Source organism: Kribbella sp. NPDC056861, assembly GCF_040687575.1.
Taxonomy (GTDB): Bacteria; Actinomycetota; Actinomycetes; order Propionibacteriales; family Kribbellaceae; genus Kribbella.
Genome location: NZ_JBFBNQ010000005.1, coordinates 1 through 55,235, shown reverse-complemented (window position 1 = coordinate 55,235; position 55,235 = coordinate 1). Strand labels below are relative to the sequence as shown.

54 protein-coding genes (1 of these 54 running past the window's edge) are annotated in these 55,235 nt (G+C 68.5%); 15 read left to right on the top strand and 39 right to left on the bottom strand.

Annotation, left to right across the window (positions count from 1 at the left end):
• Window positions 1–552, bottom strand: partial view of a BTAD domain-containing putative transcriptional regulator gene (locus tag AB0P21_RS24770; RefSeq protein ID WP_363699544.1) — the 5' portion only. 213 nt of this gene lie to the left of the window's left edge; only the first 552 of its 765 coding nucleotides appear in the window; the start codon lies at window positions 550–552; its stop codon lies off the left edge, out of view.
• Between the two features lie 188 nt (window positions 553–740).
• Between AB0P21_RS24770 and AB0P21_RS24765 the strand changes: the two genes are divergently transcribed.
• On the top strand, window positions 741–2,273 hold the full coding sequence (locus AB0P21_RS24765) for a cytochrome b N-terminal domain-containing protein (RefSeq protein WP_363699543.1): 1,533 nt from the start codon (window positions 741–743) through the stop codon (window positions 2,271–2,273).
• A gap of 25 nt (window positions 2,274–2,298) precedes the next feature.
• Here the strand turns inward: AB0P21_RS24765 and AB0P21_RS24760 are convergent, their stop codons facing one another.
• From AB0P21_RS24760 to AB0P21_RS24730, 7 genes are all read right to left on the bottom strand, one after another.
• Entirely contained in the window at window positions 2,299–3,000 is a 702-nt protein-coding gene (locus tag AB0P21_RS24760) for a glycosyltransferase (protein ID WP_363699542.1), read from the bottom strand.
• Window positions 2,997–4,283 carry a bifunctional PIG-L family deacetylase/class I SAM-dependent methyltransferase gene (locus AB0P21_RS24755; protein WP_363699541.1) on the bottom strand — a complete coding sequence of 429 codons (1,287 nt, stop codon included), beginning with the start codon at window positions 4,281–4,283 and terminating at the stop codon, window positions 2,997–2,999. The genes AB0P21_RS24760 and AB0P21_RS24755 overlap by 4 nt, the downstream gene beginning before the upstream one ends.
• Window positions 4,268–5,242 carry an acyl-CoA dehydrogenase family protein gene (locus AB0P21_RS24750; RefSeq protein WP_363699540.1) on the bottom strand — a complete coding sequence of 325 codons (975 nt, stop codon included), beginning with the start codon at window positions 5,240–5,242 and terminating at the stop codon, window positions 4,268–4,270. The genes AB0P21_RS24755 and AB0P21_RS24750 overlap by 16 nt, the downstream gene beginning before the upstream one ends.
• A 76-nt stretch (window positions 5,243–5,318) precedes the next feature.
• The gene (locus tag AB0P21_RS24745) at window positions 5,319–7,427 is read right to left on the bottom strand and encodes a cytochrome b N-terminal domain-containing protein (protein ID WP_363699539.1); all 2,109 of its coding nucleotides are present in this window, start codon (window positions 7,425–7,427) and stop codon (window positions 5,319–5,321) included.
• Window positions 7,428–7,525: 98 nt separating this feature from the next.
• A complete protein-coding gene (locus AB0P21_RS24740; protein ID WP_363699538.1) occupies window positions 7,526–8,380 on the bottom strand; it encodes a MerR family transcriptional regulator in 855 nt (284 codons plus the stop codon).
• 52 nt (window positions 8,381–8,432) lie between these two features.
• A complete protein-coding gene (locus AB0P21_RS24735) occupies window positions 8,433–8,780 on the bottom strand; it encodes a hypothetical protein (RefSeq protein ID WP_363699537.1) in 348 nt (115 codons plus the stop codon).
• A 50-nt stretch (window positions 8,781–8,830) separates the two neighbouring features.
• A complete protein-coding gene (locus tag AB0P21_RS24730; RefSeq protein WP_363700222.1) occupies window positions 8,831–9,826 on the bottom strand; it encodes a LacI family DNA-binding transcriptional regulator in 996 nt (331 codons plus the stop codon).
• A gap of 180 nt (window positions 9,827–10,006) precedes the next feature.
• Between AB0P21_RS24730 and AB0P21_RS24725 the strand changes: the two genes are divergently transcribed.
• Window positions 10,007–12,205 (top strand): RICIN domain-containing protein, encoded by a 2,199-nt coding sequence (locus AB0P21_RS24725; protein ID WP_363699536.1) that lies wholly within the window; start codon window positions 10,007–10,009, stop codon window positions 12,203–12,205.
• A 3-nt stretch (window positions 12,206–12,208) separates the two neighbouring features.
• Here the strand turns inward: AB0P21_RS24725 and AB0P21_RS24720 are convergent, their stop codons facing one another.
• Window positions 12,209–12,448 carry a hypothetical protein gene (locus tag AB0P21_RS24720; protein WP_363699535.1) on the bottom strand — a complete coding sequence of 80 codons (240 nt, stop codon included), beginning with the start codon at window positions 12,446–12,448 and terminating at the stop codon, window positions 12,209–12,211.
• A gap of 67 nt (window positions 12,449–12,515) precedes the next feature.
• Between AB0P21_RS24720 and AB0P21_RS24715 the strand changes: the two genes are divergently transcribed.
• Entirely contained in the window at window positions 12,516–12,827 is a 312-nt protein-coding gene (locus AB0P21_RS24715) for a hypothetical protein (protein ID WP_363699534.1), read from the top strand.
• A gap of 73 nt (window positions 12,828–12,900) precedes the next feature.
• On the opposite strand, the gene AB0P21_RS24710 is transcribed toward AB0P21_RS24715, so the two are convergent.
• Together AB0P21_RS24710 and AB0P21_RS24705 are read right to left on the bottom strand one after the other, a co-directional pair.
• Window positions 12,901–14,328, bottom strand: coding sequence for a M4 family metallopeptidase (locus tag AB0P21_RS24710; protein WP_363699533.1), 1,428 nt, complete (start codon window positions 14,326–14,328; stop codon window positions 12,901–12,903).
• Window positions 14,329–14,438: 110 nt separating this feature from the next.
• Window positions 14,439–17,291 (bottom strand): BTAD domain-containing putative transcriptional regulator, encoded by a 2,853-nt coding sequence (locus AB0P21_RS24705; protein ID WP_363699532.1) that lies wholly within the window; start codon window positions 17,289–17,291, stop codon window positions 14,439–14,441.
• A gap of 76 nt (window positions 17,292–17,367) precedes the next feature.
• Here AB0P21_RS24705 and AB0P21_RS24700 point away from each other — a divergent pair, with 76 nt between their 5' ends.
• The gene (locus tag AB0P21_RS24700; RefSeq protein WP_363699531.1) at window positions 17,368–17,835 is read left to right on the top strand and encodes an SRPBCC family protein; all 468 of its coding nucleotides are present in this window, start codon (window positions 17,368–17,370) and stop codon (window positions 17,833–17,835) included.
• Window positions 17,836–17,928: 93 nt separating this feature from the next.
• The gene (locus tag AB0P21_RS24695; RefSeq protein WP_363699530.1) at window positions 17,929–18,654 is read left to right on the top strand and encodes a hypothetical protein; all 726 of its coding nucleotides are present in this window, start codon (window positions 17,929–17,931) and stop codon (window positions 18,652–18,654) included.
• Here the strand turns inward: AB0P21_RS24695 and AB0P21_RS24690 are convergent.
• The 6 genes from AB0P21_RS24690 to AB0P21_RS24665 all read right to left on the bottom strand — a co-directional run bounded on the left by AB0P21_RS24690 (window position 18,640) and on the right by AB0P21_RS24665 (window position 22,579).
• Complete coding sequence (locus AB0P21_RS24690) at window positions 18,640–18,888, bottom strand: hypothetical protein (RefSeq protein ID WP_363699529.1); 249 nt, start codon at window positions 18,886–18,888, stop codon at window positions 18,640–18,642. The genes AB0P21_RS24695 and AB0P21_RS24690 overlap by 15 nt on opposite strands.
• A gap of 81 nt (window positions 18,889–18,969) precedes the next feature.
• Complete coding sequence (locus AB0P21_RS24685; RefSeq protein WP_363699528.1) at window positions 18,970–19,257, bottom strand: hypothetical protein; 288 nt, start codon at window positions 19,255–19,257, stop codon at window positions 18,970–18,972.
• A gap of 94 nt (window positions 19,258–19,351) precedes the next feature.
• Entirely contained in the window at window positions 19,352–19,663 is a 312-nt protein-coding gene (locus AB0P21_RS24680; RefSeq protein WP_363699527.1) for a hypothetical protein, read from the bottom strand.
• A 58-nt stretch (window positions 19,664–19,721) separates the two neighbouring features.
• Complete coding sequence (locus tag AB0P21_RS24675; protein WP_363699526.1) at window positions 19,722–20,402, bottom strand: GAF and ANTAR domain-containing protein; 681 nt, start codon at window positions 20,400–20,402, stop codon at window positions 19,722–19,724.
• 171 nt (window positions 20,403–20,573) lie between these two features.
• On the bottom strand, window positions 20,574–21,617 hold the full coding sequence (locus AB0P21_RS24670; protein WP_363699525.1) for a polysaccharide deacetylase family protein: 1,044 nt from the start codon (window positions 21,615–21,617) through the stop codon (window positions 20,574–20,576).
• A gap of 5 nt (window positions 21,618–21,622) precedes the next feature.
• Entirely contained in the window at window positions 21,623–22,579 is a 957-nt protein-coding gene (locus tag AB0P21_RS24665) for a hypothetical protein (RefSeq protein WP_363699524.1), read from the bottom strand.
• A gap of 213 nt (window positions 22,580–22,792) precedes the next feature.
• Here AB0P21_RS24665 and AB0P21_RS24660 point away from each other — a divergent pair, with 213 nt between their 5' ends.
• On the top strand, window positions 22,793–23,623 hold the full coding sequence (locus AB0P21_RS24660) for a sigma-70 family RNA polymerase sigma factor (RefSeq protein WP_363699523.1): 831 nt from the start codon (window positions 22,793–22,795) through the stop codon (window positions 23,621–23,623).
• A gap of 5 nt (window positions 23,624–23,628) precedes the next feature.
• Here AB0P21_RS24660 and AB0P21_RS24655 read toward each other — a convergent pair whose 3' ends face one another.
• The 3 genes from AB0P21_RS24655 to AB0P21_RS24645 all read right to left on the bottom strand — a co-directional run bounded on the left by AB0P21_RS24655 (window position 23,629) and on the right by AB0P21_RS24645 (window position 25,362).
• Window positions 23,629–24,369 carry a hypothetical protein gene (locus AB0P21_RS24655; protein ID WP_363699522.1) on the bottom strand — a complete coding sequence of 247 codons (741 nt, stop codon included), beginning with the start codon at window positions 24,367–24,369 and terminating at the stop codon, window positions 23,629–23,631.
• Entirely contained in the window at window positions 24,366–24,704 is a 339-nt protein-coding gene (locus AB0P21_RS24650) for a PadR family transcriptional regulator (protein WP_363699520.1), read from the bottom strand. The genes AB0P21_RS24655 and AB0P21_RS24650 overlap by 4 nt, the downstream gene beginning before the upstream one ends.
• A gap of 76 nt (window positions 24,705–24,780) precedes the next feature.
• The gene (locus AB0P21_RS24645) at window positions 24,781–25,362 is read right to left on the bottom strand and encodes a GNAT family N-acetyltransferase (RefSeq protein ID WP_363699519.1); all 582 of its coding nucleotides are present in this window, start codon (window positions 25,360–25,362) and stop codon (window positions 24,781–24,783) included.
• Window positions 25,363–25,483: 121 nt separating this feature from the next.
• Here AB0P21_RS24645 and AB0P21_RS24640 point away from each other — a divergent pair, with 121 nt between their 5' ends.
• The 4 genes from AB0P21_RS24640 (at window position 25,484) to fusA (ending at window position 32,222) form a co-directional block, all read left to right on the top strand.
• Complete coding sequence (locus tag AB0P21_RS24640) at window positions 25,484–26,443, top strand: alpha/beta hydrolase (protein ID WP_363699518.1); 960 nt, start codon at window positions 25,484–25,486, stop codon at window positions 26,441–26,443.
• A 56-nt stretch (window positions 26,444–26,499) separates the two neighbouring features.
• Entirely contained in the window at window positions 26,500–27,480 is a 981-nt protein-coding gene (locus tag AB0P21_RS24635; protein WP_363699517.1) for an XRE family transcriptional regulator, read from the top strand.
• 80 nt (window positions 27,481–27,560) lie between these two features.
• Window positions 27,561–29,831, top strand: coding sequence for a S8 family serine peptidase (locus AB0P21_RS24630; protein WP_363699516.1), 2,271 nt, complete (start codon window positions 27,561–27,563; stop codon window positions 29,829–29,831).
• A gap of 354 nt (window positions 29,832–30,185) precedes the next feature.
• The gene (fusA, locus tag AB0P21_RS24625; RefSeq protein WP_363699515.1) at window positions 30,186–32,222 is read left to right on the top strand and encodes an elongation factor G; all 2,037 of its coding nucleotides are present in this window, start codon (window positions 30,186–30,188) and stop codon (window positions 32,220–32,222) included.
• A 54-nt stretch (window positions 32,223–32,276) separates the two neighbouring features.
• On the opposite strand, the gene AB0P21_RS24620 is transcribed toward fusA, so the two are convergent.
• From AB0P21_RS24620 to AB0P21_RS24605, 4 genes are read right to left on the bottom strand one after another with little or no spacing between them, the layout of a single operon-like run.
• Window positions 32,277–33,953, bottom strand: coding sequence for a GMC family oxidoreductase (locus tag AB0P21_RS24620; RefSeq protein WP_363699514.1), 1,677 nt, complete (start codon window positions 33,951–33,953; stop codon window positions 32,277–32,279).
• Window positions 33,946–34,710: a gluconate 2-dehydrogenase subunit 3 family protein gene (locus AB0P21_RS24615; RefSeq protein WP_363699513.1), complete on the bottom strand. Its 765-nt coding sequence runs from the start codon at window positions 34,708–34,710 to the stop codon at window positions 33,946–33,948. Before AB0P21_RS24615 ends, AB0P21_RS24620 begins: the two co-directional genes overlap by 8 nt.
• A 43-nt stretch (window positions 34,711–34,753) precedes the next feature.
• Window positions 34,754–34,948 (bottom strand): ferredoxin, encoded by a 195-nt coding sequence (locus AB0P21_RS24610; protein WP_363699512.1) that lies wholly within the window; start codon window positions 34,946–34,948, stop codon window positions 34,754–34,756.
• Between the two features lie 31 nt (window positions 34,949–34,979).
• Window positions 34,980–36,191: a cytochrome P450 gene (locus AB0P21_RS24605; protein ID WP_363699511.1), complete on the bottom strand. Its 1,212-nt coding sequence runs from the start codon at window positions 36,189–36,191 to the stop codon at window positions 34,980–34,982.
• Between the two features lie 96 nt (window positions 36,192–36,287).
• On the opposite strand from AB0P21_RS24605, the gene AB0P21_RS24600 reads away from it, so the two are divergent.
• From AB0P21_RS24600 to AB0P21_RS24585, 4 genes are all read left to right on the top strand, one after another.
• Window positions 36,288–36,911: a helix-turn-helix domain-containing protein gene (locus AB0P21_RS24600; protein WP_363699510.1), complete on the top strand. Its 624-nt coding sequence runs from the start codon at window positions 36,288–36,290 to the stop codon at window positions 36,909–36,911.
• 91 nt (window positions 36,912–37,002) lie between these two features.
• Entirely contained in the window at window positions 37,003–37,497 is a 495-nt protein-coding gene (locus AB0P21_RS24595; RefSeq protein WP_363699509.1) for a SigE family RNA polymerase sigma factor, read from the top strand.
• Window positions 37,494–38,402, top strand: a complete 909-nt coding sequence (locus tag AB0P21_RS24590; protein WP_363699508.1) for a hypothetical protein — start codon at window positions 37,494–37,496, stop codon at window positions 38,400–38,402. Before AB0P21_RS24595 ends, AB0P21_RS24590 begins: the two co-directional genes overlap by 4 nt.
• Before the next feature lie 28 nt (window positions 38,403–38,430).
• Window positions 38,431–39,054 carry a TetR/AcrR family transcriptional regulator gene (locus tag AB0P21_RS24585; protein ID WP_363699507.1) on the top strand — a complete coding sequence of 208 codons (624 nt, stop codon included), beginning with the start codon at window positions 38,431–38,433 and terminating at the stop codon, window positions 39,052–39,054.
• Between the two features lie 49 nt (window positions 39,055–39,103).
• On the opposite strand, the gene AB0P21_RS24580 is transcribed toward AB0P21_RS24585, so the two are convergent.
• The 4 genes from AB0P21_RS24580 to AB0P21_RS24565 are packed head-to-tail and all read right to left on the bottom strand — an operon-like array spanning window position 39,104 to window position 43,695.
• A complete protein-coding gene (locus AB0P21_RS24580; protein WP_363699506.1) occupies window positions 39,104–39,988 on the bottom strand; it encodes an amidohydrolase family protein in 885 nt (294 codons plus the stop codon).
• A gap of 21 nt (window positions 39,989–40,009) precedes the next feature.
• Entirely contained in the window at window positions 40,010–40,942 is a 933-nt protein-coding gene (locus AB0P21_RS24575; RefSeq protein WP_363699505.1) for a 3-hydroxyacyl-CoA dehydrogenase NAD-binding domain-containing protein, read from the bottom strand.
• Window positions 40,935–42,911 (bottom strand): acetoacetate--CoA ligase, encoded by a 1,977-nt coding sequence (locus AB0P21_RS24570; RefSeq protein ID WP_363699504.1) that lies wholly within the window; start codon window positions 42,909–42,911, stop codon window positions 40,935–40,937. The genes AB0P21_RS24575 and AB0P21_RS24570 overlap by 8 nt, the downstream gene beginning before the upstream one ends.
• On the bottom strand, window positions 42,901–43,695 hold the full coding sequence (locus tag AB0P21_RS24565) for a crotonase/enoyl-CoA hydratase family protein (RefSeq protein ID WP_363699503.1): 795 nt from the start codon (window positions 43,693–43,695) through the stop codon (window positions 42,901–42,903). Before AB0P21_RS24565 ends, AB0P21_RS24570 begins: the two co-directional genes overlap by 11 nt.
• A 130-nt stretch (window positions 43,696–43,825) precedes the next feature.
• On the opposite strand from AB0P21_RS24565, the gene AB0P21_RS24560 reads away from it, so the two are divergent.
• Window positions 43,826–44,299 (top strand): DUF3237 domain-containing protein, encoded by a 474-nt coding sequence (locus tag AB0P21_RS24560; protein ID WP_363699502.1) that lies wholly within the window; start codon window positions 43,826–43,828, stop codon window positions 44,297–44,299.
• On the opposite strand, the gene AB0P21_RS24555 is transcribed toward AB0P21_RS24560, so the two are convergent.
• From AB0P21_RS24555 to AB0P21_RS24505, 11 genes are all read right to left on the bottom strand, one after another.
• The gene (locus AB0P21_RS24555; RefSeq protein ID WP_363699501.1) at window positions 44,300–45,082 is read right to left on the bottom strand and encodes a MerR family transcriptional regulator; all 783 of its coding nucleotides are present in this window, start codon (window positions 45,080–45,082) and stop codon (window positions 44,300–44,302) included.
• Window positions 45,083–45,095: 13 nt separating this feature from the next.
• Window positions 45,096–45,896: an alpha/beta fold hydrolase gene (locus AB0P21_RS24550; RefSeq protein WP_363699500.1), complete on the bottom strand. Its 801-nt coding sequence runs from the start codon at window positions 45,894–45,896 to the stop codon at window positions 45,096–45,098.
• The gene (locus tag AB0P21_RS24545) at window positions 45,893–47,461 is read right to left on the bottom strand and encodes an ABC-F family ATP-binding cassette domain-containing protein (protein ID WP_363699499.1); all 1,569 of its coding nucleotides are present in this window, start codon (window positions 47,459–47,461) and stop codon (window positions 45,893–45,895) included. Before AB0P21_RS24545 ends, AB0P21_RS24550 begins: the two co-directional genes overlap by 4 nt.
• Window positions 47,454–48,146, bottom strand: a complete 693-nt coding sequence (locus tag AB0P21_RS24540) for a TetR/AcrR family transcriptional regulator C-terminal domain-containing protein (protein ID WP_363699498.1) — start codon at window positions 48,144–48,146, stop codon at window positions 47,454–47,456. The genes AB0P21_RS24545 and AB0P21_RS24540 overlap by 8 nt, the downstream gene beginning before the upstream one ends.
• Window positions 48,147–48,251: 105 nt before the next feature.
• Window positions 48,252–48,890: a M23 family metallopeptidase gene (locus AB0P21_RS24535; RefSeq protein ID WP_363699497.1), complete on the bottom strand. Its 639-nt coding sequence runs from the start codon at window positions 48,888–48,890 to the stop codon at window positions 48,252–48,254.
• A 109-nt stretch (window positions 48,891–48,999) separates the two neighbouring features.
• Entirely contained in the window at window positions 49,000–50,805 is a 1,806-nt protein-coding gene (locus AB0P21_RS24530) for an ABC transporter ATP-binding protein (protein WP_363699496.1), read from the bottom strand.
• Window positions 50,796–52,289 (bottom strand): prolyl oligopeptidase family serine peptidase, encoded by a 1,494-nt coding sequence (locus AB0P21_RS24525; protein WP_363699495.1) that lies wholly within the window; start codon window positions 52,287–52,289, stop codon window positions 50,796–50,798. The genes AB0P21_RS24530 and AB0P21_RS24525 overlap by 10 nt, the downstream gene beginning before the upstream one ends.
• Complete coding sequence (locus AB0P21_RS24520) at window positions 52,279–53,043, bottom strand: hypothetical protein (protein ID WP_363699494.1); 765 nt, start codon at window positions 53,041–53,043, stop codon at window positions 52,279–52,281. Before AB0P21_RS24520 ends, AB0P21_RS24525 begins: the two co-directional genes overlap by 11 nt.
• Window positions 53,043–53,297, bottom strand: coding sequence for an actinodefensin-associated protein B (gene adfB / locus AB0P21_RS24515; protein WP_363699493.1), 255 nt, complete (start codon window positions 53,295–53,297; stop codon window positions 53,043–53,045). Before adfB ends, AB0P21_RS24520 begins: the two co-directional genes overlap by 1 nt.
• The gene (locus AB0P21_RS24510; protein ID WP_363699492.1) at window positions 53,279–54,772 is read right to left on the bottom strand and encodes a hypothetical protein; all 1,494 of its coding nucleotides are present in this window, start codon (window positions 54,770–54,772) and stop codon (window positions 53,279–53,281) included. Before AB0P21_RS24510 ends, adfB begins: the two co-directional genes overlap by 19 nt.
• Before the next feature lie 5 nt (window positions 54,773–54,777).
• A complete protein-coding gene (locus AB0P21_RS24505; RefSeq protein WP_363699491.1) occupies window positions 54,778–55,155 on the bottom strand; it encodes a hypothetical protein in 378 nt (125 codons plus the stop codon).
• Window positions 55,156–55,235 lie beyond the last annotated feature (80 nt).

Here is a 55,235-nt window from a genome sequence, read left to right as displayed (position 1 = left end):
CAGGCTGGTGAGGTCGGCGATCGGCTGCTCGTACTGACCGAGTCCGAGCAGCACACCGGCTTGCTCCGCGATCAACGCCCGCCGCAACTCCTCGAACCGCCGCCGGTTCGCCGCCACCCAATGCCCCGGCAGCCCGGCCATCGGCTGCCCGTCGAAGTACGAGATCGCATCGGAGAACCGGCACACAGCGGCCCGGTGATCACCACCAGCCAGCGATGCCCGAGCCAACTCGACCGTCTCCGTCACCTGCGTCACGTCCAGGTTGGACCGCTCCAGCTGCAACGCATACCCGCGACGCCCGCGCCGAACCAGACTCGGGCAAGGCAACAACTTCCTGATCCGATAGATGTACGGGGCAACCACCCTGACCCCCGACGACGGAGCATCCGGCCCCCACGCCGCCTCCAGCAACTCGTCCGGCGTCAACTCCTGCCCCGGGTGAAAGGCGAGTACCGCAACCAGAGCCTGCTGCCGAGCCGGCCCCAGCCCGACCTCGCGCCCGCCGTACACAGCCCGCAACGGCCGCAACAACTCGACCCGAAGTTCAGCCATCTTCCCTCCTCGACCCCGCTGAGCAGTTGAGTACTCCCCACACGCAGAAACCACCCGACCGGATCAACCACACCTCGACCTGTCCAGATAACGGATGGCGGCTGAGGAGGCGATGTCACAGATCGGGGGGCTGGTTGGTCTTAGTGGTAGCCGTGGTTTGCGGTGGGAGTGACCGAGAGGACGAGCCGATGAATCGCTCGTTGCGGGTACTGCGGGGGCGGGTGTTCCCCGATCACTGGTCGTTGATGTTCGGGCAGATCGCGTTCTACAGCTTCGTGGTGGTGCTGGTCAGTGGGCTGGTGCTGATGGTGCCGTACGAGCCGTCGCTGGCTCAGGTGGTCTACGACGGGGCGTATGCGCCGTTGCGTGGGGTCGAGATGTCGCGGGCGTTGGAATCGACGTTGGCGATCAGCTTCGAGGTGCGTGGCGGGTTGCTGGTGCGGCAGATTCATCACTGGGCGGCGTTGCTGATGGTGGCGGCGATCATGCTGCAGTTGCTGCGGTTGTTCTTCACCGGTGGGTTCCGGCGGCCGCGGCGGTTGAGCTGGCTGGTGGTCTTCGGGCTGTTGATCGTCACGCTCGGGGCGGCGCAGACCGGTACTTCACTGCCGGACGACATGTTGTCGGGGTCGAGTCTGGCGGTCATCGACGGGGTGGTGAAGGCGATTCCGTTCGTCGGCGCGGAGCTCTCGGCGCTGCTGTTCGGTGGGCAGTTCCCGGGGGATGTGCTCGCGTTGTTCTATCCGCTGCATGTCTACGTGTTGCCCGCGGCGCTGGTCGGGCTTTTCGTCGTCGCCGCGGTGCTGGCGATCAAGCACGGGCCCGCGCAGTACCCCGGGCCGGGCAGGACCAACGACAACGTCGTGGGGCATTCGGCCAAGGTCGCCCTGGTCAAAGGCCTCGGTCTGTTCTGCTTCGTGATCGGAGTCTCGTTGCTGATGGGCGCCACCGCGACCATCAACCCGATCTGGATGTACGGCCCGGCGGACCCGGCGAACGCCTCCGCGGGGATCGGGCCGGCGTGGTACCTCGCGTTCCTGGACGGCGGGCTTCGGTTGACCCCGGGGTGGGAGGTCGACGTCTGGGGCCGGACCCTCACGCTCGCGATCCTGGTGCCGGTCACGGTCTGCTCGCTGTTCTTCGTCCTGCTCGCCGTCTACCCGTACGTCGAAGGCTGGATCGTCGGCGACCGGGGAGATCAGAACCTGCTCGAACGACCACGCGACAACCCACTCCGCACCGGCATCGGCGTTGCCGGGATCGTCTTCTACGGCGTCCTCTGGGCCGCGGCCAGCGCCGACACGATGGCCGTCCTCTTCCACCTCTCGGTCAACTCGCTGATCCACCTCTTCCAGGTGCTCCTGATCATCGGTCCGCCGATCGCGCTGGCCGTCACCCGGCGCCTCTGCATCGGCCTGCAGGAACACGATCTGCAGCTCGCTGTCGAGGGATTCGAGACCGGCCGGGTGGTCCGGCTACCAGCAGGCGGGTACGTCGAGGAGCATCGCCCGGTCGGCGCGTATCGCCGCTGGAGCCTGGCCGGCTTCGACCGCGTCCCGCCCGTGCTCCTCGACAAGGAAGACCACCGAATCACCCCGGTACGCCGCCTGCGCGTCCGGCTGGCGAACCTCTTCGACCAGGATCGCCTGACTCCCTCGACAGGCGCAGGCAAGCCGGCGATCGGCTCACCCAGCAAATCCGACGCCGACCAGCAGCACTGAGAAGGCGCGGCAGTACTGCGCAAGTTTAGGCAGGCGTGATGAGAGTCGCGAGCAGGTCGGCGAGCCCGCCGCGCGCTCTGCCGGTGGTGCGGGGACTGGTCAGCACGTCGAGGTCACGAGGCTGCACCATCGCATGGCCGGCCGCCTGCAACCGGAACCAGAGATCACGGTCCTCGCCGGTGTCGAGCTCGCGATACCCACCGACCTCGGCGTACGCGGACGCCCGTACGCCGAAACTCGCGCCGTGGATGTGCCCGTGATCACCCGGCCGGATGTGCTCGGCAACCAGCGCCCGGTACGCCGATCGCAGCTCGGCCGTCAGGTGGTGTTCGGGCTGCAGGTCCACCAATCCCGTGACCGCGTCGGCTCCAGCGTCCGCGTGCGCCAGTTGCCGCTCGATCCAGTCGGGTCGCACACAGGTGTCCGCGTCGGTGCCGAGCAGCCAGACCCGAGCGGGTTCGTACCGGCCCAGAGCCTCCATCACGAACCGCATCCCGAGGTCTCGCACCCGACCCAGCGGCCGCCGTACGCCGGTCCGCAGTACTGCGGCGTCGGGCAGCACGGTCGCCACGATCTGGATGGTTGCATCGGTACAGCGATCGGCGACCACGCACACCTGCACGGGAACCTGGACCGACTCGATCGAGTCGCGCAGAGCCACCAGACACGCTTCGATCAGGCGTTCTTCGTTGTGGGCGGGTACGACGATGCCGGCGGCTTCGATCATCTGCGGACAAAGACGTGCACGAGAAACTCCTCGTCGACGTGTTCGAGCAGTTGCTCCAGCTCAGGCCGGTCGCGCAGCGCCTGATGGGCAGCCGCCGCGTCGCGCGGGCCTTCCGGTGCCCAGGGTCGCCAGTGCGCGGCGAGCAGGTGGCCGCCGGGCTCCAGTAACTGGAGGAGGTGATCCAGGCTGGCCTGCAGATCGTCGTCGCTCAGGTAATAAAGGATCTCCGACAGCACGATGAGATCGACCGGCTGCTGCGTGGCAGTGGACGGCAGAGCGGCGACAGTCACGTCCGCGGTCGGCGCGGCGGCTCTGGCGCGGAGTACGGCCGCTTCGACCGGGTCGAAGGCGATCACGTGATCGCCGCGAGTCGTCAGGTGCTTGGTCAGTACGCCGATACCGCAGGCCGGCTCGAGGATGCGGTGATAGCGCTCAGCGGGCAGGCAGGCGAGGATCAGGGCCCGCTTGCGCCGCTCGTACCAGCTGTGCGTGGTGTGCCAGGGATCCTGCTGAGCGGCGTAGAGGGTCGCGAACCGCTCGATCGGCGCGGAGGCGGTGGCCGGCTCGCGGAACAGTACTTCGAACGGCCGATCGAAATGGGTCAGCATCGAGCGGTCCACGATCGGGTCCTCGCCCAGCGGCCCGGTGGCGAGCTGGGATTCGAAGGTGTGGATGGCGTCCTGCTTGCGGATGCGCTGGTCCTCGTCGAGTGGGCAGATCACCGCGTTTCGCCACGGAATGGCTGCGTCGCCGGTCCCCATCCAGTGCCACGCCCAGATCGGGTAGGACCAGCGATGGGCGTGGACGGGAGCCGCGGCCAGCCCCGCGCGACCAACGGCGGCGTGATCGGGATGCGGGTCGCCGGGCCAGGGCACGATGACGCAGTCGGCATCGCGCAACAACTCTTCGAGTTGCTTCGTCAGGTCCGCTTCGTGTTCGGCGATGGCGGAGTCGGGCAGCCCGAGCAGTTGCACGGCGTCGGGATCGAGGCCGAGGGCAACTATCGCGGCGGTCAGCTCCTGCCGGCGGGTGGCGGCCAGCTCGGTGCGACCGGCCGGGTCGAGTGCTGGGAAGGCGGCTTCACCATCGCTCACCACGATCAGCGAGACTGCTGCGCCGTGGGCGTGGAGCACCTGAACCAAACCGCCGGCGCCCAAGGTCTCGTCGTCGGGATGCGCGGCCAGGACGACGACCCGGCGCAGACCGCTGAAGTCGAAGGTCGGCAGGTCACGCTCACCCAGGAACGTCAGCCAGTCGCGCTCGTCGGTCACCGGGGCGGCCATGTGACGTCCTTTCCCTCACTGATCAGCCGGCCGAGAGCGGCCAGGTCGCGCTCGGCGTGATGCTGGCGGACGTACACCTGGAGATCCGCCAGCGCCTGGGCGAAGTCCCGGTCGCGAGACAGCGGGGTCGGGCCGGTGATCCGCGGGACCTGGTCGACCGTCGCGCGGACGACCCGCTCGACAGCAGCCCGGAGTACCCAGATCTCTTGCATGACGTTGGTGCTGGGGGAGTCGTCGATCAGCCGAGCGGTTGCCTGAAGCAACGAGGCCGTGGCTGCCAGAGTTGCTTCGAGATCGCCGAGGTGTGCCAGTTGGTGCTCGTCAGGGCCTTTGCCCGATCGCAGGTACTCCGTCGTACGGTCGACCAAGCCGCGAGCGCCGCCGTACCAGACCGCGGCGACGCCGCCACCGCCCCACCAGAAGCCTGGTCGGTCGAGATAGAAGCCAGGATCCCCGACCCTGTCCTCGTCGGTGACCGGAAGGTCGGCGAAGACGACGTCCGGGCTGTCCGAGGCATCCATGCCGACTGCCTGCCAGGTGCCGGTCTGTCGCAGGATTCGCGGGTCAAGCAGGTCCACGTCGAGGAGCACTGACTCCCCGGCTGGAGTCAAAGCGGCGACCAGAGCTCGATCCAAACCATGAGCTCCGGAGCAGAACCGCACCGTGCCGGAAAGCTTGTTGTCGTTGAGAACTGCGCCGGTGCCGCCTGACCGCGCGGCCCAGACGCCGTACAGGGCATTCGGTACTTCGGTCCGGCCCGCCTGGTGCAGAATCGACACCGCATCCAGGTGGCCCTCTCCGAGCCGGGCCAGCGTCAGATCCCGGCAGCCGAGCAGCGCCAGGGCCGCCCATCGCTCGAGGGTTCGCCCCGAACCAGGGTCCGGAATGTCGAGGGATCCGTCCACCACCAGTTGCCTCAGTTCAGCCGCGACGGACCGGGCATCTCGTGGGGGAGTCATGCGCTGTCGGTACCCGAGATGAAACAGCGGACGACCGCCGGGCCTGCCCGGGGGAATCCGGACAGGCCCGCCGGGGTCAGGAGCCGGCAGCGACGTCGCCGCGCCAGCTCCCGGTCTCGGAGCCACGGGACTCGATGAACTTCTTGAAGTTGGCCATGTCGGCCTTCACCCGGTGCGAGACGAGACCGGCCTTGTCGGCCACCGTCTCGGCGACGCCGTCGGGCTCGAAGTCCATCTGCGCGGTGACCCGGGTCTCGTTGTCGCCGAGCCGGTGGAACGTGATCACGCCGGCGTGGCTGCTGCCGTCGGTGGACTTCCACGCGACCCGCTCGTCCGGGTGCTGCTCGGTGATGGTGGCGTCGAACTCCCGGCTGACGCCGCCGATGCTGGTCTTCCAGTGGGTGTGCGTCTCGTCCAGCTGGCGGATCTCGTCGACGCCGTCCATGAAGTGCGGGAACGACTCGAACTGGGTCCACTGGTTGTAGGCGGTGGTGACGTCGACATCGACGTCGACCGACTCGGTGGTGTTGCTCATTGTCAACTCCTGAAGGCTGGCCGTGCTGTGCGAGGTTCGCTCCTGACCAGTACCCAGGGACCTGGAAGCTAGGCGAAACTTATGCAGCTCGTCAGCAGTCGGCTTCTCGACCGTGTCGGCGAAGTAGAACCGCGACAACGCGGCCCGGGTCCGGTCGCGACGTCGTCCGGGAGCCGGTACGCCGTTGTCGTCGGTGTCCGCCGGCAGCTCGTACGGCACCCGTCGCTCGTGCGCGGTCAGCGTGTATGCCTCGTACAGCGAGATGGCGGTGTGCTTCTCGACGTACTCGCCACTCGGCCGGCGCTGGATCACGCCGCTCTCCAGGCCGTGCAGCAGCCGGTCGCGATCCGCGCGCTGCAACGAGAGCGCGATCCGGCGGGTGATCCAGAACGCGATCACCGGGCCGAGGAAAACCAGCACGCGGCAGACCCAGGTGATCGTGTTGATCGACAGATGGAAATGAGTGGCCACCAGGTCGTTGCCGCTGTTCAGCCAGAGCACGCCGTAGAAGGTGATGATCGCGACGCCGATCCCGGTCCGGGTCGGCACGTTGCGCGGCCGGTCCAGCAGATGGTGCTCGCGTTTGTCCCCGGTGACGAAGGCCTCGAGGAACGGATACAGGGCAACGAATCCGATGAACAACGGCGGCATCAGCAACGCCGGTACGACGACGTTCCAGCTGAGCGTGATGCCCCAGAACTGTGACTCGGCACCGGGCATCAGGCGGACCGCGCCGTCCAGCCAGGCCATGTACCAGTCGGGCTGCGAGCCCGCGGTCACCTCGGCCGGGTTGTACGGCCCGTACAGCCACACCGGGTTGATCTGCAGCAATGCGCCCATCACGGCCAGCACCCCGAAGACGACGAAGAAGAACCCGCCGGCCTTGGCCATGTAGACCGGCATCAACGGGTAGCCGACGACGTTCTTCTCGGTCCGGCCGGGACCGGCGAACTGGGTGTGCTTGTGGTAGACGACCAGGAACAGGTGCACTGTGATCAGCCCGAGCAGCAGGCCTGGAATCAGCAGCACGTGCACGGTGTAGAAGCGGGAGACGAAGTCGTCGCCCGGGAACTCGCCGCCGAAGATGAAGAACGACAGGTAGGTGCCGATCACGGGGGAGGCCAGTACGAGGCCTTCGGTGATTCGCAGTCCGGTGCCGGAGAGCAGGTCGTCCGGCAAGCCGTACCCGATGAAGCCCTCGGCGATCGCGAGGAACAGCATCACCACGCCGATCAGCCAGTTCAGTTCGCGCGGCTTGCGGAACGCGCCGGTGAAGAAGATCCGGAGCAGGTGGACGCTGATCGACGCGACGAACAGGACCGCGGCCCAGTGGTGGATCTGCCGCATCAACAGGCCGCCGCGGATGTCGAAGGAGATCCGCAGGGTCGACTCGTAGGCCTCGGACATCGGCAGGCCCTTGAGCAGGCTGTACGACCCCTGGTACTCGACCTCGGCCATCGACGGCCGGAACCACAGGGTGAGGAAGACGCCGGTGAGGATCAGAATGATGAAGCTGTACAGCGCGATCTCGCCGAGCATGAAGGACCAGTGGTCCGGGAAGACCTTGCGCAGGTTCTTCCGGCCGACCTTGGCGATGCCCACCCGGTCGTCGATCCAACGGACCGGGGCGGGTAACTCCTGTTGTGCCATCCGGCACCTCCTGAACTTATGCACAATTGATGCACGGAGCTCAGGGGCTGGCAAGCCGCACGCCTGCGGTGCATAAGTTCTGGGCGGTTCGGCGCCGATCAGGACCGGCGATCGGTCAACGTGTCAGCTGCCTGATCGAGGTCGGACAAAGTCCGCGTCGACCGCGGCCAGCCGGGTCCGGCCGTGTGCACGAGATGACCGCGAGCGGACAGTTGGGACCGCAGCCGGGCTTGGCCGGGCTGCCGGCGTACCGACCAGAGGACGACCACTCGCGGCGCCACCCTGTCGGCTGCGATGACCACTGCGGAGTCGTCGGCATCCGGTCCGAGGACCACCACCGGTTGAGATCTCTCCAGCAGAACTGCCTGTAGTGCAGCCAACGGCATGGTGTGCCGCTCCTGGGGGCAGGCCACCAGCAGGACCGGGGCGCGACCATCCGTCCGCAGGTCGCGGCTGCTCAGGTAGCGTTCGATGGCGCCTTCGATCGCTTGCGCCAGGACGAGTTCGATGTCAGTGCAGTCGCCGAGCCGGACATACCGCTGCTCGAGGTTCCGGAAGGCGGGCACCACCAGATCCGACCACGTCGGACTCATGCCGAAACGTGCGAGTGAGCCGTCCAGGAGCCGATCCAGTGCCGCGACGTGCAGTGCCTCCGCCTCACGCAGTACGGCGGTCAGCTGTAACGAGCCGCCGTCCTGATGATCCTGGCCCAGTTGGCTCAGCCGAGCGGCATCTCTGGGCGACATGCCTTGCTGGATCATCGCCTGCATCCGGCGCAGCCGGTTCACGTCGGCCTGTGAATACCGCCGGTGCCGGCCCGTCGTACGCAGGGAAGGACCGATCCCGTAGCGGCGCTCCCAACTGCGCAGCGTCAACGCCGAGACCCCGAGGGACGCCGACACCTGGCCCACCGGCCACACGGCGTTCGGCAACTCGAGGGATTGCTCACTCATCTCAGAACAATGACAGATCTGGGCCGCAACAGCTTCACTTGCAGAAGTTTGGCTATTGCTTTTGGTGGCTTCGGTAGCGCGCCAGGATGACGCCGCCGACGATCACCAGCACGGCGAGCAGGGCGAGGAAGACCAGCGGAGTGCCGGTCCAGTCGTTCGCGTCGCCGTCGACATCGCCGCCGGGAAGCGGACTCGGGCTGGCGGCGGCCACCGGGGGAGCCGGTGAGTCGACGGTGACGGCGACCGCATCGCCGTTGCCGCTGGCAAGCGTGGCGGTCGCCGCCGCGAGCGAGCTGCCGGCGATCGCCAGCACGATCACGGCGGCCGTCAAGGCCAGCCAATCGCGCAGCGGCAGCCGCGCGCGAAGAGATTCGACGAGGCCTGCTGAGTCGTTGGGCATGCCGTCGCGGTATCCATTCCGGACCAGGCTGAAACCTGCTGACTCCGTAGCTACTGGCGGGCCGGGCCGGTGCTGTCGCGGATGACGAGCGAGGTGCGCAGGAGTTGCGCCGAGTTCACTGGCGGGGCTCCCTCGACGATCGCTCGGAGGAGAAGGGAGGTGGCCTGCTGGGCCATCTCCCGGGCGGGGATCGCGACCGCGGTGAGCGCCGGATGGGTCAGGGCCACCGGCGCGGTGTCGTCGAATCCGATCACCGAGACATCGCCCGGTACCGAGCGGCCTGATTCTTTGACCGCCTCGAGCACTCCCAGCGCGAGCAGGTCATGGGAGGCGAAGATCGCGGTCAGCAACGGATCGGCGGCGAGCGCTGCCCGCGCCGCGGCGAATCCACCGGCGGGAGTGGCCTCGGTCGGCGCGAACACCATGTCGTCGCCGATCCGCAGCCGGTGGCGCGCGAACGCCGCCCGCAGACCGGTGAGTCGACGTTCGTGGGTCGGCAGCTCGACCACTGCGGCCACTCGTTTGTGGCCGAGACTGCGCAGATGCTTGCCGGCCAGGAAACCGGCGTGCTCGTAGTCGATGGTGACGACCGGGAGCGAGTCGGGGATCTGCGTCTCCCAGGCACACAGGGCGATCGGGAACCGCGGGTCCGGCAGCAACGCGAGTGGATCGGTGAGATCTCGGTCGCCGGCGATCAGCAGGGCGTCGACCAGCCGGCTGGACAGGCCGGCCAACTGCCGTTTGGCGCGGTCGCCGTCGGCGCGCGTAGTACAGAGGACCAGGTGGTAGCCGTGCTGGTCGAGCACGTTCTCGACCTCTTCGACGATCTCGGAGTAGAACGGGCTGGCGACGGTCGGCACGATCAGCCCCATCGTCATCGTCGTACCGGTCGCCAGCGAGCGGGCCACCAGGTTCGGTTTGTAGCCCAGGTCGGCGATCGCGGCCCGGACCCGGGCGGCCGTGTCCGGGCGAACCGCGACCCGGCCGGTGACCACGTTCGAGACGGTCTGCTTGGTCACGCCCGCTCGGACGGCCACGTCCTGCATCGTCACCACGGGTGGACCTCATCTGTTGGACCGGTCAACTGACTCTCCGCAGTATCGACCGGCGTCGAGGTCAGCGTCAACGTCGAGGGCGTTCAGGTACAGGAACTTTCTCGCGGCGCAGGTCTTGTTTACCGGTCAAATGAATCTTACTGTTCCGCGTACCGGACCTGAGGAGTTCCCATGTCACGTTCTCGCAAGACCGCGGTGGTGGCCCTGCTAAGCCTGGGCCTGGTCGTCGGCGGTATCAGCTCAGCAGCGACGGCCGCGCCGCCGGCAGGCGCGTCGTACACCATCACCGTCGGCGCCAAGGGCAGTTGGACCACGCCCACCGACACCCCGGCCGGCACGTACATCGACAAGGACGGAACGTTCTACTTCCAGCAGTCCGCCGCCCTGTACGGCGCCACGGACCCGCGTAAGTGGGACTTCTACACCGGCACGAACCTCGATACCGCGACCAAGTCGACCGCGCTCAGCAACGCCGTCAACCCGGCCAACGCGAGCGACAAGAACAACGACACCACCTGGCGGTGCAACAACAGCCCGACCGGGCTGGAGTCGACGTTCGCCCCGAGTGGCTCGGGCTACGCGCAGAAGAACTACTGCGACCTGGCCGGCGTCTGGGTCGATCCGGACACCGGCGACTGGTACGGCCTGGTGCACAACGAGTTCACGCCGCAACCGTTCGGTGACGGGCTGCACTACGACGCGATCGACTACGCGGTCTCCACCAACCAGGGCAGGACCTGGACGATCAAGAGCCACGTCATCACCTCGCCGTACAGCACGAAGCGCAACGACACCGCGGCGTTCCCGAACCAGACCTATTCGTACGGCGACGGCGACCAGCGGCTGTTCGTCGACACCGCCTCGGGCTACTTCTACGTGTACTACGGCTCGCGGATCATCGACAAGTCAGGGAGCTGGAAGAACTTCCGGCAGCACGTCGCGCGGGCCAAGATGTCGGCGAAGATGGCCCCCAACTCTTGGCAGAAGTGGTACGACGGCGCGTGGTCGCAGCCCGGTGTCGGCGGCCGTGAGAGCAACCTGGTGCCGGTCGATACGAGCAACCCCAACGGCTACACGCCGCTCGCCAAGGAGTACAACCCCGCCACGACCGGCACGGTCGACCAACAGGTTGCCGCAGGCACCTTGTCCCCGACGTCCCCGCTGTTCGTGATGGACATCGCCTACAACGCCTACCTCGGGCTGTACGTGGGTGAGCCGCAGGCCGTCCGGCAGGACGGCAAGGAGCCGCAGCACTTCTACGTCACCGACGACCTGACCAGCCAGAAGTGGTACTCGATCGGCGACACCGGCAGCTACACCACGGCCTCGTGGTACCGGTGGTTCCTCGACAGCGCGAACAAGACCAACTCCACCATCATCGGCAAGAACTTCCGCTCGTACTGCTCCTTCGGGTGCTCCGGCGGCGCTTCCGGTGAGTACGTCAATCTGACCATCAACTCGACCTCCCCGGCCGCCGCGCCGCTCGACCTCACCAAGACCTACCGGATCGCCAACGCCGGTGGCCGGGTGCTCGCCCAGCAATCGGGGAGCACGGCAACTACTTCCGTCGGGACGGCATCGGGCTCGACTCTGGAAGGCTGGTACTTCGTTGCCCTCGGCGACGGTTCCTACCAGATCCTCAACGCTTCGACCGGCAACGCCCTCGGCGTCGACTCCGGTACGACGACCAGCCGCGCCTGGGGTTCCAAGCCGACCGTCACGGCGATCAGTTCGGCCGTCGGCCAGCAATGGTGGTTGATCAAGAACACTGGCGGGACGTTCCGTTTCGTGAACCGGCACAGCGGTCTGGTTCTCGGGCTGTCCGCCGACTCCGGCCGGCTCGCGGAGACCACGCCGACCCGGGACTGGACCAACGCGACCGGCAACTCCGTCGGCGGCACCCGGACCGGGGGAGAGCAGACTCTCAGCGTCACCCAGGTCGGGACCGCGCCGCAGAACCTCAACGGCGTACACACCGTGTCGACCGGCGGGAAAGCGCTGGACGATCCCGATCGCAGTACGGCACCCGGGACCCAGTTGATCACCTGGGCGACCAACGGCGAGACCAACCAGAAGTGGACCTTCACCCAGCAGGCCGACGGCGCCTACACGCTGAAGAACGGCTCATCCGGTCTCTGCGCCGATGTCAACGGCGGCGCGACCACCGCCGGTACCGCGATCATCCAGTGGACCTGCACCAACGGACCCAACCAGCGCTGGACCGCCACCAAACTCGCCAACGGGAACTACACGTTGACCTCGGTCGCCAGCGGTCTGCTGCTCACCACCGCCTCGACCGCGGACGGCGCCAAGGCGACTCAGCAGCCCAACACCAACTCCACGCTCCAGCAGTGGACGATCAGCTGGTGATGCTCAGACGTCCTGGAAGTAGAAGTGAATGGTGAGCTGCAGCGGGTTGTCCTCGCCCTGCAGGTGCTTCCAGGAAATGTCCTGCAGCAGGACGTCGTGCGCCCCCAGCCATTCCTGAGCCTGCGCGAACACCTCTGCGTTGGTCCGCCCGATGAAGAACAGCCTGGCCACCGGGTGGACCTGCGCCTCGGCGTCGGAGTCGTCGAAGTCCTTGGGCAGTTTGATGCAGAGGTCGGGATCCATGCCTCCGACTCTTTCACAGGGCCCGGCGAGTTCGACGTACCGCGGTCACGGCTGTCAGGCTGCGCTCATGGCCAAGGAACCTGAGCGCACGCCTGACGGCCGCTACATCGTGATCGGCGGCCGCCGCTGGCGGGCCACCGACCCGGCGATCCCGGCGGAGGTGCAGAGTCAGCTGCGCTCGCTGCTGATGAGGGCACGTCGTGCGGTCAAACAAGCGCTGCACGACGAGGATCCTGCAGCCGAGAAGCGGGCCCGGGCCCAGGTCCAGACCGCCAAGGTCGCCCTCGGCGAACGAGGAGACCCGTGGTGGGACCAGACCGACCAGGAACGCGAACGCCGCTGGACCGACGGAGTACAGCAACTCACCGAAACCGAGTGAGCCAGACCGTAGGAAGTGACATGCCGCTTGGGCGAGGCGCCGGCGGGGTGGGCCGCCGGCGCTCGGGCCATGACTAGCAGGTTTGGACGCCGGCCGGGACGTTGATGCCGGCGAAGGCGCGCTGGATGCCGAGGCACTGGGCGGAGCCCGCGCCGTACAGTTCCTTGGCGCTGAGGATCGCGCCGTTGCGGGCGGCGAGGTAGTTGCTGGACGAGGTCAGCTTGGTGGTCAGGGTGCGGTACCAGACCTTCGCGACGATTTCGCGGCCGATGCCGCGGAACGTGGTGGCGTTGCAGGAGGTGCTGTTGTAGGCGACGCCGTTGATCGTCTTCGCGCCGGTGCCTTCGGCGGCCAGGTAGAACCAGTGGTTCAGCGGGCCGGACGAGTAGTGCGGGTCGAGGCCGCCGACGGCGGCGGTCCAGCAGTCGACGCTGGAGCCGTCGGAGGACGGCTTGTCCATCCGGCGCAGCGGGGCGCCGGTGCCGAAGATGTCGACCTTCTCGCCGATCAGGTAGTCGCCGACGTCGGTGGCGTTGTTGGCGTACCACTCCACCATCGTGCCGAAGATGTCCGAGGTCGACTCGTTCAGGCCGCCGGCCTCGTTGGAGTAGTTCAGGTTCGCGGTCGCCTGGGTGACGCCGTGGCTCATCTCGTGACCGGCCACGTCGAGCGCGGTCAGCGGGTGCACGTTGCCGGCGCCGTCGCCGTACGTCATCTGGGTGCCGTCCCAGAAGGCGTTCACGTAGTTGGTGCCGTAGTGCACCCGGGATTTGGAGCCGACACCGTTGTTGAAGATGCCGAGCCTGCTGTGCACGAACTTGTAGTAGTCCCAGGTCACCTGGGCGCCGAAGTGCGCGTCGACCGCGGCCGTCTGCGGGTTGGTCGGCAGGTGGTTGCCCCAGCTGTCGTCGGGGTCGGTGAAGATCGCATTGGTGGTCGCGTCGACGGTGTAGCTGTTGCCGCGGCTCGGGTCGCGCAGCAGATAGTTCGGGGCGACGTACGACGTACCGATCGACACGATGCCGGAGTACATCGCCTTGCCCTCGCCGGCCTTGATCTCGTCGTCGGCGCCCAGCACCGCGCCGGTGTTCGCGTCGGTGTAGGTGTGCAGCACCGACGGCGTCTGGTCCGGTTTCACGCTGCGGGTGACCACGTCGTACGCGAGCACAGGTTTGGTCGCGGTCACGTAGACGATCAGCTCACCGGTCGCCGACTTGAGCTTCGGCCGGGTCGACTGCACCGCGATCGAGGTCATCCCGTTGTTGTACGTGGTCTGCTCGGTCTTTCCCTTGCCCCGTTGGACGATCAGGTCGCCACCGACGACCCGCAGTCCGTCGTACGTGCGCTCGTACCGGACGAACTCGGTGCCATCGGGATCGCGAACCACTTCGCGGACCTGACGGACCTCACGCGCCGCGGCCACTCCGGACGCCGGCACCACAGCCAGCCCCGACACCAACAGCCCCCCGACCGCACCCACAGCCACTAGACGTCTTCTCACGGCAAAACTCCTCACGATTGGACGGAATCGTGAGCAGCACTGTGACCTCTGGATCAGCCATCTGACAAGGGCTCAGTCACACACAGCCAGGTTCTGGCTACCGTTTGAAGTCACCGTTTGCCCGCGGGCTGCCGGGCCAGTCCGTTGACGGCCTCCGCGGCTCGGCGTTCGAAGCCGAACCTCTCGGCTTGCTCCAAGGCCGTCTCGTACTCGGCGGCCGCGGCCTGGGGCTGATCCAGGGCACTCAGGACCGAGCCGAGGATCAGGTGCGCCCGGCTCGACTCGAAGGGATCGTGCATCTGTTCGGTCAGCCGGACGCCCTCTCTGGCCTGCAGCAAGGCCTCGTCCAGTAGGCCGAGGTCGGCGTCCACCAACGCTGCTGCAGTAGCGATCCAGGCCTTCTGGTGCGGCGGACCGTCGGGGCGGAGCAGAGCGCGAGCCGCGGCGAGGTCGAGCTGGGCTGCGGTGAGGTCGCCCAGCTGCCGATGGGCCTCGATCCGGTTCACCCGGTGCGCGAGCTCGTGAGTCGGCAGGATCGCCTCCGGCCGGAGCGCTTCGTTCGCGTAGCCGAGTGCGGCCTCGGGCAGACCTTGCTGGTTGGAGATCTCGGAGAGGTTGAGCAGCGCCGCGCTCCGCACGAAGGGCACGTCGAGGTCGGCGGTCATCGCGAGGCACTCGGTCAGCAGGTCGACCGCGATGGACAGCCGGCCGGAGGAGAGCTCGACCATGCTGACGCCGACCAGGATCTTTGCCGCGCCGGCCTTCGAGGAGGATCGCCGGGCGAGCTCGAGTGCCTTGTCCGCATGGTGTTTGCGGCCCTGCGGATCGCCCGCGTAGTACCGGCCGTAGCCGAGTGCGATCCGGGTGAGTGCCTCCGCGATCGGGTCGTTCAACGCCTGGGCTGAGGCCAGCGCGGCCTCGGACGTCCGGCGCAGTTCGGGGAGCAGCAGCAGTTCCTTCTGGTAGCCGCGAATTGTCTCCGCCAACTGGCAGGCCTGCTCGTGCAGGCCCTGCTCGGTCGCGTGTTCCACCAGCGCCACCAGGTTCGCCCGCTCGGCGTCCAGCCAGGTCCGGCCGGCGCCCGGATCGTCGAACCGGATCTCCGCACCGGGCGGCAACTCGGTCGACAGCGTTCGCGGGTGATCGAGGCTCGTGGCTGCGTCAGCCGCTCGCACGGTCCAGGCGAACAATCGCAGTACGGCGGAATCCCGATCGCTGTCGGCAGTTGCCAGCTCGGCCGAGTACAACCGGAGCAGGTCGTGGAACTGATAACGGCAGGACACCCGCCGCTGCAGGAGTCCGCTCGCAGCGATCTCCTCCATCAACACCTCCGCCTGGCCGCGATCGATGCCCAGCAGAGCTGCTGCCGTGTCAGCGGTGAAGTCGATCCCAGGCACGCTGCCCAGCAGCCGGAAACATCGCCGCCCGTCCGGCCGCAACAACTCGTAGGACAACGCAAAAGCAGCCCGTACTGCGTTCTGCGGCTCGGCCGGAATGGCCAGCTTGTCGAGTCGCGAGCCTTTCCGCAGCTCGGCGACGTACTGCCCGGCATCGGACTCCGGCCGGGTCGCGAGATTCGCGGCGGCGATCCGCAGCGCGAGCGGCAGGCCGCCACACAGTTCGACCAGCTCGCGAACAGCGGTCAGCTCGGCATCGACAGCAGGCTTGCCCAGTACATTCGCCAGCAGGGCCAGCGATTCCGTCTGCTCGAGCATGTCGATCGGCAACGTCCGGGCGCCGAAGCGCGCGCCGAGTCCGGTCAGCTGACTGCGGCTGGTGACCAGTACGGCGCTTCCCGCGCAACCGGGTAGCAGGGGCGTCACCTGGGCCGTGCTGTGCGCGTCGTCGAGCACGATCAGCACCTGTCGCCCGGCGAGCCGCGATCGCAGAGCCGCGGCCCGCCGATCCGTCTCGTCAGGCAGTCGTCGTGGATCCGCGCCCGAGGCTCGCAGCAACTCGGCCAGTACGTCGCTGGGATCGCGGCGAGGACCCAGTTCGACGTACCACTGGCCGTCCGGGAAGTGCCCGGCCAATCGATGCCCGACCCGTACTGCGAGAGCCGTCTTGCCGGCCCCCGGTAGTCCGCTGAGAACCGCGACCGGAACCCCGGCAGGTGCGAGCAGCGTCTGCTCCACTCGACTGATCAACCCCGTACGACCTGCGAAGCCGGGCTGGTCGGGAGGCAGCTGACAGAGTCGCACCCACTCCTCGTCCACCGAGCTGGGCGCCTGGTACTCCAAAGCCGGATCCGAGGTCAGCACAGCCTGATGAACGCGGCGCAACTCAGGCCCTGGATCCAGGCCGAGCCTGGCGGCGAGTTCTTTCGCAGCATCGGCGTACGTCGTCAAGGCGTCCCCGCGACGAGAGCTGCCGTACTGCGCGATCATCAACTGGGCCCAGAACCGTTCACGCAGCGGATGCCGCGAGGTGAGGGTCTGGAGCTCCGGCACCAGCAGGGCGTGCTCGCCGAGCCTGAGCCGCGCCTCGTTCAACTGCTCGAGGGCGTCCAGCCGTTCATCCAGCAAAGCCCCGGCCTGTACTGCGTACCCGCGGCCGCCGCCGTCCGATTCCGGGTCGCCTCGCCACAGTGCCAGCGCGGTGGTCAGCAGCCGGGCGGCCTCGCGGGCATCCTGGGTCGTTGCTGCCTCGGCGACCGCCTGCCGAAACCGCAGCAGATCGACGTTCTTGGCATCGACACTGATCGAGTAGCCGGTCGGGGTGGTCCGGATCAGGCCCCGCTGATCGCCCAGCGCATTGCGCAGCCGGGAGACATAAGTCTGCACAGTGGATCGCGGGTCCTCGGGTGCGTCCTCCCACAACAGCTCGGTCAGCTCGGACCGGCTGACGCTGCGGTTGGCATGCACCAGCAGCACGATAAGCAACGCCCGGACCCGGCCGGACGGAACCGCTACCAGCTGATCGCCTGCGGAGGCTTCGAACGGACCGAGCAGGCGGAACTCCATCCCTTCATGGTCAGTCACGAAGGGTTCAGCGGCTGCAGTCAGGTTGTGATCGGCAGGGTTGGGCACTGGTCCGGTCATGAGCGACAACACTGCGATCACTGTCAGCCGCACGATCAACGCGTCGACGAAGGACCTGTTCAACGTTCTCTCCAACCCCGAGCGGCATGCTGAGCTGGACGGCTCCGGGTTCGTGATCAGCGACGAGAAGTCGGACCGGATCACCGCCAGTGGGCAGGTCTTCCGGATGAACATGACCGGTGATCACATGGGCGGCGAGTACCAGACGGACAACACCGTCGTCGGGTACGACCCGAACCACCTGCTCGCCTGGCAGACGGCGCCCGCTGGGACCGAGCCGCCCGGGTGGCAGTGGGTCTGGGAGCTCAAGGCTCTCGACGCCGGCGACACCGAGGTCACCCTGACCTACGACTGGTCCAAGGTGACCGACCGGGAGATCCTCCAGAAGGTGACCTTCCCTCTGGTGCAGCAGAGCCAGCTCGAGGATTCCCTCGGCAAGCTGGCCGCTGCCGTCGTCAAGAACTGAAGCAGAACTCAACCAGAGCCGCCGCACCGCCCTCGGGTCTCCCGAGGTCGGTCGGCGGCTGCTGACCGTCACTCGTGGCAGAGTTGCCCGACAATGACGATCTTCACGTTCCACCTCGCGGAGCTCCGCCCGGCGACGACGGCGAAAGCGCTGTGGAAGGCGCCTTCGGCACCCGGGGTGCGGTACGCCGAGTGCCTGACGCTGATGCGTCTCGGCGCCCCGACCATCTCACCGGCCCGGATGCAGTTGGGCCGGTTGGCGATGTTCGCGCGGTGGGAAGACGAGACAGCGGTCGACGAGTTCCTGGCGAAGGATTTGCTGGGGAGGCAGCTCGCGACAGGCTGGCACGTGCGGATGGAGTTCCTGCGCCGCTGGTCGCGGCTTGCGGCTCTCCCCGATCTGCCGGCGAGAGCGGGGGAGTGGGATCAGGCAGAGCCCGTCGTAGCGGTCACTCTGGCCCGGATGCGCCTGCTGGAGGTCCCCAGATTCCTCAAGTGGGGCAAGCCGGTGGAGCGCCTGGTCCGCGATCATCCGGGAGCGACGCTCGCGCTGGCCGCGATGCGTCCGCCCCGCACCATCTCCACCTTCTCGGTCTGGCGGTCCGTGCGGGAGATGGAAGAGATGGTGCACGGCCACAGCTCGGTCCCGGCGCCTGATCGTCATGCCGCGGCAATGACCGAGCGCCGGCGCCGGGACTTCCACCACGAGTTCGCCACCCTGCGCTTCCGCCCGCTGTCGGAGCACGGCTCCTGGCAGGGGCGGAGCGGAATCGTCCCTCGGCAAGACCCGAGTGGCGACCCTTCGTCAGCTGTCGGCTGAACCGTCCTTGGCCCAGGCCCGCGCCTCGGCGCCGCTGGTCCCCATCTCAGGCTCGTCGCCGGCGACCCGCCCGACGAACTCACCACTTTCACCGGTGCCCGTGGTCGCCGGAGTGTCGCCGTCGGGGTCGCCACCCTCGGCTCGGGTCATCGCCGTCGTCGGGTCAGCGGGCGCATCTGACTCATTGAGGGCGTGCGACAGTCGCCAGCGCTTGAATCGGTCCAGGACAGACATGACGGGCTACTCCGCTCATCGGCGCACACTTGACTCGCCCCCGGTTCCCAGCGAGACGACTCGGCAACCATCGAGCTGCTGTCAGTTGCGGTCCAGCGGCATCGGGCAGGCCGGTTCGGTGCCGACGTCATCGAGGTCATAGGCAACCAAAGGGCAGCGCAGGCAGTACAGCAGCCCGTCGTCGGGATCGCTGACCAGATCGTGGTCGTGTGGCTCCTCGATGGCCGGACAGGCGAAGTACTCGATCTGGAGCCGTTCGGTGAAGCGCGTTCCGCAGCCCAGACAGGCCGACTCGTGGACCAGCTGTCCCTGATCGGTCAGCCGTGGCAGGTCCACGACCCGGTGACCGTTGATGTCAGCGAAGCTCAAGGGCCACTGCTTCGAACGGGTTGTCACTCATCGCCTCTCTTTTGAGCAGAAGCGCAGTACCCGTTCGCGCCGGCCGGAAACGGGCCGGGTCAGCTCAGAGTGACCTGATTCTCACCGGCTGCTCGAGGGCGAGCCGGATCAGGTCGAGGGCCCGGCTCAGTTCCTCGTCGAACCCTGGGTCGTTCGGGTGGTCGGTGTCCAACCGCACGGTGAGTCTCGACGCGCCGTCGGCGAGGAGGTCGACGACCAGCTCACCGTGGTACCCCCGTGATCCCCAGCGCAGGGTGCGGTTCTCCTCGATCAACTGCAGCTCGCCCAGCTCCGGCATTTCCGGCAGCTTGGCGAGGTAGTCGAAGAGAATGGCCGGCGCGACGTCGACGACGGTCGAGGCGTCATGGTGTGCCATCAGAATCCTCCTTCGCTCCGGCGGCGCCGCTCCTGTTCCCTGCGGTCAAACCGGCTGGTCAGCCCTCCGCCGGATCGACGGTGGCGTTGACCTCCTCGGCGAGCTTGCGAAGCTTGATGTTGCGTTGCTGGGACAACCGGGCGAGAAAGGCGAAGGCGCGCTGGTCGTCGAGCTTGTAGCGCTCCATCAGGATGCCGATCGCCTGGCCGATCATGGCCCGGGTGTCGATCGACTCGCGGAGCGTCTGGATCTCGTTCGAGTAGCTGATCACGCCGCCGGCCTGGTGGGCGAAGAGCTTGCTCAGGATCTCCAGGTCGTCGAAGGCGCCGACGTTGGGGGAGTACAGGTTGAGCGCGCCCCGGGCCTTGCCGGTGTCGAACAACCTGACGCCGGCCTGTGCCTTGATCCCGGCCGCGACGGCGATGGCGCCGTAGTCGGGGAAGCGCGGGTCAGCCGCGAGGTTCGCCGAGGCCACGTGGATCGAGTCGGTGGCCGCCTCGTAGCAGGGCCCCTGACGCAGCCGGTACTGCGCGGCGTCCAGGACCAGGATCAGTGATTCGGTCGGGGCGACCGTGTCGAGGGTGCCGTCCGCGCGCAGCATGGTGATGCTGGCATAGGTGACGCCTGGCAGCACCTCGACCGCCGCGGCCGTGATCTGGCCCAGCGTGTGATCCAGGTCGCCGGGAGTCAGCGAGAGAGAAAGCCGTCGTGCTGTGTCGATCAACTGTTCGTCGCTCATCGTTGCCCAGTACCCACTCACCTCGGCGGTAATGCTTTCCGGGGTGCATGATGAAGACGGCCGCACGCGCTGATATTCGCAACGCGTGCGGCCTCGCAATCACTTCGCCCGCGGGCTAGGAGAATGCGTGGGCGTCCGGTACCCCGGTCGACTCCTCCCAAGCACCTGGGTTCAGTACCAGACAGCCCGGCTGCGCAGCTTCGGCGCGAGTAGGCTCTGCCGGCCGCGTGGCGCCGTGATTCGGGCCGGATTGCCGGCGGAGACGTACTTCTGGTCCGGCCGGGCAGCCAGCTGGTCGAGCCAGTAGCCGAGTTCGAGCTCGCCGCGGCCGCTGTCGTGGGAGCTGCAGCGGATCCGGGGGATCGCCATCGGGTCGAAATCGCGATGGTACGGCGAGTGGCTCGGGTTGGCGCCGACGAGCACGACACCCAGATTCCGGTACGCCGTACCGCCGCGCCCGCCGGCTGCCAGCACGGTGGAATCCCGCGGATGGACGCCGAGCGGGAGCGCCAGTGTGCCGCACGGCGCTGTCGGGGTCGCCTGGCTGACCATGGCCGCGAGTTTGCCGATCTCGGCCTCCGCCTCGACTCGGCTCAGGGCGTGCAGGTTCGGGTGGCTCCAGGTGTGGTTGCCGACCTCGCACCCCAGAGCGTTGAGGCGCACGAGCGCCCGCGGGACCGCGGACCCGGTCAGACCGAAAGGGTGCTTGTTGAGATAGAACGTGGCGACCGCGGGAAACTCGGGATGACGGGCGTGGAAGCTCTGCAGGATTCCGAGCGCACAGTCGCCGGCGACGCGGCCGGTGGAGTTGAAGGCGACCTGGCCGGGCGTGCTGTCGTCGAAGGTGAGGACGACCGGAGTCTTGCCGGCCGGGACCGATGACAAGTCGCGTCGGGCCAGGTCGAGGGCGCGGATCGGGTGGTAGTTCTCGCGGTACAGGCGTTCCAGCTCCTGCCGGAAGAAGGCCGGAGTCATGTCGTACGAACCGGCAGCCGAGGTGACGAGCCGGTGATGCATGAGGACAGGGATCAGGCCGAGTTCGTTGGCGTGCACGGCCGCGGGTGACGGCGGCGCCGAGCGCCTCCGCGTACTGCGAGTGGCGCCGGCCGGTGTTGGTGAGTTGTGGACCACCGGGCTGGTGTCGGCCGCGGTGTCGGTACAGGCCGTGGCCAAGGCGGTGGTGGCGGCCAACGCGAGGAAACGGCGCCTGGTCACCTCGGTCACTCGTAGATCACCAGGTCAGGGCGCGGCCGGACGGCGAGCACCTGCGGTGGCGTCATCAAAGGTCCGTGCCGCGTGTCTTCCTGGTAGAAGAGCTTGAACCCGCTGCGGACGCCCTTGGGCAGGGCTTTCGTCAGCCCGTTGTAGGTGGCGATCTTCTGGCTGCTGGTGCCGATCCCGTCGACGGACTTCACGGTCGCGACCCCGCGATGGGTGCGCAAAGCGGCTTCGTCGCGGACGATCGGCTGCGAGAGCTGGTGATAGACGAAGAGCTTCTCGGGAAGCTTGTGCTGGGCAACAAGCGTGGACAGGTAGCCGCCGATCGCGCTGAGCTCGGCGCCGGAGGTCCGGCCGAAGACGCGGCCGGGCACCTGGCCGGGACCGACCTGCCACTCCGGGTCGACCGCGAGGCCGACATCGGGCTGCTTGAGCCAGGGTTCGAGCCGGCGGACCTCGTCGAGCGGCTTCGCCTGACCGGGCTGTACATCGAGCATCAGCAGCGTCTTGTACCTGCGAGCGACCGCGAGGTACTTGTCGATCTGGTCGGGGTCGATCCGGGAGCGGTACTTGCCGTCGCGGCCGGGTGCCCCCTGGGCGGTGACGACGATCAATTCCATCACCGGCAGCAGGGTCCGGCCGGCCCGGTAGGAGGCGCCGAGCCGCTCCAGGCGGCGTACCCGCTCGTCCAGGTCGCGGTCGAGCGGACCGAGGGCAGGCGAGCCCGGAGCGCCGACGAAGGCCACCAGTTGGTGAGCCGGGAAGATCTGACGTCCACCGCGAGGCAGCTGCGGCAGCATCGGCGGACGGGCTGTGACCGGCTTCGACGCGGGAGGAGCTGCAGGAGCGATGGGGGTGGCGATCTGCTCGGTCGCCGGCAGAGCCGCCGGTACGTCGCTGCAGGCGGTCAGCGCGGCGAGGATCAGAAGGGTGACACCTGGGAAGCCGGGTTTCGGCATACCGGACCTTGCTTTCACGAGGGGAGACGTTTGTTGAGGTAACGTCTCTGTACCCAAGCAAACACTCACAGTGATCGGCCGCTTCGGAGGGTTGCATAAGTTTGGGGAAACCTATGCATCGAGATCGGCGATGCTGGGTAACAGGCTGGAGTTCGCATCCGACCGTGGTCCAGCAGCTGGCCACGACCGTGACAACTGTCGCGAGGTCGAATCATGGTTACGAGCCTGAGCAGCACCGAAACAGTCCCGACGCAGTGCAACACCCCTCATCAGCGCGCGCAGCGTGAAGCAGCTACTCAGGTGCTGCTCGAGCACCGGGCCGCGGCCACCGATCCGGCGGAGCGGCAGCGGTTGCTCGAGGAGATCGTGGAGCTGAACATCGAGATCGCGCGCGGGATCGCCCGCCGCTATCGCGACCGCGGCGCGGAGGCCGACGACCTGGAGCAGGTCGCCTGCCTGGCGCTGACCAAGGCAGCGAGCGGCTTCCGGCCGGAATCCGGGACGCCGTTCATCGGCTACGCCATCCCGACCATCCGCGGAGAACTCAAGCGCTACTTCCGCGATGCCGCCTGGACGGTACGGATCCCGCGCCGGCTGCAGGAGCTTCAGGGCGCCATCACCACCAAGGTGCCGCTGCTGGAGCAGGAGCTTCACCGGCCGCCGACGACCGAGGAGATCGCCGAGTACCTCGGGGCCACGGTCGGTGAGATCACCGAGGCCCGGGCGGCGAGGGGCTGTTTCAAGGTTCTTTCGCTGGACCGGCCGGGTGGCGACGGCGACGACGGGCTGGATCTGGCCGGGTCGATCCCCGCCGCGCCGGACGAGAGCGTGGCCCGCTTCGAGACGCTGGATCAGCTGGCGCCGCTGCTGGAGGGGCTCGACGACCGGGCTCGCCGCATCCTGCATCTGCGCTTCGTCGAGACCAAGAGCCAGACGCAGATCGGCGAGGCGATCGGCTGCAGCCAGATGCAGGTGTCACGCCTGCTGAAGGCGACTCTCGAGCGGCTCCGGATCCAGCTCGGGGTTGGAGTGGTAGCAGCCTGATCCGCTCAGGCGGCGGTGTCCTGGAGGGTCCAGCGGCCGACCAGAGCGGTGACCAGGGCGCCGAGGAGGACGAAGACCCCGGCGACCAGGAACCCGGCGCCCGGGGGCAGCGCGGCGGAGATCGACGAACCTAGGATCATCGCCATCGCGGCCAGTGGCCAGAGTGCGCTCAGCCAGAGCTTGTGCCGGCGGGGCCAGCTCGGGGTGCTCCAGAACAGGATCGTGGCGAAGATGCCGGCCAGCAGGCTCAAGGCGATGCCGAACAGGATCAGCGCGGGGTGGACGTTCCAGTCGGCGTCCTCGTCGAAGCGGGCGGTGAAGGACATCGCCGCACCCAGCGCGAGGAACCCGTCGATGGCGAACAGTGCGGCCAGTGCTCCGACCCAGAGCGTCCAGCGGTCGGCAAGCGAGGTCCGCCGCGGCACCGCGGCCGAGTCGGGTGCCGATCCCCGGCTCTCGGCAAACCTGTTGCCCCCGGCACCCATCGGTGAGCGGGCCTCCGTCGAAGAGCTGGCCGCCATCGGGAGGTCGACTTCGGCTCGGGCGGCCGCTGCGACGGTTTCCGGGGAGCCCAGCCGGGTCAGCGCGGTGTGGATCGCTCGCTCGTCGCCCTCGCCGGCGACCTGTTGCAGGTGCTCGCTGATTCCGCCGACCACGTCGTCGCGGACGTCGGCGGGCAGGTCGGCGAGCAGCAGCCGGAGCTGCTCGAGGTACCCCTGCATCTCGACGGTCGAGCTGTTGGTCATGACGTGGCTCCAATCACGGAATCGACCGAGTCGCGGAACAGGATCCACTCGGCGCGGAAGTTGGTCAATGCCTGTCGGCCCGACGGGGTGAGGGCGTAGTACCGCCGCGGCGGACCGCTGGGCGACTCGGCCCAGGTGGTGGTCACCAACTCCCGCTTCCGCAGCCGGGAGAGCACCGGATACAAAGTGCCTTCGCTCTCCAGCAGTCCGGCGTCGTGCAGGGTGCGGGCGATGTCGAGCCCGTACTTCGGTTCGCCGGCCACGAGGGCGAGCACGCCGTGCTCGATCACGCCACGCCGCAGCTGCGTCAGGATGGATGCCTCACCAGGTTCCATGCACCGCAACATACCACGCGACGCCAGCTACCGTGCAACGCTTGATACCGGAAGGTCCGATCCGCTGACCGGAGCGTCAGCCGGGCTGGACCGTCCGGCGCATGACGGTGTTCTTCATCCCCTTGGAGCGGACGAACTCGAAGCCGGCCTGCTCGTACATCGTCCGGGTGCCGTTGTAGACGAACGAGTTGCTCATCCGCTTCTCGCCGATCTCGTGCGGATAGCCCTCGACCACACCGCCACCCTGCGCCGCGATCAGCTCGAGCGCGCCGGCCAGCGCGACCTTGGCATAGCCGTGCTTGCGATGACGCTTGTCCACGAAGATGCAGGTGATCCGGTAGTCGGGAAGCACGTCGGCCTCGGCCAGGTACTGCTTGCTGTGATGGATGTTCGGCAGCTCGTCCGGCGTGCCGTACTCCGCCCACGCGATCGCCTCGTCGCCGATCATCACCAGCGCCGCATGCGCCTGCCCGGCGTCGACCAGTTGCTTCTTGAGCACCCGGTTGCCCTCGTAGCCCTGGCCTCGCTCGGCGCAGTCGGGGTGGAAGTAGATGCACCAGCACCCACCGAAGATCCCGTTGTGCCGCTTCACCAGGCCGGCGAACGCGTCCCACGTGGTCGCGCTCAACGGCTGAACCGAGTAGCCAGTTGTCACCATGGCGCTGATCGTAATCAGTCATCCGGACGATTTGCGTCCTGATCGGGTGACCCATCGCGGATTTACGGTGCCTGCACGGCGGCATCGACCCGCGGTGCCGCCTGGCGAAGGGGTGGGAGAGATGGAGCTGGACAGGAGACGGCTGCTCGCGCTTGGTGCCGGAGCGGCAGTGGCGGCCGGTGTCACCGGGTCGGCGACAACGGCGGAGGCGACGGGTGGCGGCGTACCGTCGGATGCCGCGCTGGCCCGCACACTGGGTTTGCGCAGCAAGTACGCGAAGGGTCAGCACTACGTCATCGGTGGTCGTGGTGAGCCGCTGGTTCTGCTGCCTGGGTGGCCGCAGACCTGGTGGTCGTTCCACAAGATCCTGCCGGCGTTGGCGAAGCGCTACACCGTGATCGCCCCCGACCTGCGCGGAATGGGCGGATCTGCCAAGCCTGCGGGCGGTTACGACAAGAAGACAATGGCTGCCGACGTTCACGCCCTGATCCGGCACCTCGGCTACACGTCGGTCAACATCGCCGGCCACGACATCGGCGCGATGGTCGCGCACAGCTTCGCGGTCAACCACCGCGCCGCGACCCGCAAGCTGGTCCTGATGGATGTCGGTCACCCCGACCCGTCTCTGTACGACCTTCCCTTGCTGGTCCGCCCCGGCCAGGGCTTCAGCCTCTGGTGGTTCGCGTTCAACCAGGTCCAGAGCCTGCCCGAGAAGCTGATCACCGGCCGCTCGCGGTACATCGTCGACTACTTCATGGACGCCTTCCCGCCCGACCCGGCCGCGATCGACGAGCTGTCCCGCCGCGTCTACGCCCGCGCGTACGCCGGTCCGGACGCGATCCGGGCCGGCAACGCGTGGTACCAGGCGTTCCACCAGGACGTCGTCGACTTCGCCACCTACGGCAAGATCACGGCTCCGTTCCTCGGCCTGACCTCGGAGTACAGCTTCGAGTCCAACCAGGCCGCCTGGTTGACCCAAGGCACCGACGTCCGGGTGCACAAGGTCCCGGGCACCGGTCACTTCCTCGCCGAGGAGAACCCGCAGGCGGTGATCAGCGAACTGACCGGCTTCCTCGGCTAGCCGGCGGTCAACTCTCGCCATTTCGGTCGCGAGGTGTTAGAAGGTGAACACATTTCGTGAGGGAGGTGGGCGTGATGGCGGCTCAGGCCACTGATGCCCGGGTTCGGCACGAGCTGGAGCTGGCGCTGCGGAACGGGCCCTTCCCGGCGGCGCTGCACCTGGCGATCGAGGTCAGCGGGCTGACGCTGGAGGAGATCCGGGACTGGCTGGGCGAGCACGGCGCCCAGCTGAGTATCGCCACCTTGAGCTACTGGCGGCGTGGCCGGAGCCGCCCGGAGCGAGCCGCATCGCTGCTGGCGGTGCGGCTGCTCGAGGAGTTGCTGGAGTTGCCTCCGAACGCGTTGATGGCGCTGCTCGGGCCGCGTCGGCTGCGAGGGCGGTGGATCGGTCACGTGCCAGGCAGCCTGTCTCCGGACCTGCTGTTCGCCGATCCACGCCCAGAGGAGTTGCTGCGAACCGTCGGCGCGACTCGGCAGAATCGCCTCCGGCGGGTCAGCGTGCACGTCACCGTCGAGATCGACGCGGAGCGGATGGTCCAGCGGATTCTGGTCCGTGAGCTCGTCCGCGCCGCCGCCGATCGGGTCTCCCGGCTGGCAGTGCTGTACTTCGCCGAAGAGCGACCCGATCAGCCTCCCGAGCTCACCGGGGTGACGAACGCCCGGATCGGGCAGATCGAGACCGACCGGTCCGTCGGCCTGGTGGCGGCCGAGCTGATCCTCGACCGGGTCCTCGATGTCGGACAGCCCGCGCTGGTCGAGTACGAGTGGCAGTTCACCCCGGGCACGCTGATGGTCAACTACGAGCACCGCTTCGTCGAGCCGGTCCGCGAGTACGTGCTGCAGACCCGGTTCGCGCCAGGCGTCGTACCGGCGCACTGTCACCGCTACGACCGGCGTACGGTCGCGGCCCCCGAGGGCAATCACACCGAGCTGTGGATCGGTGGCGCGGACTCGGCCCTGCTGGCCGAGACCGACGTGCCGTCCGGGATCGTCGGCATGCGCTGGAGCTGGTCTCAACAGAATTGCGGCCGGGTGTGAAAGGCGAGTTTTAACAGAGGTGTCCGCGGCTCCGGCCCGCTACCTACCTTCGGTGCGTCCCCATTCGCACAGGAGGAAGCATGAGCAGAGCGATTCGACGCGTGGCCGCCTCGGTGGTCGCGATCACGGCCGGTCTCGCCGTGATCTCGACCACCCCCGCCGCGTCGGCGCAGGATCCGTCGCCGCCCCGGACGGTCGTCAACCACGCGAGCCACCCCGTCCCCGGGTCCTATCTCGTCACCCTCGCCCCACAGCAGAGCGTGAGCGCAGTGGCCAGTACCGCCGCCTCGTTGGCGGACCGGTACGGCGGTGACGTGAAGAGCGTGCTGACGGCAACCATGCAGGGTTACGTCGTCAAGAACCTCTCGGCCGGCCAGGCCAGGAAGCTCGCCAACGACCCGGCCGTGGCCGAGGTCCGGCAGAGTGGCCGGGCCTCGATCGGTGGTCCCGGAGGCGTCCAGAACGGCCCGGTGAACTGGGGCCTGGACCGGATCGACCAACGGGATCGGCCGCTCGACCGCAAGTACACCTACCCGAACGACGGCGCCGGTGTGAACATCTACATCGTCGACACCGGCATCCGCTACACCCACCAGGAGTTCGAGGGCCGGGCGAAGTTCGGCGCCGACTTCCACGCGACGCCCAACCAGGGCAGCGACTGCAACAACCACGGCTCGCACGTGTCCGGCATCGCCGCCGGCAAGACCCGAGGCGTCGCGAAGAAGGCCAACCTGGTCTCGGTCCGGATCCTCGGCTGCGACGGGTTCGGCGAGGACGCGGACCTGATCACCGCCGCCGAGTGGGTGACCCAGAACGCGGTCAAGCCCGCCGTGGTCAACCTGAGCGTCTACACCGACGACAAGGACATCGCGGTCAACGCGATCAAGGCGTCGATCAACTCCGGTGTGCAGTGGTCGCTGATCACCGGCAACAACGGCGGCAACGCCTGCAGCTACGGCCCCGGTGGTCAGACCCCGACCGCGCTGCAGGTGGCGAACGCGACCAGCAGTGACACCCGGGCCGGCGACTCGAATGCCGGCAGCTGCATGGACCTGTTCGCGCCGGGCTCTGGGATCGACTCCGCGTTCAAGGGCAGCGATACGGCATACGGGCAACTGAGCGGTACGTCGATGGCCGCGCCGCACGTGGCCGGCGCCATGGCACTGCGGTTGTCCGAGGCACCGGACAGCACTCCGGCGCAGCTCGAGAAGTGGGTGCTGGACAACGCGAGCACCGGCAAGATGTCCGGCTTGTCCTCGGACACGCCCAACAAGCTGCTCTACATCCCGAACGGGCCGACGACGCCGCCGCCATCGGGATGCGAGGGCAACACCGCGCACCCCAACGTGATCGGCGGTACGCCGACAACCGTCTGCAAGTACCCGTTCATCATCTCGCAGCACCGGGTCGGGGGAGCCCGGCCGACCGAGCAGTCCTGCACCGGGACCGTGGTCGCGAAGCGGCTCGTGCTGATCGCGGCGCACTGCAAGTTCGCGCAGGGCGACAAGTACCTGGTCTACGGGCGTGACGACCTGAGCGACACCAGCAAGGGCACCCGGATCGAGATCCAGGAGTACCGGTCGCACCCGAACTACAACGCCAACGACGGCTGGCGGACCGGCTGGGACGTCGCCGTCATCGTCACCAAGACGGACATCCCGACACCCGCCGGGATGGCGTACCCGTCGATCGCCAAGTCGTCCGACTCGCTGCCGCTCGGAACCCGCGGGACGGCGATCGGCTACGGCAAGACCGATGCCAATGACAACCAACGCAACACGAAGCTGTACGAGGCAGTGCTGCCGACGGTCGACAAGCAGAACTGCGTCGGCATCAACCAGCAGTACGACGACCGCTACATGATGTGCAGCGGGTTCGGCAACGGCAGCCTCGGCCTGTGCCAGGGCGACAGCGGCGGCCCGTACTACTACCAGGGCAAGGTGTACGGCGTCTTCTCCTGGCTCCGGACCGACTGCGCGTCGTACAACGCCCACGGCAAGCTGTGGGGCGTGATGGGTGACTGGGCCAACGAGCAGCTCGGCACCACCGAACCGCCGCCCGGTGGTGGCTCGGCGCCGACGGCCCGGCTGACCGTGAACTGCATGAGCAGCCTGACCTGCGCGGTGGACGGCTCGACGTCGACCGACTCGGACGGCTCGATCACGTCGTACGCCTGGAACTTCGGCGACGGCACGACCGGGAACGGCGCGCGGACCACGCACGCCTTCCCGAGCAGGAACGGGACCTACTCGGTCAAGCTCACCGTGACCGACAACTCCGGCAAGACCGGCAGCGCGGAGAAGCAGGTGCAGTGCTTCTCCTTCGGTAGCGGCCAGGGCTTCTGCTTCTAGCCCGGCTCAGTCAGCTCCCCGATGCGCAGCGCGTCGGGGAGCTGACCCGTGGAGCGGCTCCGGCGGTTAAATCCGGTGGCCCGGTCTCATGGATCGCCCTACCCTGAAAGCGAACTGAGTGCCGCCGCGATCGCGACGGCGCCTTGACGAGTGAGGGGAGCCCGGCCATGCGTCACCGCATCGCTCCGAGCGCTCCCCGGTCCCGGTACGACGTGATCCTGGTGTCTTCGGGTGCCGAGAGCCGACTGCGCGGTCGGCTCTTGTTCGTGACGAACTGATCCTGCCTGTCCCGCAGGCAGTGTTCGTCCGCGCATCGCGCTGTCCCGATCCGGATCATCCGAAAGGCCATCGGCCATGCGTACCAGCAACCTGCACCAGAACCGCCTGCTCTCCGGTCTGCGCAACGTCGGCATCCTCGCCCACGTCGACGCGGGCAAGACGACCGTCACCGAACGGATCCTGTACCTGACCGGTACCACGCACAAGCGCGGTGAGGTGCACGACGGCACGACCGTCACCGACTTCGACTCGCAGGAACGCGATCGTGGCATCACGATCTTCGCCGCGGCCGTGAGCTGCGACTGGGACGGGCATCCGATCAACCTGATCGACACCCCGGGCCACGTCGACTTCTCCGACGAGGTGGAACGCTCGCTGCGGGTGCTCGACGGCGCCGTCGCGCTGTTCGACGCCGTCGCGGGAGTCGAGCCGCAGAGCGAGTCGGTCTGGCGGCAGGCCGACCGGCACGGCGTACCGCGGATCGCGTTCGTCAACAAGATGGATCGTCCCGGCGCCGACCTCGACGCAGCGGTGGCGTCGATCCGCGAGCGGTTGCACGTGACTCCGCTGGTGGTCCAGTTGCCGATCGGGAGCGAGGCCGGGTTCAGCGGTGTGATCGACCTGATCACGCTGCGGGCCTACGTCTGGAGCGACGACACGTTCGTGGTCGGCCTGGTGCCGGACGACCTGCTGGAACAGGCGAAGCAACGACGTCGGCTGCTCGAGGAGAGCGTGGCCGAGCTGCATCCGGTTGCGTTGGACGAGTTCTATGCGCGGTCGACGGTCTCGGCGAAGACGCTGGTTGCCGCGCTGCGAGACCTGACCCGGGCTGGTACCGGTGTGGTGGTGCTGTGCGGTTCGGCGTACCGGAACCGTGGGATCGAGCCGCTGCTGGATGCCGTCGTCGCGTATCTGCCTTCACCACAAGAGGTGCCGGCCGTGCTCGGAATGGCGAACGGTGTCGTGCAGGAGCGAGCGGCCGATCCGCTGGCGCCGTTCGCGGCGCTGGTGTTCAAGGTCAACTCGACCGCCACCGGGCGGCTGACGTACCTGCGGGTGTATTCGGGAACGATGCGGAAGGGAGACACGGTGATGGACGCGGGCACGGGGCGCACCGAGCGGATCAGCCGGATCCTGCGGGTGCAGGCCGACGAGCACGCCGAGGTCCAGCAGGCGGTCGCCGGCGACATCGTCGCGGTCGTCGGGCCGAAGCACGCGCGCAGCGGCGCCACCTTGTGCGCGCCGACGGCACCGCTGGTGCTCGAGCCGCCGACCGTCGCTGATCCCGTCGTGTCAGTGGCAGTCGAGGCTCGCAGGAGCACCGACAGCGACCGGCTCACGTCGGCGCTGACCCGGCTGGTCGAGGAGGACCCGTCGCTGACGGTCCGGACCGATTCCGAGACCGGCCAGACGCTGTTGTCGGGCTTGGGCGAGTTGCATCTCGAGGTCGCGGTGGAGAAGGTACGCCGTACGCACGGGCTGGAGGTCGTCGTCGGCAGACCGCAGGTGACCTATCGGGAGACGGTCGGGCGCGGGGTGTCCGGGATGGTCTACCGGCACGTCAAGCAGGACGGTGGCGCCGGTCAGTTCGCCCAGATCACCCTCGATGTCGAACCACTGGAGGAGGAGTTCGAGTTCCGGTCGGTCGTCATCGGTGGACGGGTGCCGCAGGAGTACGTCCGCGCAGTCGAGGCAGGCTGCCGGGATGCTCTGGCCGAGGGGCCTCTGGGCGGGCACCCGGTGACGGGCGTCCGGGTCACGCTGACGGATGGCGCCACGCATCCGAAGGACTCGTCGGAGATGGCGTTCCGTACGGCGGGCCGGCTGGGCCTCCGCGCAGCGCTGAGGGCCAGTGCGATGGTGCTGCTGGAACCGGTCACCGAGGTCACGGCGACCGTGCCTGAGGACGCCATGGGCGGTGTGCTCGGCGACCTGGCGGCTCGGCGTGGCCGGATCTCGGGGACGACTGCGCGGCCGGGCACGATGGTGATTGTGGCCACCGTTCCGCTGGCCGAGCTGTTCGGCTACGCGACCCGGTTGCGCAGCCGCACTCAGGGTCGGGGCACCTTCACCAGCCGAACCACCGGTTACGTCCCGGCGCCGGCCAAGTAGCGGCGCCACACAGGTCCCGCCCGCAAGGGCGGGACCTGTGCGGGCGAGGGGAGGTCAGCGCCCGGTGAGGTGATGGGCGTTGCGGAGGGCAACGGCAATGAGGGTGAGCGTCGGGTTCGCACCGCCCGAGGTGGCGAAGACCGAGCCGTCGGCCACCTGGACGTTGTCGGTGCCGTGGACGCGACCCCAGGCGTCGGTGACCGAGGTGGCCGGGTGCAGGCCGGTCTGCATGCCGCCGAGGACGTGTTTGGTGTCCGGTACGGCGCCGCTGACCGTGACGGGTACGGCGGCGGCGACCGAGGCACCGGCCGTTTGCAGCAGCAGGGTCAGCAGCGGGATCGCGAAGAGTTGCGCGACCTCCTCGTGCCGTCCTGGCTGCCAGGTGATCCGGGGGACCGGTACGCCGTGCACGTCCGTCACCGACGGATCCAGATCGACCTGGTTGGTCAGGTAGGGCAGATCCTGGCCGACCTGGGTGACGCCGAGCAGCCGATCGCGAAGCAGGGAAGCGCGCATCAGCTGCTTGAACGCAGTACCGAAGGGCTTCTGAGGTTGGAGGGCGCCCAGCAGGGACTGGTAGGTGAGCGCCTCCGAGATCGGGCCTTGTCCGCCGCCGAGCTCGCAGAGACCGCCGCGGATCCACGGCAGCCCGTTGAGCTTGGCGAACGCCCGGGCGCCGGGAAAGTCGGGGTCGTTGAAGTCCTCCAGGCACTGCGTCTCCGAGCCGCGGTTGCGGTAGGCATGCAGCCGCTCGGTCAGGAAGATGCCGAAGCCGCTGGTGAAGGAGTGGAACATCAGCCGTTTGCCGATCCGCCCACTCTGGTTCGGCAGTCCGGACAGCAGGGCCAGCCGGGCGGTCTCGACGGCCGATGCGGCGAGTACGACGACGTCGGCGCGCTCGACTCCGGTCCGCCCGGCGGAGTTGATCCAGCGCACACCGGTGGCCCGCGATCCACGCAGCTCGATCTTCGTCACCTGGGTCTCGGCGCGCAGCTCGGCCCGGCCGGTCAGCAAGGCTCGCCGCAACGGGTCGAGCGCGCTGCCGCGGGCACCGGTGACGCAGCCTTGGGCGTTGCAGAAGCCGCAGTTGTTGCAGGCAGGACGGCCGTTGTAGGGCCGGGAGTTGATGCCTTGGGGAAAGGGATAGGGATGCCAGCCCAGGGTCTTCGCGGCCCGGGCGCAGAGGATGGACGATCGTTGCTGTGGGCCCGGTGGCATCGGGAACGGTTTGCTGCGCGGCGCGTGCCGAGCGGTCGGTCCGGTGATCTGGGCTCGGTCGCCCTGGACGCCGATCAGCGCCTCGGCCTCGTCGTAGTACGGCGCGAGCTCGGCGTACCCGAACGGCCAGTCGACGACGTCCGCGCCGGGTTGTGGTCCGAGCATGCTCAGCTGGGCGAAGTCGAGGTCCCAGAAGCGTGGTGTCGCTCCGCCGTAGTGGGCCATCCCGCCGCCGACCGTGACGGGGAGTTCGTTCACCGGTCCGATGGTGGCCTGGTCGGCGGCCGACGCGCGGAACGTGCGTGGATAGGCGAGCGGGTCGGGATCCTCGAAGTGCCGCAGGTTCTTGAGTTCGTCGTTGGAGAACGAGGTTGCCGGCGGCCAGGTGGTCGCGATGTCGCCGAAGTAGTTCGGCCCCTTCTCCAGTACGACGACATGCCAGCCCGCCTCGGCGAGCACCATCGCCGTCGAGGCACCACCCGCGCCGCTTCCGATCACCACCGCCTTACGCATCGCCGGTCACCACGGTCCGGGCAGCGGCATCCGATCCGCCCAGTAGGGCCAGCAGCGCGGCGACGACGCCGGTCGGGTCGACCAGTGACAGCTCCTGCCGGGCCAGTTGCTCGGCCGTGTAGCCAACCGGCTGGCTGTCGCCCGGGAACTTGATGTCGAGCCAGCCGACGCCGCCACGATTCCCGCCGTACTCCGGGTTCGAGTACATCGCCTCGATCGTGTGCTGGAACAACACCGCGGTGAACTCCGACACCGCAGGTAACGCCAGTACGACGTCCTGCCGGAGCTTGCCGAGCTTGGTGAAGTCGCCACCCGCCTGCTGATCGAGCAACGCGATCCCCGCGACGTACCGGGTCTGCAGTTCGGCGATCCGCTCTCGCCAGGCAGTCGCGTGGATCGCGTCTGGACGGGTGAACCTGGCCAGGTGGTTCGGCCCGCCAGCCGGTCGGTCACTCCAGGGTCCGCCGGTGAACAACCGAGGCGGGTCGAAGCTGAACAGTCCCAGCAGGGTGTCCAGATAGCCGACGACACCGGCCTCGGCCGCACCGGGATGACCGAGTTCGAGCAGGTCGTCCTGTGGTCCGGGCACCAGCCGCCGGGTGGCCGCGTCCAGCACGGCGGCTTGGTGCGCGGAGAGGAACCTCAGCGTCGTACTGGCGGCGGCCTCCGCGGCCAACCCCGGCAGCAGTGTTGCCAACGGCAACAAGCTGACGGTGCCCAGGACTCCGCGGCGGCTGATGGCCGGCTGATCGGACATGGCGCCCCCTTGGTCGTGCTGGGGAACCTACTACCAAGGTGCCTCAGCCGTCGATAGTGATGGCCGAGGCCGGGCAGACCGCGGCGGCGTGCTGTACGTCGGCCTTCCGGTCGGCCGCTGGAGCGCTGTCCAGCAGGACGACGATCCCGTCTTCGTCGCGTTGGTCGAAGACGTCGTCGGCGGCAAGCACGCACTGCCCGGCTCCGACACAGGTGTCCTGGTCGACTGTCACCTTCACGATCTGCTCCGTTCTCGATGCGGGTGGTTGGTCACCAGGTGACCGGCAGGGCAGTGACCCCGCCGGTGAGGGTGGTGCGGACTTCCAGTTCGTCGACCGGCTTGCCGAGCCGGAGGCCGGGGAGCCGGCGGGCCAAGGTGGCGAAGACGACCCGCAGCTCGGTCCGGGCGAGGCTGGCGCCGATGCAGAAGTGCGCGCCGTGCCCGAAGCCGAGGTGGGTCCGCTCCGGCCGGTCGGGATCGAAGGTCTCGGCATCGGAGTACACCGAGGTGTCGCGGTTGGCCGCGTTGACCGAGAGGATCACCGCGTCGCCGCGCTGGATGGTGACCTCGGCGGCCTCGATGTCGGTGTGCGCATAACGCAGCAGACCGAGATCGCCGGGCGCGCCCAGCCGCATGATCTCCTCGACGGCAGCGTCGACCCGGGCGTCCGGCGCGGCGCAGAGAGTTGCCCACTGGTCTTCGCGGGTGAGCAGGAACAGAGTGCCCAGCCCGATCCGGTTGACCGTGGTCTCGTGTCCGGCGAACAGCAGCCCGACGCAGAGCCGGATCATCTCGTCGTAGTCGAAGGTCTCGTCCGCGCTCTGCGCGCGGACCAGATCGGAGATCACGTCCTCGCCGAGCTGCGGCCGCTTGGCCTCGATCAGCCCTGCCATATAGCGGTTGAACTCGTCCCGGGCGCGGTGAGCCTCCGCCCCGATGGTGAGGTCGGCCATCCGCTCCGACAGTGAATGGAACAGCTCCTGGTCGTCTTCCGGCACCCCGAGCAGGCGGCAGATGACCGCCACCGGGAGCGGGTACGCCAACCCGGCGTGCAAGTCCACCACTCCGTCAGGAGCCGTCTCGTGCTCGGCGATGAGCCGATCGAGGTACCCGTCGACCAGTTCTTGCATGTAGTCGGACAGCATCCGCATCCGCTTGGCGGAGAACGCGGGCGTCAGCAGCCTGCGCATCCGGGTGTGGTCGGCTTCCTCGGTGGCGTAGTTGCCGGTGGGACCGTCCAGGATCGCGGCCGTCGTGACGCGGGACGCCTGCTCGGGCTCGGGGTGCGAGCGGCCGAGCCGTTTGTCGCCGAGCAGGTCGCGGACCTCGGCGAACCGGGTCACCAGCCAGGCAGGATCGCCGGCCGGCGTGGTGACCGGGGTGATCGGCGCCTCCCGGCGCAGTACTTCGTACAGCGGGGCGAGGTCGAGCACGCTCGGCCTCGGCAAGGGCAGTTGCAGGCGTTCGGCGGCAACGCTCATGGCTCTCCTTGGGTGATCGGACGACAACTCACCGTAACATTATTGGCAGTAGCTGCCAATAAAACCGGTGAGTCGCCGGCGTGCTTGAATCACCGCGTGGACGAGGTCGAGTCAGGCAGTGAGGCGGGCCGCCGAGGCCGGCCGCCGGTGAGCGATGAGCAGCGTCAGCGGCAGCGCCTCGAGATCTCGCGGCACGCGGTGCGCCTGTTCGCCGACCAGGGCGTGAGCGCTACCTCCGGCGAGCAGATCGCCCGGGCGGCGGGAGTCTCCGAACGCACGCTGTGGCGGCACTTCGCCACCAAGGAGAGCTGTGTCGAGCCGTTGCTCGCCAAGATGGTGGACGCCTTCCAGGCGGTACTGCGCGCCTGGCCGGCCGAGCTGGACCTGGCCGAACACCTCCGCGCTGCCTACACGCCTCTGCTCGACTCGTCGTCCGGAGCCGAGCTCAAGGCGCTCCTGGCGGTGGTCCGGATGACGCACGACGAGCAGGCTCTGCGAGCGGCGTACCTGATGCTCCAGGAGCGCTCGGAGTTGACCTTCGCCGAGGTTCTCGCGGAGCGCACGAGTCTGCCGGCCGACTCGTTCGAGCTCCGCGTCCGCGCCGCCGCGATCAACGCGGCGCTGAAGGTGGCGACCGACCACCTGGTCCATGCCGACACCGCCGATGCCTCGGTCGAGCACCGCAACCTGGTGGCCGACGCGATCAGCCTGGTCACCTGAGCCGACGGGGTACGCAACTCGGCATCCCGGGGATGCAACCACTTTCGTCCTCGCAGGCGTGTCTAACCCGCAATCAAGGACGGGAGAGCAGATGAGTGACCGGGATGCCGCGTTCGAGGCGTACTTCGCGGCGCGTGCCGACGCCATGCGCGGTACGGCGTACCTGCTGTGCGGCGACTGGCACCGGGCCGAGGATCTGGTGCAGCAGACGTTCACGAAGATCTACCTGGCGTGGCGCCGGATCCAGCGGCACGAGGTGATGGACAGCTACACCAGGCAGACCCTGGTGCGAACGTTCCTGTCGGAGCGGCGCCGCGGCTGGTTCCGGAACGAGTCGGTGGGCTCCTCGTTGCGCGACCAAGCGGCGCCGTCGGCCGATCTGGCCGAGGACCGGCTCGTGTTGCTGGAGGCGCTGGTGAAGGTGCCGCCGAGGCAACGCGCCGTACTGGTGCTGCGGTACTGGGAGGACCAGTCCGTCGAGCAGACCGCCGCGTTGCTCGACTGCTCGGCCGGAACTGTCAAAAGCCAGGCCGCCCGCGGGTTGGCGACCCTGCGTGGTCTGCTGGAAGAGGAGAAGGTTCGATGAACGAAGAGGATCTCAACGAGGCACTGCACGACGTGATCGTGCGCAGTACTCCACCGGCGTCGATGGATCCCGCGCGGGCTCTCGAGCAGGCTCGCAAGGTGGCCAAGCGGCGCAGGGCGACGTGGGCCGGTGCCGCCGTCGCAACAACGTTGGTGGTCGGCATCGGGGCCGGCCCGGTGCTCGTCGCGGCCTACAACGACCACCGGTCGTCGGGGCAGCCGGCGGTGAGCGGGGCCAGCGCGACGCCGTCGCTTCCGACACCGGAACAGGTCGAGTCCGCGGCCCCGACAGCGACACCGACAGTGAAACCAACGACGACGCCAGCCGCGACGCGGAAGACGGGTGACCCGTGGCCGGAGGGTCAGGTCGACCGTACTGCGACCGCCGGTCCGCGCGCGGTCCGGTCCGTGACGCTGATGAACGACCTGAGCTCCGCAGTACCGCCAGGGTTCAGCACGCCGGACCTGAGGTACCCGGACGGTCGCCACATGAGGTGGCCGCAGAGCCAGTACGCGTCCAATGACGGGGAGCAGGACTACTGGGAGTACCAGGCTGTCATCCCGGTGCAGAAGGACAATCGGGTCGGTCAGTTGCTGGTGCAGTCGATCACGCCCAGCGGGAAGCCGGCGGGAGATGTGTGCAAGCTGGCACAGAAGTTCTGGGGCGGCACCGGTACCTGCGCCATCGCGGATGTCGGCGGCAAGAAGATTGGCGTGGTGACCGCCAAGGGGCGCGACAGCTACGACCAGTGGGCCGCCTACCGGCACGACGACGGCACCGTCGTGTATCTCGCGCAGGCAAAGAAGAGCGATCACCCGAGCCGAACGCCGCTGACCCAACCGGTGTTCACCACTCAGCAGTTGGCCGAGCAGGTGACGTCGGCCAAGTTCAAGATCAGCAGCTAATACGGTAAACGCATGTAAAGTGATCCGCATGGCTGCTGCGAAGGAACGGGTGCGCAACAAGCGCGGCGAGGGCGCCCAGCTGCGCGACGACATCATCGGCGGTGCGACCCGGCTGCTGGAGGCAGGCACGGAGCAGAGCGTCACACTGCGGGCGGTGGCGCGGGAGGTGGGGATCTCGGCGCCGGCGATCTACCAGCACTTCGCCGACCGGGACGCGATCCTGTTCGCGGTCACCGAGATCGCCTTCGCCGAGCTGGAGCAGGCGCTGAGCGACACAGGCGACCACGCCGATCCAGCTGATCGGCTGCGAGCCGTCTGTGTCGCCTACCTGGCCTTCGCCGAACGCTGGCCCGGTCGTTACCGGATCATGTTCGGCGCAGTCTGGGACGCGAGCAAGTCGCTACAGCGGGCTCCGGACATGGCCAGTGACCTGGCCGAACTGGGGCTCGGCGCCTTCCGCGTCATCAGCCAGGCGGTCGCGGACTGCATCGAGGCCGGCCGCTCCACCGGCTCCGATCCCCACGCCGATGCGACCGCACTCTGGGTCGGACTGCACGGCTTGGCGCAACTGCGGGTGGCAACCCCGTTGTTTCCTTGGCCTCCGCATCTGCAGGACAGCGTGATCGCCCGCCTGGCACTACTCCGCGACTGACCGGCGCCGAGGAGCGGGGTTTGTTCGGCTACATCGGGGATCGCTTCGGTCAGAGGTGGAGCAGCCGGATGGCGTTGTCCTTGAAGATGAGCGGCTTGGCGTCGTCGGTGATGTCGAGCTGGGCGAAGCTGTCCAGCCAGCGGTCCGGGTGGATGAGGGGGAAGTCGGTGCCGAAGAGGGCCTTGGTGCGCAGGGACCGGCTCAGCTGGTGGGTCAGTTGGGGAGGGAAATAGCGGGGGAGCCAGCCCGACAGGTCGACGTACACGTTGGCCTTGTGGGTCGCGATCGAGATGGCGCTGTCTGCCCAGGGCACCGCCGGGTGGGCCAGCACGATGGACAGGTCCGGGAAGTCGGCGGCCACGTCGTCGACCAGCATCGGGTCGGAGTACCGGAGTTTGATGCCGCGGCCGCCGGGGAGACCGGCGCCGATCCCGGTCTGGCCGGTGTGGAAGAGGGCGACGACGCCCAGCTCCTGGATCGCCCGGTACAACGGGTAGAACGCCTCGTTGTTCGGCGCGAAGGCCTGCAGACTGGGATGGAACTTGAACCCTCGTACTCCGTACTCCTCGACCAGCCGGCGGGCAGCCGTCACCGCGCGTGGTCCCTGCCGCGGATCGACCGAACCGAACGGGATCAGTACGTCGTTGTTACGCGCGGCACCCTCCGCGATCTCCTCACTGGACAAGGCGGGCCGTCCGGTCGCGGTGGTGCTGTCGACGGTGAAGACGACCGCTGCCATCGACCGCTCCCGATAGTGCACGGCGATGTCGTCCAGGCTCGGAGCGCGGTTCTCGCCGGACCTGAAGTAGGCAGCCGATGCCGCCAGCAACTCGTCGTCGAGCGAATGGTTGCCATGGGCATCCAGCTCCACATGGGTGTGGACGTCGATCGCCCGGACGGCGTCCAGGTCGATGGCCGGTTCGTAGCGCGCCAAGCGTCTTGCCTCTCTGTGGGATCAGGGCAGGTCGGGGTGGAGAGCCTTCGCGGCCAGCAGCTCGACCAGCAGCGTGTCCCGGTCGGCGACGAGTTGCTCGGTGGAGAGACCGGCCAGTTCGTCGCCGACTCCGGAGACGAGCAGGTCGGCCAGCTCAGGGGTCAGCTGGGGTGCTCCGAGATCGTCCATCCAGCGCTGGGCCGGCGGGCCGAGATGCTTCAGCACGTGGGCGAGCCCACCGGCACCGCCGGACAGGTGCTGGGTGGCGAGCGGACCGAGCAGCGCCCAACGCAGCCCGGGGCCGTGGGCAATCGCTGTGTCGATGTCGGCCACCTCGGCGACGCCGCGTTCGACCAGCGAATACGCCTCGCGCCACAAGGCCGCCTGCAGCCGGTTGGCGATGTGACCGGGCAGCTCTTGGCGGACCAGGATCGGCTTCTTGCCGACTGCCGTGTAGAACGCCATCGCGACATTCGCGGCAGGCGGCGCACCCACGACCTCGACCAAGGGGATCAGATAGACCGGGTTGAAGGGATGCCCGACGATCACACGCTCCGGGTGGGCGGTGCAGTTGGCGGCCAACTCGGAGGGCGCCAGCCCCGAGGAGCTGCTGGCGATCACGACAGCCGGGTCAGTCAGCTGGTCGATCTCTCGCAGCAGAGTCTGTTTGAGGTCGATCCGCTCAGGTCCGTTCTCCTGCACGAATCCGGCGCCGTCGACCGCCTCGGCGACCGACGAGCAGAAGGTGAGGCGATCGGTCCAGCCAGCCAAGCTGTGGCCGAGCCGCTCAAGGCTCGGTGCGGCGCGATCGAGGTACTGCAGCAGCAGGGACCTGGCATCCGGCGCAGGATCAACCACCCGTACTTCGATTCCCTGGGCAAGCAGCAGCGCGGTCCAGCCGGCCCCGATCACCCCGGTGCCGATCTGCGCGACCGGTCCGGCCAGGTCAGCCATTGTGCCGGTTCGCGTCGGCCAGGTAGGCGGTGAGGGCCTGCTCATCCACCACCGACCCTGGTGTGACGACAGCTTCCAGCGGCCTGCCTTGGAGCAGTTGCTTGACCGGTAGCTCGAGCTTCTTGCCGGTTCGGGTGCGTGGGACGGCCGGCACCTGGGTGATCCGGTCGGGGGCGTGGCGGGGCGAGAGTGCCTGCCGCAGCGCGCCCACGATCTTGGCGCGCAGCGGATCGTCCAAGTCGACCCCGGCTGCTGTCACGACGTACAGGATGAGTTCACCGTTGCCACCGGCCGGATCTTCCAGGTGGATGACGAGACTGTCGTCGATCTCTGGCAGCTCCTCGACCACGGCGTAGAACTCGGCGGTCCCGAGCCGCACGCCGCCACGATTCAAGGTGGCGTCCGATCGGCCGGCGATGACACAAGAGCCGGACTCGCTGAACCGCACCCAGTCGCCGTGCCGCCAGATGCCCGGGTACGTCGCGAAGTACGCCGCGGCGTACCGGGTGCCGTCGTCGTCGCCCCAGAAGCCGACCGGCATCGACGGCATCGGCTCGGTGATCACCAGTTCGCCGAGCTCCCCGGTGACCGCCCGACCCGCCGGATCAAAGGCAAGCGCCTTGACACCCAGGCACGCGCCGGCGATCTCGCCCGCGACGACCGGCTGCAGCGGGCTGCCCTGGACGATGCCGGAGCAGACATCGGTGCCGCCGCTGCCGACATTCAGCAACACCTGCTCGCCGAACTCGCGCAGTACCCAGTGATACCCGGCGGTCGGCAACGGACTGCCGGCCGGGCAGATCTCCTTCAGCGCGGACAGATCGTGCGTGGTCGCGGGTTGGAGTCCGGCCTCCCGGCAGGCCATCAGGAACGGAGGACTGGCACCCATCACCGTGGTCCGGGTCTCCGCGGCTAGCCGCCATTGCAGGTCGAGGCTCGGGTACGCCGGGTTGCCGTCGAGCAGCACGATCGACGAGCGGACCAGCAGCGCCGAGACGAGCGCGTTCCACATCATCCAGGCAGTGGTGCTGAACCACAGCAGCCGATCGCCAGGACCGAGATCCCACGACAGCGAGTGGTTCTTCAGGTGCTCCAGCAGAATCCCGCCGTGCCCGTGCACGATCGCCTTCGGCTTGCCGGTGGTCCCGGAGGAGTAGAGCACGAACAACGGATGATCGAACGGCACCACCTCGTACTGCGGCTCGGCCTGCCCCGCGAGGAGCTCGGCCCAGCTGGTCACCTCGTCGCCAGGCGCCGGCTGATGCACCCCATAGCCGACGTGCACGACCTGCCGAACGGTCGGCAACCCGTCCCGGAGTTGCGCAACCTCCTGCCGTCGGTCGATCCGCTTGTCCCCGTAGTCGTAGCCACTGACGACCAGCAGCACCTTCGGCTCAACCTGACCGAACCGATCCAGCACACTCCGTACGCCGAACTCCGGCGCGCAGCTGGTCCAGATCGCGCCCAGCGAGGCAGTGGCGAGGAAGGCCACCACCGTCTCCGGCAGATTGGGCAGGTACGCCGCCACCCGATCGCCACGCTCCACCCCGAGCCTGACCAAGCCGGCCCGAGCCTGAGCCACCTGCCTACGCAGCTCGGCAAAGGTCAGTTCGATCCGGTCCCGGCTCTGCGAGTAGGCGATGATCGCCGGCTCGTCGTCGTGGACGCGCTCCGGATCCGCATCCTCGAGCAGATGCCGCGCGTAGTTCAGCCGAGCACCGTCGAACCAGCGTGCGCCCGGCATCCGGCGGTCGACCAGCGCCTGGCCGCGCGGGGTGTCCGAGCGGACGCCGAAGTAGTCCCAGATCGAGGTCCAGAACCCGTCCAGGTCGTCGACCGACCACGACCACAGGTCGTCCCACTGCTCGATCGTGCGGGCGGTGTCCTGCTGCAGCCAGTCGGCGTAGGCGCCGAGGCGGGAGTTGGTCCGCCAGTCGGGCGATGGCTTGCGGAGTACTTCATCCGTCATGGCGCACCTTGGCCGAGCGCCCTTCGAGGAACGCGCGCATCCGGGTCTTCGCATCCTCGCTGCCGGAGGCGACGGCCGCCATCAAGGCTTCGAGCAGATAGCCCTGGGCGGGGTCGGCTTCGGCGATGCGGGGGAGTGCCTGCAGTACGGCGAAGTTGGTCACCGGTGCGTTGGCCGCGACCGTGGCGGCGAGTTCGAGGGCCTTGGTGAGACCTTCGCCGGGGCCGACCAGGTAGTGGGACAAGCCGAGATCCTGACCGGCCTGGGCGTCGTACACGCGACCGGTGAGCATCATGTCGGCCATCCGGTGGACACCGATCAGCCGGGGGATCCGCACCGACGCGCCGCCGCCGACGAAGAGTCCCCGCTGGCCTTCCGGCAGGGCGTAGTACGCGGAAGGCTCGGCGACCCGGAGATGGGTCGCGGCGGCGAGTTCGAGGCCACCGCCGATGACGGCGCCGCGCAGTACCGCGATCACCGGTACGCCGCCCTGCTCGATCCGGGCGAACGCGCGGTGCCACATCATCGAGTGTTCGAGGCCGCCCAGGGTGTCGCGTTCGGTCAGCGCCGAGAGGTCGAGGCCGGCCGAGAAGTGGTCACCCGCGGCGTCGAGCACGACAGCGCGAGCCCATGCCGGTGGCGACGAGAAGAAGCTCTCCAGTCCGAGCACCGTCGCGTCGTCGAGAGCGTTGCGCTTCGCCGCCCGATCGAGCCGCAGGACCGCGACCGCGTCGTGGCGCCGCACCCTCAGCGACGGCGGCAGATCGAGGGGAACCAGGGTCATCGGCGTCCAGTCTGTGCGGTCCGGGGCGGTCGGGTCTCAACTCACCAGAACGCCGTGCCGACGACCATGGGCGTGCCAATGATTGGCATCGCCCGTCCCTTTCGGCGTCCGGCCGGGATGCGATGGACCGATGACGGACAGCCTCTTCGCCCCGCCCGCACTGGCGTACGTCGCGACCGCCGAGATCGAACTGGAGGCGCCGCTCGATCTCGGCGAGACGCCGGAGGGCAGACGGCGAATCGTCCCGATCGCCGGCGGCCGCGTCGATGGGCCGGAGCTGACGGGCACGGTCGTGCGCGGTGGAGCGGACTGGCAGCGCGTGCTGCCCGACGGTACGACCCTGGTGGAGGCCCGCTACACCCTTCGGCTCGACGACGGCGAGCTGGTTTCGCTGCTCAGCAAGGGGATCAGGACTGGTCCGCCGGAGGTGTTGGCGGCCCTTGCGAGGGGCGAGCAGCTGGATCAGTCGCAGTACGTGTTCCGGCTCAGCATTCGCGCCCGGACGGCGTCGCCGGCGTACCGGTGGCTGAACACCTCGTTGCTGCTGGCAACTGCGGAGCGCAGGCCGGACGCGGTTCGGTACGACCTGTACCGGGTGACTTGATCAGGTGGAGTGCGGTCGGGGGACCTGGATGCCGGCCGAGCGAAGGGACGTCTCGACGAGGGCGGCCAGGCGGGCAGCCGCCGAGTCCGGCTCTTCGCCGTGATGGGCGATCAGCTGGTAGCGAGTCGCCGTCTCGGTGTGAGCCTGCAGGCCGGTCGCGATCTTCAGGTGTTCGGGGTTCTCCAGGTAGTGGGCAGCGAGGTCCTGGGCCAGCTCGGCGACCCGGGGGTCGTCCGGCGCCCAGCTAGCGACCTCGGCCATGCGTTTGCTCAAGGCAATGAACTTGGGATCGAGCACGGCTTGTTCGACATGGGTCAGGTAGTCGTCGAAACCCTCCGGGACCAGGGCTTTGGCCAGTACGAACGACTCCCGGGCGTTGGTGACGTCGGTGGGGGTGAAACCGAGGCTGGGCATGCCGTCGAGCAGGTCGACGGCGCGTTCGGGCAGGAGGGCCCGGTCGCCGGCGGCGAGTCGTCGCAGGGTCGCACGCCGGGCGATCAGTTCGTTGATGCGTTCGTCGAGCTGGTCCTCGATGTCGGTGAGCGAGTCGGCGAAGGACTCGGCGTCGGAGTCCAGCAGGGGACCGATGTCGGCCAGGGGCACGCCGGCCGCGGCCAGGGTTCGGACCTGGACCAGGCGCAGCAGTGCCGCTGAGTCGTAGCGGCGGTACCCCGAGACGTCACGCTCAGGCTCGGCGACCAGGCGCAGCTTGTGATAGTGCCTGACCGTCTTGATCGTGACGCCGACGAAGGCCGCCGCCTGACCGATGGTTACCCCGTTCATGAGTGCCAGCCTGTCAGTGATTCTGCTGTTCGTAGGCAGCGGCGGTCTCCCGGACGGCAGTGGCGACGGCCCGGTAGTCCTTGCGCAGGATCTGGGTGTGGTTGCTGGTGACCTTGGTGCTGACCCGCAGGTTCGGCTTGCGGCGCAGTACCGGGTCGAGGGAGGCGCGCATCTGCTCCATCTCCTCCGCGCGGCCGCCGAGGTTCGACCCGGTGGCGAGCACGTAGGAGGTCGGGCAGGTCAGGTTGTCCAGCACCGGCTCGAGGGCGGCGCAGACCTCGTTGATCTCGATGTTGACGTCGGCGTGCTGGCGCGCGCTCATGCTGGCGGCCAGCCCGAAGGGACGGGCGAGCGGCAGGAACGGCCCCATCTGACGGAACGCCTTGCGGATCCGCTCCCGGTTCTCCTCCCCGGTCAGGCCCCACGGCACCGCGCCGTCGACCGAGACCACGCCGGCGACGCGGTCGGGGTTGCGCGCGGCCCAGTGCACGGCGAGGGCCGCGCCGTAGGACCAGCCGACGACGAGCGGCCGGTCGATACCGGTCGCCTCGATCACCGCGTCGATGTCTCGCAGGCAGGCCTCGAAGGAGTAGTCGGCCGACCTCTTGGACTTGCCGCGAGCGCGTTCGTCGTAGGTGATGTGGCGCCAGTCGGTGCCGAGCTCGGCGATGACGGCCCGCCAGGATTTCTGGCTTGCATAGGAGCCGTTCAGGTAGAGGATCGGCCGGCCGGTACCGCGAGTGTCGGTGACCGCGAGGGCCGTGTCGTCGACGGGCACCATTCCGGTCCAGGGGGTGCTTGCTGAAGTAGTCATGAGGCAACCATCCGGCTTGACCCAAGGTCAAGGTCAACCCCGATTTTCACGGTTCGGGTGATGCCCAGGTCGTCCAGGAACGGCTGGTCGTGACTCGCGACGATCAGGGCACCCTGGTACGCCGTGAGCGCGCTGACCAACTCGGCCACGGTGGCCAGGTCGAGATTGTTGGTCGGCTCGTCGAGCAGCAGCAGCCGCGGGGCCGGGTCGGCCAGCAGCGCACCCGCGAGCGCAGTACGGAATCGCTCGCCACCGGACAGTTCGCCGATCGGCCGGGTCGCGTGGGCGCCACGGATCAGGAGCCGGGCCAACTGGGCCCGGATGTCGTTGTCAGTCCGTGCCGGGGCCAGCCTCCGAACATGGTCGAGCGCGCTGTCTGCTGGGTCGAGATCGGTGAGGTGTTGGTCCAGGTAGGCGAACGGGACCGCGGGCGTGGCTGCGACGATCCGCCGCAGCAGTGTGGTCTTGCCCGACCCGTTCGGGCCGGTCAACGCGATCCGCTCGGGTCCGCGGATCACCAGGTCCGGGGTGCTGAGTTCGAGCACGGTTTTGCCGGTCGGCACGGCGGTCTCTGGCAGCTCGATCTGGACACTGTCGTCCCGCTTGGCCCGGAGTTGCGCCTCGGACAGCGTCTCGCGGGCCTCGGCAAGCTTGTCCTCGTGCAGGTTCCGGTACTTGCCGGCGCTCACCTGGGCCTGCCGTTTGCGCTCGTTCATCACGATCTTCGGCTTGCGTTTGTTGGCGTGGTCGGTGTTGGCGTAGCGCACCCGGCGTGCCAGCACCACCTGCGCTTCTGCCTTCTGCCGCCGCTCCCGCTGCAACTGCTCCCCAGCAGCCCGTACTGCGCGATCGGCCGCCTGTTGCTCGTTCTGCACAGCGGCTTGGTAGTCGTCCCACGCTCCGCCGTACGTCGTGATGCTGTGCCCGCGAACCTCGGCGATCGCGTCCACCCGGGACAGCAGGTCACGGTCATGACTGACCACCAGGAGCGGGCCGGTCCATTGATCGAGCAGTTGGGCCAGCCGTTCCCGCGCCCCGGCGTCGAGATCGTTGGTCGGCTCGTCGAGCAGGAGGATGTCGGGCTCGGTCAGCAGTACCCCGATCAGGCAGACCAGGGTCCACTCGCCGCCGGACAGCGTGACCGCCGGCCGGTGCAGGTCGACCAGGTCCAAGCCGGCCTGCGCCAGCGTTGCCCGGGCTCGCTCGGGCAGATCCCACCGCCCTTCCAGTACGTCGAAATGCCGCTGCTCGGTGCTGCCTTGCTCGATCGCGTTCCGGGCCGTCAGCACCTCGCGCACTCCGAGTGCGTCAGCCACAGTCAGCTCGGCGGCGCGATTGCGGTGCTGGGGGAGGTAGCCGACCCGGCCGATGGTGGTGATGGTGCCGGTCGAAGGTGTGAGCTCACCCGCGATGAGGCGCAGCAGCGTCGTCTTGCCAGTGCCATTGCGACCCACCAGCCCGGTGTGGCCGACTCCGAACGTGCCGCTCAGGTTCTCCAGCGCGGGATCGCCGTCCGGCCAGGTCAGGCCGACCGCGTCAACGGTGATTGCCGGTGTCTCAGTCATCGTCCTCCTTCCGTCGCCGAACGCCTTCGAGCAGGCAGTCCAGCGCAAACGTCCATTCCCGTCCGGTCGACTCCGCAGTACCGACGGCTGCTCGCTGGGCCGTCACCGGATCAGCGGGCGCCAGCGCCGCGAGTCGGTTGGTCAACTGATCGAGGGAAGCCCGGTCGCCGAGTCGTCCTCGCCAGGCAGCCTCGATCGCCCCGTGCCCGTGCGCGAGGGTGAAGACGGCGGACAGGGCGAGTGGCGCGTCCTTCTCCGCGAGCCCGCCGGCAACCAGCGCCGCGCTGGCCCGGACGCTGAGTTGGTGGGCGTTCGGTCCCGCGTTGAGGAACCGCCCGGCCAGCGAGGGCAACCATGGATGGGTGATCAGTAGCGTCCGGTAGTCCTCGGCCAGCGCACGCAGTACGCCGTCCCACTGGTCTTCTGTGACCTTCAACTGCCCCATGAGGTGGTCTTGTGCCAGCTCGAGTACGTCGTCCTTGTGCCGCACGTGGGCATAACAGGCCATCGCGCTGACGCCGAGTTGCTGCCCCAACGCCCGCATGGTGAGCCCATCGAGCCCCACCTCATCGAGCACCACGGCAGCCGCCACGGCGATCGCGTTGAGGTCGACCGACCCCTTGGCGATCTTGCGTCCTGTCCGCTCCACCAGCCACACGCTCGGGGCGGGATCGTTCCGGTCCATCCGCATCACTCCTTTACAACGTAAAGAAGAATAGCACAGACGAATCCGGTGGTCCGGTGAGCCGCAGCATGGCTGCTGCGGCCCACCGGGAGCCGGGAGCGGTGATCAGCAGTCGGAGCCGCGGCTGTACGTCGCCGGTCCGGGGTACTGCGCCCAGGTCGACTGGCCGAAGCGGGACTCGACCACCACGCCGTCGCGGATCTGCTCGTAGTGCAGGTGTGGCCCGGTCACGTTGCCCGTGTCGCCGACCCGGCCGATCTGCGCACTGTCACTGACCTGGGCGCCGACGCCGACGGCCCGGTGCTGCAGGTGCGCGTAGAGCGTGTTCCAGCCCGCGCCGTGCGAGATCTCGATGTAGTTGCCGTAGCCGCCTGCGTCGAAGGCCGATCGGACCACCGTGCCGGCCTTGCTGGTCTTCACCGGCTTGCCGAGGTCGGCGGTGCCGGCGCCCCAGTTGAAGTCCAGGGAGTAGTACGACGGGCTGTGGCCGCTGCGGCTGGCACCGGACCAGTCCTCTCCGCAGCGGAACGGCACCCGCAGTACCGGTCGGGTCCCGGCCATCGTGTCGAAGTCGGCCGCGGCCTTCGCGGCGGCCTTGCGCTCGGCGGAGATGGCTGCGCGCTGAGCCTGGTAGCTCTGCGCTGCGGGTTTCGCATCGGTGGGAGTCGGTGGTGGTGAGGCCGCGGCGGCGGCCGGTGCGAGGATCAGGGCGGCGAGCAGTCCGCCGGTCAAGACGTGTTTCATGGCGTTCCTCCTGGGGCGGTGGAGATGACGCCTCACCATCGAGGCCGCGCCCGCTCCGGGCAACCCCTCGCCGCACCTTGCCCACCGATTGCTCAGCCCGCAGTACGGGTCAGCCGGCCGGATCGGGCTGGTAGGCGTCGGCCTGCAGGTTGTAGAGGTGCGCGTAGCGCCCGGCTTCGGCGATCAGCGACTCGTGGGTGCCGTGCTCCAGGATCTCGCCGTTCTCCAGGACGTAGATGTGGTCGGCGCGGCGGACGTTGGAGAACCGGTGGGAGATCAGCAGGACGGTACGGCCCGCGAACAGGTCGCGGACCCGGTCGAAGAGATCGGCCTCGGCCTGGGCGTCGAGGGAGGCGGTCGGCTCGTCGAGGATGACGTAGGGGGAGTTGCGGTAGAAGGCGCGGGCCAGCGCGAGTCGCTGCCATTGGCCGAGGGACAGGTCGACGCCGCCGACGTACTCCGCGCTGAGTGGGGTGTCGTATCCGGCCGGCAGGTTCTCGAGTTTCTGGTCGATGCCGGCCCGCTGAGCGGCGTGGCTGGCCGCCGCGGCGTCGGGTGGCAGGCCGGGTCGGCCGAAGGTGATGCTGTCGCGGGCGGCGAGCTTGAACCGGATGAAGTCCTGGAACACGACGGCGGCCGAGTTACGCAAGGTCGCCTTGTCCTCCACCGGTACGCCGTCCCACCGGATCTGTCCATCGGCCGGGCTGTAGAGGCCGGCGAGGAGCTTGGCCAGGGTGGTCTTCCCGGAGCCGTTGGAGCCGACCAACGCGACCACCTCGCCACGGCGCAGGGTGAGGCTGATCTGGCGCAGTACCGGCTCTGAGGCGCCTGGGTAGGCAAACGAGACCCGGTCGGCGGTCAGGGTTGAGAAGCCGTCTTCGTCGGGCGCGATGGCTGCAGGCTCGTCGTCGTCCTGCCTGTCGACGAACTGCCGCATGTCGGCCAGATAGATCAGCGTGTCGCCGAGCGTCCCGGCCAGGAACGCGGTCGCCTTCATCCGCAAGCTCAGCAGCAGCAGAGCGGTGAGCACGGCCAGTGCGGTGGCCAGGTCGATCAGTCCCTGGTGGACCAGCAGCCACCCGGCGGCGACGATGGCAGCCGTCACGCCGTCCGACAGCAGCCGGGCGGCGATCCCGCGACGCAGGTGGTCGCGGTGCATCTCGATGGTGAGCCGGATCTCCTCGCCGTACCCGCGGCTCCATCGGTCCCGGAGGGTGCTGCCCAGGTCCAGTGCCTTGATCTCCTTGGCGTCGTCGCGGGTGGTGAGAAGCCGCTCGAGGTACTCGCGGCCGCGCCGGTTCTCGGCCAGCGAGGTGTGCAGCCGGTAGCGGGCGTCGCGTTCCTTGCGCGCGGCAACCAGTACGGGCAGCAGGGCCAGTAGGCAGAGCGGCAGTAGCCACCATGCGAGTGCCAGAAAGGCTCCCGCCACCGCGATCAGGCCGAGTCCGGCGCGCAGGAAGACCGCGAGTCCGGTGACGAGGGTGATCGGTTCGCTGCGGGAGGCGAAGATGGCCCGCTGCAGGCGATCGTAGAATGCCGGGTCGTCGTACGACGCCAGGTCTGCCCGGCCGGCGGATCGGAGTACCAGGTCGATCAGGTGCCGGTCGGTCTTCACCGCCAGGACCCGCTGCCAGCCCTGGCTGACACTGCGCAGCACGCTGCCCGCGGCTTGCACGGCCAGCACGATCAGTACGCCGGGGAGGACCATCTTGCCGGCGGCGCCAACATTCGTGCCGGTGGCCAGGCCGATGCCCAGGACGTGCCGGATCAGCAGCAGCGAGGCGGTCAGCCCGACCGCGGTGACCAACTGGACCGCCACCACGGCGGTGAACCGGCGCGGGTCGGCGCGCCAGATCAGCCGGAGCGCGAAAAGCCCGGTGCGGAGGAAGTCGGGTCTGCTCTGCTCTACCGACATGCGAGCTCCCGACTTGCGGCCTTGTCCAGCCACGCACGCTGCAGCTCCGCGAGCCGCTGCAGGGACTCGCGGAAACGGAAACTGTGGTCTTCGCCCGGGAACAGCGCGAGCCGGGCGGTGCCGCCGTTCGCCACGATCGCGCGATAGAGCTCGACGGACTGCTCCGGCGGCGTCGCGGGATTGGCATCCTCCGCGCCGTGCACGAGCAGCACCGGCCGGTCGATCCGGTCGGCGAAGTCCAGCGCGCTGAAGGCACGGTAGATCTCCGGCACCTGCCAGTACGACCGATGCTCGTACTGGAAGCCGTACGGCGTCAGCATGCGGTTGTAGCAGCCGCTGTGCGCGATCGCGCCGGCCACCTGCGGCAGCTGGGCCAGCGCGAAGAGCGCCAGCGACGCGCCGAAACTGTGGCCGCCGACCACCACGGGTGCGCCGATGCGTTTCAGCGCCTGCCGGACCGGCCGGACGATCCGCCGGGTCAGGTCGGAAAGGGTCGGCTCGCCGCGCCAGTCCAGGGGCAGGTCAAGGATCGCGAGGTCGTCGCGTAGGGCGGCCAGCGTTGCCGGTACGAACGGTGGCCGGTTCGGCGGCCGGTCGTTGGCGGTCGGCTGCAACCACAGCAGTACCGGCTGGTCGGATCGCGACGACGGCGGCAGCGCCAAGCGCGCGCCGGCGACGTCTTCGATGTGAAAAGGCTTTGCTGGGGGAGCGGGCGGCTGGGGGCGGTCTGCCGGAGCCGGTGGTGGCGACGCGGTGAAGGGCTCGCCTCCGAGGGGTACTTGGATGGTCGTCCAGTTCAGGCCGGTCGCTGATTCGCCGTCAAGGTGCTCGATCTCCAGCATCGCGCTGCCGGGCACCGGTGTCAGGCGGCGTACGGCCAGCGGTGAGGCGACCGGATCGGTTGTGTGGCTGTTGAGCCGAAGCACTGAGACAACGGCTGCGGTCAGGCCCTCGAGCTGGTTGGTGTCTTCCTGGAGTACGACCGTTGCTGGGCCAGAAGCGTCGTAGATCGACGGCTGGAGGCTGGTGTCCGCCGCGAGGTCGTCGGCCGGGGTGAGGAAGATCAGCCGGTCGTCGCCACACCACACCAGTGGGCTGCTCGCGCCGGGCGCCAGCTCGGTCAGCGAGGTGACCGCGGACCAGTCGGTGAGCCGGGTCAGCGTCCGGTCTTGGTAGTCGGCGACCCACGGATAGGCCCGCCGGCCGGCGAAAGCCAGTCCGGCGACCAAGGGTTTGGCCGGATGCCAGGCCAGCGGTCCGCCGTACGGTGCCTCGATCGGGATGACCCAGCCGGAGACCGAGATCCGGGCCGGCCGGGCTCGGCGCGGGACGACACCCTGCAGGTCGGGGTCGATCCGCAGGTCCCGCCACCGCACGCCGGCCGGGTTGAACTCGGCGATCGACGGCTGCACCGGAAACTCCAACGCGGCGCGGAGGTTGCCGTCCGGCCCGGGCTGCTCGATCGTGCTGAGGTCAGCCGACATGAGCATCGTTCCGGACGACGATCCGGTCGATCAGCGCCTTGACCTCGCCGACCCCGGAGACCGGTTCGCAGACTTCGTTGCCATCGGCATCGATGCCGATCGCGCAGGGTACGCCGAGCCCGCTCAGCCGGTCCGGCAGACTCTCTCCTTCCTGCAGGACGGTCGTGTCGACCGCGTTCCGGCGGTCGTCCGCCATGCTGCCGAGAAGCCGCTCCAGCGACCGGCAGGCCGGGCACGAGCTGGACTCGTACAGTCGCGCTGCGACGATCGGGGTGTCGCAAGCTGCCTCGACCGGAGGTGTCCGGCGGTCAAGCAGCCAGAGCGCGCCGGCGATGACGGCCGCGAGCAGCACAGCCCCAACCGCCCGCCCGGCCGGCCAGGGCTCGCTCGCCGGGAGCAGGAGGACCGTCAACGCAGCCATGGCACCGACAGCATTCACCGCTAGATGGCCGCTCCCGACCGCAGCCAGCCTGGCAGCGCCGAAGCAGGCACAGGACTGGCCGCGCAACTGGAAGGCGACGACAGCCAACGCTGCGTACGCCACAAAGCCGCACAGTGCGTCCCACGGTCCTGGTGCCAGCACCAGCACGACGACCGCCACCAGCTCGGCGGCCCCGACCAGTCGCGGTCCTCGCGGCGCGGCCAGCAGCCCGCTCTGGTACGGCCAGTTCAGCCGGTCGGCCGGCACCAACAGCTTCGCCAGCCCAGCGGCCATCAGCGGGCCGGCCAGTACTGCGAGCACGACGTCAACCATCAGTCTTTCCTCTCGTCGAAGGCCAACCAGCCCTGCCGCACCAGGTCCCCGGCGAACCGGCGCAGCTCGTCGCCGGCCTCCGGGCCGACACCGGTCAGCAGTTCGTCGACGTACTGCCGGTGCTGCTGGTCGCACTCGGCGACCGCGAGGGTGGTGGCGTTCACCAGCAACCCGCCGCCGAACGGCAGCCGGGCAAAGGAGACACCGGGCTCGAGCGCGAAGGCGGGGGCCGGCTTCATCGGGTCAGCAGCCATTGGTTGATCCAGACCAGTCGAAGGATGGTGAGGGCGCGATCCGCGGTCAGCTGGCCGTCTTCCAGCAGCTGGATGACGGGATCGGGATCGAGCAGGCCGAGATCGGCCAGCGGGCACTGCCGGGCCAGGTCGATGGCCACCTTCTCGCGGACCTGGTGCAGGTAGCCGGCCGCGGCGAGCCGGGCGCGGAAACCGGCGGACTGCCCGAGTACTCCGCGGACGCCGTGGCGTTCGACCGTCTTGTGCAGCGGCAGTTGGTTGCGCACCAGCCCGTGCCTGATGTCGGCCAGCCGCCGTGGCGGGATGGCGGCGATCGCGCCGAGCACCCGGTCGTCCAACGCCGGCATGAACAGCAGCGACCCCTCGCCGTCTCGGGAGGCGAATTCCGCGTCCGCCCGGCCGAGCGCCGCAGGCAGCCCTTCCAGGTGTTTGCGCCAGACCGCGCTCGCACCCAGCCGGGCCGACCGCAATGCCTCGCGTCCGTCTTCCGTCAGGCCCGGCAGCCCATCGCCGAACGGGTCGGTCCCGGAGCGGACGGGGGCGATCCCGACCGGCTGCGACTCCGCCTCACCGCCGTCCGGCGCTGCCGCGACCTGTCGCCGTGCCACGCCCTCGCCTTGCGCCACCAGGAGATCCCGGGCGTCGCGCAGACGCGGCAGTTGGCCGGACAAGTGGAACGGCTCGCAGGTCAGCAGCCGTCGGCCGGCTAGCCCGAGTGGTAACTCCGGCAGGTTAGCGGTCAGCAGGCTTTCCAATACGGAACCGGAGACCACTGGGCCGTCCGAGACCGCGGCGATCGCAGCGGCCACGTGTCGCCGCAGCGCGGCTTCCGGCAGCGGGGGAGTGATCTCGTCGCCAGTGACCTGGTGCGGAGCGAGTGCGGTGACCAGGTCTACGGGTACTTGGTCGGTGTGCAGGCCGGGAACGTCCGGTAGCGCCGGCCTCGGCTCGGGCAGACCGTCCAGGACGGCGTGCACCAGTTTGGCGCCTCGCCCGGTCGAGCAGGCCGCCAGGAAAGCAGAGGCGACTCCACCGCTGTACGCGATGGTGAAACCGTCCGGCAGTTCGTCGAGCACCTCGCGGACAGCGGCTTCAAGCCCCTGTCTCGATTGAGGAATCACCGGCGGACGACTCGACACTGAAACGCCGGCGGCGTCCACCCGCACGACCGTACCGGCGGTGAGCCGCTGCACGCCCGGTACTCCGGTGAAGTCCGGCGGCTCGGGCAGCCCGTGGATCAGCGCCAGCAGCGCGCCGTAGTCCACCGCGGAGGCCTCGTCGGCACGCCGCAGTCCGGCCAGTTCGGTGCTCCACTCCAGCAGGCCACGGCCGAGCCGGTAGTAGACCGGCCGCGGTCCCGGGCTGTGCCGGGAGAGTTCGACGTCGGCCGGCGAGATCGACAGCCGTACGCCGAGGGGGTCCTGCCATTGCTCTGGGCCGGTGACCGTACCGCCGGCATCGACGCTCCACACCATGCTCGTCACCTTTCCGCCAGTGGGATCTCGACGTATTCCTCTGCGACAGGCAGCGAAGTACTGACCACCTCGTCGCCGCACCGCACCCAGGCATAGAGCCCGCCGGGGGCGACTGCCGGTGCGAGTTCGCGCCCCATTCGCAGCGCCGCTGGAATACCGAGGCGTCGCAGACCGGCGGTCAGAAAGACGGCGTCCTCGACAGGGTCGAGAAATCCAATCAGCAGCCGTTCCATCAGCCGCAGCCTGGCCACCGCGCGGGCCGGTTTCGCTGGTCGCCGGCCGGATTGCGCGACCGGCCATTCCGGCAACTGGTAGCCGCCCTCTGTCCGCGCCGCGAGCAGGAAATCCCGGGCGGCCCGGCCGGCCGCAAGGTATCCGAACATGGCACTCCCTGGGTAAGAAAAGCCGGAGTCTGACTGAGAAGGCCGAGGTGGGGGGGGCGGGGGCGCCCCCCCCCCGGGCG

Excerpts from the sequence above, each read along its gene's own strand:
- AB0P21_RS24765 (WP_363699543.1), top strand. The coding sequence starts at position 741 with ATGAATCGCTCGTTGCGGGTACTGCGGGGGCGGGTGTTCCCCGATCAC.
- AB0P21_RS24760 (WP_363699542.1), bottom strand. The coding sequence starts at position 3,000 with ATGATCGAAGCCGCCGGCATCGTCGTACCCGCCCACAACGAAGAACGC.
- AB0P21_RS24755 (WP_363699541.1), bottom strand. The coding sequence starts at position 4,283 with ATGGCCGCCCCGGTGACCGACGAGCGCGACTGGCTGACGTTCCTGGGT.
- AB0P21_RS24750 (WP_363699540.1), bottom strand. The coding sequence starts at position 5,242 with ATGACTCCCCCACGAGATGCCCGGTCCGTCGCGGCTGAACTGAGGCAA.
- AB0P21_RS24745 (WP_363699539.1), bottom strand. The coding sequence starts at position 7,427 with ATGGCACAACAGGAGTTACCCGCCCCGGTCCGTTGGATCGACGACCGG.
- AB0P21_RS24740 (WP_363699538.1), bottom strand. The coding sequence starts at position 8,380 with ATGAGTGAGCAATCCCTCGAGTTGCCGAACGCCGTGTGGCCGGTGGGC.
- AB0P21_RS24735 (WP_363699537.1), bottom strand. The coding sequence starts at position 8,780 with ATGCCCAACGACTCAGCAGGCCTCGTCGAATCTCTTCGCGCGCGGCTG.
- AB0P21_RS24730 (WP_363700222.1), bottom strand. The coding sequence starts at position 9,826 with ATGCAGGACGTGGCCGTCCGAGCGGGCGTGACCAAGCAGACCGTCTCG.
- AB0P21_RS24725 (WP_363699536.1), top strand. The coding sequence starts at position 10,007 with ATGTCACGTTCTCGCAAGACCGCGGTGGTGGCCCTGCTAAGCCTGGGC.
- AB0P21_RS24720 (WP_363699535.1), bottom strand. The coding sequence starts at position 12,448 with ATGGATCCCGACCTCTGCATCAAACTGCCCAAGGACTTCGACGACTCC.
- AB0P21_RS24715 (WP_363699534.1), top strand. The coding sequence starts at position 12,516 with ATGGCCAAGGAACCTGAGCGCACGCCTGACGGCCGCTACATCGTGATC.
- AB0P21_RS24705 (WP_363699532.1), bottom strand. The coding sequence starts at position 17,291 with ATGGAGTTCCGCCTGCTCGGTCCGTTCGAAGCCTCCGCAGGCGATCAG.
- AB0P21_RS24700 (WP_363699531.1), top strand. The coding sequence starts at position 17,368 with ATGAGCGACAACACTGCGATCACTGTCAGCCGCACGATCAACGCGTCG.
- AB0P21_RS24695 (WP_363699530.1), top strand. The coding sequence starts at position 17,929 with ATGACGATCTTCACGTTCCACCTCGCGGAGCTCCGCCCGGCGACGACG.
- AB0P21_RS24690 (WP_363699529.1), bottom strand. The coding sequence starts at position 18,888 with ATGTCTGTCCTGGACCGATTCAAGCGCTGGCGACTGTCGCACGCCCTC.
- AB0P21_RS24680 (WP_363699527.1), bottom strand. The coding sequence starts at position 19,663 with ATGGCACACCATGACGCCTCGACCGTCGTCGACGTCGCGCCGGCCATT.
- AB0P21_RS24675 (WP_363699526.1), bottom strand. The coding sequence starts at position 20,402 with ATGAGCGACGAACAGTTGATCGACACAGCACGACGGCTTTCTCTCTCG.
- AB0P21_RS24665 (WP_363699524.1), bottom strand. The coding sequence starts at position 22,579 with ATGCCGAAACCCGGCTTCCCAGGTGTCACCCTTCTGATCCTCGCCGCG.
- AB0P21_RS24660 (WP_363699523.1), top strand. The coding sequence starts at position 22,793 with ATGGTTACGAGCCTGAGCAGCACCGAAACAGTCCCGACGCAGTGCAAC.
- AB0P21_RS24655 (WP_363699522.1), bottom strand. The coding sequence starts at position 24,369 with ATGACCAACAGCTCGACCGTCGAGATGCAGGGGTACCTCGAGCAGCTC.
- AB0P21_RS24650 (WP_363699520.1), bottom strand. The coding sequence starts at position 24,704 with ATGGAACCTGGTGAGGCATCCATCCTGACGCAGCTGCGGCGTGGCGTG.
- AB0P21_RS24645 (WP_363699519.1), bottom strand. The coding sequence starts at position 25,362 with ATGGTGACAACTGGCTACTCGGTTCAGCCGTTGAGCGCGACCACGTGG.
- AB0P21_RS24640 (WP_363699518.1), top strand. The coding sequence starts at position 25,484 with ATGGAGCTGGACAGGAGACGGCTGCTCGCGCTTGGTGCCGGAGCGGCA.
- AB0P21_RS24630 (WP_363699516.1), top strand. The coding sequence starts at position 27,561 with ATGAGCAGAGCGATTCGACGCGTGGCCGCCTCGGTGGTCGCGATCACG.
- fusA (WP_363699515.1), top strand. The coding sequence starts at position 30,186 with ATGCGTACCAGCAACCTGCACCAGAACCGCCTGCTCTCCGGTCTGCGC.
- AB0P21_RS24620 (WP_363699514.1), bottom strand. The coding sequence starts at position 33,953 with ATGCGTAAGGCGGTGGTGATCGGAAGCGGCGCGGGTGGTGCCTCGACG.
- AB0P21_RS24615 (WP_363699513.1), bottom strand. The coding sequence starts at position 34,710 with ATGTCCGATCAGCCGGCCATCAGCCGCCGCGGAGTCCTGGGCACCGTC.
- AB0P21_RS24605 (WP_363699511.1), bottom strand. The coding sequence starts at position 36,191 with ATGAGCGTTGCCGCCGAACGCCTGCAACTGCCCTTGCCGAGGCCGAGC.
- AB0P21_RS24595 (WP_363699509.1), top strand. The coding sequence starts at position 37,003 with ATGAGTGACCGGGATGCCGCGTTCGAGGCGTACTTCGCGGCGCGTGCC.
- AB0P21_RS24590 (WP_363699508.1), top strand. The coding sequence starts at position 37,494 with ATGAACGAAGAGGATCTCAACGAGGCACTGCACGACGTGATCGTGCGC.
- AB0P21_RS24585 (WP_363699507.1), top strand. The coding sequence starts at position 38,431 with ATGGCTGCTGCGAAGGAACGGGTGCGCAACAAGCGCGGCGAGGGCGCC.
- AB0P21_RS24575 (WP_363699505.1), bottom strand. The coding sequence starts at position 40,942 with ATGGCTGACCTGGCCGGACCGGTCGCGCAGATCGGCACCGGGGTGATC.
- AB0P21_RS24570 (WP_363699504.1), bottom strand. The coding sequence starts at position 42,911 with ATGACGGATGAAGTACTCCGCAAGCCATCGCCCGACTGGCGGACCAAC.
- AB0P21_RS24565 (WP_363699503.1), bottom strand. The coding sequence starts at position 43,695 with ATGACCCTGGTTCCCCTCGATCTGCCGCCGTCGCTGAGGGTGCGGCGC.
- AB0P21_RS24560 (WP_363699502.1), top strand. The coding sequence starts at position 43,826 with ATGACGGACAGCCTCTTCGCCCCGCCCGCACTGGCGTACGTCGCGACC.
- AB0P21_RS24555 (WP_363699501.1), bottom strand. The coding sequence starts at position 45,082 with ATGAACGGGGTAACCATCGGTCAGGCGGCGGCCTTCGTCGGCGTCACG.
- AB0P21_RS24550 (WP_363699500.1), bottom strand. The coding sequence starts at position 45,896 with ATGACTACTTCAGCAAGCACCCCCTGGACCGGAATGGTGCCCGTCGAC.
- AB0P21_RS24545 (WP_363699499.1), bottom strand. The coding sequence starts at position 47,461 with ATGACTGAGACACCGGCAATCACCGTTGACGCGGTCGGCCTGACCTGG.
- AB0P21_RS24540 (WP_363699498.1), bottom strand. The coding sequence starts at position 48,146 with ATGGACCGGAACGATCCCGCCCCGAGCGTGTGGCTGGTGGAGCGGACA.
- AB0P21_RS24535 (WP_363699497.1), bottom strand. The coding sequence starts at position 48,890 with ATGAAACACGTCTTGACCGGCGGACTGCTCGCCGCCCTGATCCTCGCA.
- AB0P21_RS24530 (WP_363699496.1), bottom strand. The coding sequence starts at position 50,805 with ATGTCGGTAGAGCAGAGCAGACCCGACTTCCTCCGCACCGGGCTTTTC.
- AB0P21_RS24525 (WP_363699495.1), bottom strand. The coding sequence starts at position 52,289 with ATGTCGGCTGACCTCAGCACGATCGAGCAGCCCGGGCCGGACGGCAAC.
- AB0P21_RS24520 (WP_363699494.1), bottom strand. The coding sequence starts at position 53,043 with ATGGTTGACGTCGTGCTCGCAGTACTGGCCGGCCCGCTGATGGCCGCT.
- adfB (WP_363699493.1), bottom strand. The coding sequence starts at position 53,297 with ATGGCTGCTGACCCGATGAAGCCGGCCCCCGCCTTCGCGCTCGAGCCC.
- AB0P21_RS24510 (WP_363699492.1), bottom strand. The coding sequence starts at position 54,772 with ATGGTGTGGAGCGTCGATGCCGGCGGTACGGTCACCGGCCCAGAGCAA.
- AB0P21_RS24505 (WP_363699491.1), bottom strand. The coding sequence starts at position 55,155 with ATGTTCGGATACCTTGCGGCCGGCCGGGCCGCCCGGGATTTCCTGCTC.